This is a genomic window from Micromonospora globbae (genome assembly GCF_036184225.1).
Lineage (GTDB): Bacteria > Actinomycetota > Actinomycetes > Mycobacteriales > Micromonosporaceae > Micromonospora > Micromonospora globbae.
Genome location: NZ_CP108084.1, coordinates 1,833,499 through 1,891,169, shown reverse-complemented (window position 1 = coordinate 1,891,169; position 57,671 = coordinate 1,833,499). Strand labels below are relative to the sequence as shown.

The window sequence follows — 57,671 nt, the reverse complement described above, 5'->3', positions numbered from 1 at the left end:
CGCGATCCTGGTCAGCACCCTGCACCGGCACCGCCACAACGCCCAGGAGCGGGCGGCCCGGTTCATGTTCTGGTTCGTGGTCTCGGGGATCTTCTGGATCGTCGGGGCCCTCCCGCCCGGTCAACCGCACTGGCCGTTGTGGGTCGCCGCGGCGGCCATCGACTACGTCTCGGCGGGGGCGCGCTACCCGACGCCCTGGCTGGGCCGGGTGCCGATCGACCAGTACGAGCGGGCCACCGAGCACCTGGGCGAGCGGTACCAGCAGTTCGTCATCCTGGCCCTCGGCGACATCATCCTGGTGCCCACCCTGAAGATCGGCACGTCGGACTTCGCGGCTCCGAGGCTGGCCGCGTTCGTGACCGCGTTCGTCACGATGCTGCTGCTGTGGCAGATCTACGTCTACCGCAGCGGGCAGATCCTGCAGATCACCTCCCGGCGCGCGCTGGGCCAGGCGGCCCGGGTGGCGCCGTACACCCACGCGGTCATGCTGGCCGGCGTGGTGTGCATCGCCGGCGGCTTCGACCGGATCGTCGCCGAGCCGACCGGGGAGACCTCCGTACGGTCGCTCGCGCTGATGTTCGGCGGCCCCACGCTGTTCATCCTCGGGCGCGCGGCGTTCACCTACCGGGTCTCCGGGGTGGTGCCGTGGCGCCGACTCGTCTGGCTGCTGGTGTTCCCGGCCGTGGCGCCGTGGGCGGGTGGCTGGCCGTCGATGCTGGTGGCCGTCACGTGCGCCCTGGTGCTCGGTGGTGTCGTGGCCTTCGACGTGCTGGGCACGCGCCTGCGGCTGCCGTTCCTGCGGCCGGGGCGCGTCGGCTGACCCGACCCGACCCGGCGCGGTGCCGGCAGGTGCGGCTCGCCGCCGCCGGTGCGAAGACACCGGACGCGGACCGGCCGTCGCGCGTACACCTCCGGCCCGGGGCGCGATGGGACGGCCCGGCGGCCGGGCGACCGCTCAGGTCCGAGCCCGCCGGGCGGTCACCGTCGTTCGGAGCGGCCGCCCGGCGGGTCGTCGAGGAGCCTTTCGGGTCAGCTCTTCGGGCCGACCGTCCCCGGCCGCAGGACCCCCTGGTGCCAGCGGGGCGCGCGGCGCGGTCCGCCCGCGCGGCGGGACAGCGACCGGATCAGGCCCACGTGCACCCGCTGCTCGTCCCCCGGGCTGAGACCGAGCTGGTTGTGCAGCAGGTGCACCAGGTCGAACGCCGCCGTGCCGTGGTAGCCGGGAGCGCGTCGCCGCGCCTCCAGCACCCGCGACCAGCAGGTCAGCGGGTGCCGTTCGGTGGCCAGCGCGGCGGCGATCCGCGACCATCGCGCGGCCGGCACCACCACGTCCCCACGGCCGGCCGCACCACCATCGGGGCGCAGGGCCGGACAGTTGTGCACCGCCGCCACCATCGCGACGTCGGCCGCGGCGCTCAACCGGGCCTGCCGCCCCGGGGTCATCCCGATGAGGTCGACGGCCACGTCGACCAGGCGCGGGTCGCGGTCCGGCGGCCCGGCGAGCTCCGGCGCGTACACCGGGCCCCGCGCACCGACCGCGGCGCAGAGCCCGGCCAGCCGGGCGGCGAGCAGCCGCGGGTCGTCGCCCAGCAGGTGGAGGTTGACCACGCGCGGGGACTCGCGGGTGAACGACCACCCGGACAGCTCACCCGCGGACCGCAGCCCCCGCAGCAGCGGACCCACCCCGCGCGTGACGAACGCGTCCGCCACCGCGGCACGGGCCGGAAGAATGCATTGGAATGCGTGCCATCGCTCCGCCTCGCTCCCGATTCCCTCGACATCGGACGGATTGTCCAGATCGGAGCCATAATTCATCGTCATCGCCCGTTCCCCCCAGGTCGGCGTCGCACCCGCCGGAGTCGACGTTAAGCGACTTCGACCGATGTGACAGTAGGGAAAACCCGACACTGTGGTGAACTGACCGCGAGCGTTGGCGAGCGCTGCGTGGAGAACGAATTCCCCTATTCCGGAATTTTGACCACCGTCATTTCACCGCTCGGCCGAAAGGACCAACCGGTCGCGTGATCGCGACGGTCGACACGTCACCGTAGAGTTACATCTGCCGCTCGCCCGAACGCCGGCACTGGCACGGCCCGTCGGGCCGCCGAAAAGGCCGAACGGAACAATCCTGGGGATGGCAGTTGATGCTGGACCGAAGCTTGCCACGTCGCGTCGCCCGTCGAGCCCGCACGATGGTCGCTCCACCGGCCGCCGGGCTCACCACCGTTCCGCGCCGCGCCGGCGGCCGGCTCTCCGCTCCGGAACACTCGTGACGGCCACCGAGGAACCGGCCGGGGGGCCGGCGGGCGGCCCGCTCGAACCCCTGGTCGGGCGTAACTGCGCGGTCGACCTCTTCGACCGGGCCCTGGCCGGTGCCGGTGACGGGCAGCCGGCGCTGCTGGAGTTCGTCGGCGATCCCGGCTCCGGCAAGACACGGCTGCTGCGCGAGTTCGGCGCGCGGGCACGCCGCGCCGGGGTGCCGGTGCTCGCGGCCGCCGGACGGCACGGCGACCAGGTCGAGCGGGTCCTGTCCGAGCTGCTGGAGGCGGCAGGTGACGCCCCGCCCCGACCGGACGCCCGCCGACTGCTGCTCCTGGACGACCTGCACGCCGTACCGGCCGAGGTGGCGCCGCTGCTGGCCCGCCTCGCGCAGGCGCCACCGGCCGGGTTGCTGTGGGTCACCGCGTACCGGCCGCGGCAGATGCCCTGCCGCACCACGGCCGCGCTCGCCGCCGGGGTACACCTCAGCCGGCGCTCGGTCACCCTCACCCCACTCGATCCGTCCAGTGTGGCCGCGCTGCTCGGGCTGCCCGACGGACGGGCCGGCCAACGGGTGCACGCGCTCTCCGGCGGACTGCCCCGCTACGTGCTCGCCTACCGGCCGGGCGCGTTGGACGGGCCCGTCGCGGCACTGCGCGGGCTGCCCGCCGAACTGCCCGTCGACGTCACCGCGGCCGTCCAGCTCGACGTCGACGCGCTGCCCGGGGAGCAGCGCGAGATGCTGGAGGCCGTCTCGGTCTGCCCCGACGGGTTCGAGCCGACGCTGGCGGCGGCGCTGACCGGGCGGAGCACCGAGGCCACCAGCGACCTGCTGGACGCGCTGGTGGCCGCCGACCTGCTGCGCACCGACCCCGGGCACGCGCCGACCCTGCGCTTCCGGCACGAGGTCGACCGCACGGTGGTGTACCGGTCGCTCTCCCCCGGCCGCCGTCGCCGCCTGCACACGACCGCGGCGACCGTCCTGCGGGACCTCGGATATCCGGTCACCCGGTACGCCGAGCACCTGTCCGCGAGCGGCCAGTGCGCGGAGCCGGCGACCGTCGACACGCTGATCGAGGCCGCCGAGAGCTCCTCGGTGCCCCGGCTCGACGCGATCCGCTGGCTGACCAACGCCCGACGGCTGCTGCCCGCCGCCGACGCGGCCGACCCGCGCCACACGCGTCTGGACTTCGCGATGGCCGACGCCCTCGTCGGCGCGGGCCAGCTGCGCCAGGCCCGCGACCTGCTGCAGGAACTGGCCGGCCGGCCGCTCGCCGACGGCGACCAGCGGGTCCGGGCGCTGGTCGCGCGTGCCCGCGTGGAACGGTTGCTGGGCCGGCCGTCCGACGGGTACGCGCTGCTGGCGCCCCGGCTCGACGAGCCGGCCGGGCCCCGCGCCCGCTTCGCCCTGGCCGCCGAGGCCGCCGTCACCGGGGTCCTCTGCGGCACCGCCGACGCCGCCCGACACGCGCGGCACCTGGACCGGCTCGCCGCCGAGGCGGATGACCCGGTACTCGGCACGACGGCGGCCGTGGTGCAGTCCTTCGTGGCGGCGCACACCGACTGCGGGTTGCGGGTCGACGACACCCTCGACCGCGCCGGGTCCGAGGTGGACGCCCTGGCCGACGCCGACCTCGCCCGGCACCCGGACCTGCTGGCCCTGCTCGGCTGGGCGGAGTACCTGCACGAACGGGAGCGGTGCGCGTTGCACCACTTCGACCGCGCGCTGGAGGTGTGCTGCCGCGCCGGCCTGGTCGCGCTGATCCCGTGGCTGCTGATCGGCCGGTGCGCGGTGACCGGGCGGCTGGGCAACCTGGAGCGCGCCCTCGTCGAGGGCGAGGACGCCGAGGAGGTGGCCGTCGCCATGGGGGTCGACCCGCTGGTGGGGTTGGCCCGCGCGTACCGGGCCATCGCGGTCGCGTGGCGCAGCGGCCCGGCCGCCGCCCGCCAGCTCGCCGAGACCGCCCTGCTGGACGCCGCCGGCCGGCGCGCGAACTGGTACGACGGGCTGAGCCAGCGGGTGACCACGCGGCTGCGGTACCTCGCCGGTGACCGGGCCGGCGCCGCCTCGGCGCTGCGGCGGGCCTGCGGCGGGGACGACCTCGACCAGGTGGAGCTGAGCAGCCGGCCGTGCTGGGCCTCGGCGCTGGCGGAGATGAGCCACAAGGCCGGCCGCCGGGAGGAGGCCGCCCGCTGGTTGGAGGTGGCGGAACGGTACGCGGGCCAGGTGCGGCTGCGGGGGCAGGGCGCGCTGGTGCGCGTCGCGCGGGCCCGCCTGTCGCTGGACGCGCAGCCGCGGCAGGCGGCGGAACTCGCCGCGGTCGCCGCGGACACCTTCGCCACGCTGGGCTGGCGGTTGGAGGAGGCGTCGGCGCGGCTGGTCCGGGCGCGGGCCCTCTGTCTCGCGCGGGAGTGGGCGGCGGCCGAGGTCGAGCTCGCCGAGACGCGGCGCATCGCCGAGCTGGTCGACTCGCCGCCGCTGCGGCGGGCGGTGGCCGTCGAGCAGAGCCGCGCGGCCGGGGCGGCCGGCCGCCTGCCGGACGCGGCCGCCGGCGGGGAGCTGACGTTGACGCGCCGGGAGTGGGACATCGCCCGCCTCGTGGCGGCGGGTGCGAGCAACGCCGAGGCCGCGGAGCAGGTGTACGTGACGGTGAAGACCGTGGAGGCGCACCTGACGCGGATCTTCCGCAAGACCGGTGTGTCGTCGCGGGCCGGGCTCGCGGCGCTGCTCGCGTCGGGGGCGGTCACCCCGCGAGGCCCGAACTAGGATCAGGCATTCGCCCGTTGTGCCCGGTTAAGATAGCTGATACGCGTAACGAAAGGTAGATGGAGGATAGGCGGCCGTCGGACGGTGTCGGACATCTCGTCTTCTGCCATACTGAGGTCCCAGATCTTGTCTCGCCGCCGCCGGACACCCGACGAGGCGGGTCGGAAAGGCCGGAAACCGTGCCTGGCCGGAGATGCGCAGGAAGGGCATCATCGTGAGCCAATACATCATCACCATCGTGCCGGTCGAGGACGACGGTGAGCAGATCGCCGGCCCGGTGGCCCAGACCGTCGTCCGGCTGGACACCGGCAGCGGCCACCCCGTCGTCCGGGAGCTGACCGTCCGCGCACCGGAGAACGCCGGCCTCACCGGCGAACTTCCCTATGTCGACTTCGACGCCCTGCTCCGCGCGTTCGTGCCACCGCAGGACCGTGACCGGGTGCGGGGCACCGTGGCATCCGGCAGGCCGGTCGCCGACATCGGGCCGGTCCCCGCCGCCACCGAGACCGCGCCGCGCCCGCAGCCGCCCCGCCCCGCGCCGCGGGCGGGCGAGCCGGAGCGGCTCAGCCGGCTCAAGGCCGGGCGGGCCTACCGCCGCGCGCCCGACCCGGCGCACCTGGAGGCGGTCTACGAGCAGGTCGGCACCATCAGCCGGGTGGCCGAGCACTTCGACGTGCCGGTGCACACGGCGCAGGGGTGGATCAGCCGGATGCGGCGCAAGCACAGCGCCGAGGTCAGCGCGACCTGACCGTCGCCCGCCGGCGGAGCCACCGGGCAGGCCGGGCGGCGCGAGGCACGGACGCCGCGCGGCCTCAGCCCCGACCGGCAGCGCTGGCCAGCGCCCCGGCGACCGCCGGCGCCGCCCGGTCGAGCCAGCGCCCGATGCCGACCTCGGCCGTGTCGAACTCCCTCTCGAGCACGCACAGGCCGGGCGTGGGCACGCACGCCCCCACCTCCGACAGCAGCGCGCCCAGGTGGGTGTCGACGACGTGCCGGTGCCCGGAGCGGGCGGCGGTCATCAGCGGCACCGCCACCACGCCGGCGAGCGCGCCGCGCGGCAGCACGTCCACGAAGAGCTTCAGCAGGCCGCTGTAGGCCGCCTTGAAGGTCGGGCTAGCCACGAGCAGCAGGCCCGGACGGCGTACGGACTCCAGCACCTCGTCGAGCACCTCCGGCCGGCCGCCCTGCCCGACCAGCTCGGCGGCCAGCTCGGACAGGTCGACCACGGCCGGCGGGCCGACCGGCGTGGCGCAGCCCGTCAGCCGCCGGTGCAGCGCGGACGCGGCCGCCAGCGCCACGGTCCGCGTCCGGGAGTGCGGCTTCGGGTTGCCGATGACCACCGTCATGGGCAGGTACGCGGTGGACGGCTCCGGGGCGGGCGACGTCATCCGCGCACCGCCAGCGCGGGCGCCTGCTCGGCCCGGGCGTCGAGGAGACCGTCGCGGCGCAGCAGCGGCAGCACCCCCTCACCGAACCAGTACGCCTCCTCCAGGTGCGGCTGCCCCGACAGGATGAGGTGGTCGACGCCCGCGGCGTGGTACTCGGCGATCCGCTCGGCGACCTCCTCGTGGCTGCCCACCAGGGCGGCGCCCGCCCCCGGCCGGACGAGCGAGTACCCGGCCCACACGTTGGGGTACACCTCCATCCGGTCGTTGGCGCCGGCGTGCAGCGCCGCCGCCCGCCGCTGCCCCTCGGACTCGGTGCGGGCGAACCGCGTACGGGCGGCCTCGATGCGCGCCTTGTCGACGCCGGCCAGCAGCCGCTCGGCCTCGGCCCACGCCTCCCGCGCCGTGTCCCGGGTGATCACGTGAAGCCGGCTGCCGGTGCGCAGCGTACGGCCCGCCTCGCCCGCGAGGTCCCGCGCCCGGGCGAGCAGTTCCCCGAGCAGGGCCGGCGTCTCGCCCCAGGCGAGGTAGACGTCGGCGTGCCGGGCGGCGGCCCGCTGCGCCGCCGGCGACGACCCGCCGAGGAACACGGTCGGCACGGTGACCGGAGGCCGCGCCAGCATGGCGCCCCGCACCCGGTAGTGCTCGCCCGCGAAGTCGAACGGCCGGCCCGACCAGACGCCGCCCAGCACGGTGAGGAACTCCTCGGCCCGCGCGTAGCGGGCGTCGTGGTCCAGCCAGTCGCCGTACCGGTGCTGCTCGTCCGGATCGCTGCCCGCCACGATGTTGAGCAGCAGCCGGTCGCCGGAGACGCGCTGCAGGGTCGCGGCCATCTGGGCGACCAGGGTGGGCGACACCAGGCCCGGACGCAGGGCGATCATGAACTTGAGCCGTTCGGTCTGCGCCGCCAGCGCGGACGCCACCACCCAGGGGTCCTCGCAGAACAGCCCGGCCGGGGTGAGCACGCTGGCGAACCCGAGCCGGTCGGCGGCCCGGGCCACCTGCGCCAGGTAGCCGATCTCCGGTGGACGACGGGTGACCCGCGCCGGCCGGGGGCCGTTGCGGGTCGGCTCGGCGAGGTCGCGGCCGTCCCCGTGGGACGGCAGGAACCAGTGCAGCTCCAGGGGCATCAGGTCACTCACCTTCCGGCACGGCGTCGAAACGGGCGGGCATCGCCGTGATCGCGTTCATGAAGTTGGTCCGCATGCGCTGCACCGGCCCGGTCAGCCGCAGCCCCGCCAGGTGCGGGCGCAGCGCGGTGAGGAAGGCCGTCATCTCCAGCCGGGCCAGGTGCGCGCCGAGGCAGAAGTGCGGCCCGATACCGAAGGCCAGATGCGGGTTCGGGTCGCGGCCGAGGTCCAACCGGTCGGGATCGGCGAACACGGCCGGGTCCCGGTTGGCCGAGGCGTACCAGATGACCACCTTGTCCCCGGCGGCGATCCGGGTGCCGTCCAGCACGGTGTCCCGCGTGGCGGTCCGGCGGAACTGCATGATCGGAGTGACCCACCGCAGCAGCTCCTCCACGGCGGACGCCGTGAGGGTGGGATCGGCGATCAGCCGGTCGCGCTGGTCGGGGTGCTCCAGCAGCGCCTGCACCCCGTTGGAGATCAGGTGCCGGGTGGTCTCGTTGCCGGCGATGACGAGCAGCAGCCACAGCTGGCACAACTGGGCGTCGGTCAGGCCCCGCCCGTCCGAGCGCGCGTGCACGAGCAGGCTGACGAGGTCGTCGGTCGGTCGCGCCCGCCGCTCGGCGGCCAGCTGCCGGGCGTACGCGAAGGCCGCGGCGAAGGTGTCCCGGTAGCGCTGCACGCTGCCGCCGCCGTAGCGCGGGTCGTCGAAGCCGACGAGGTTGTTGCTCCAGTCGAACAGCAGCTTGCGGTCCGACGGCGGCATGCCGAGCAGGTCGGTGAGCACGAGCAGCGGCAGCTCGGCCGCGAGGTCGGCCACCACGTCGATCTCCCGTGCCGCCACCGCCCGGGCCACGACCTCCTCGGCGTGCCGGGTGACCATGTCGCGGAGACGGCCCACCGCCCGGGGGGTGAACACGCCGGCCACCAGGCGGCGTACCCAGGTGTGCTCGGGAGCGTCCATGTTGATCAGCAGTTGCCGGTTGCGTTCCAGGTCCTCCGTGGTCCGGGGGTCGGCCAGGAACGCGCCGCCGGCCGCCGAGGAGAACGTAACCGGGTCACGGGACACCTCGGACACCGCCGCGTACCGGGTCACCGCCCAGAAGCCCCGGCCGCGCGACCGCGTCCGGCCGTCCCCGTCGGTGCGGGTCAGCTCGACCTCGTCCACCCAGGCGACCGGAGCCTCACGGCGGAGCCGGGCGAATTCGTGGTGCGGCACGCCGGCCAGGTAGGTGGCCGGGTCCGCGAGCCGCGTCGGCGGCGCCGGATCGTGCTGGTAGCGGTCCCGCAGGGCGCGTCGGGGCAGCTTCCCGGTGGGCTCGCGCGGAATCCGGTCCACCACCTCGTACGAGCGGGGCACCTTGAAGCCCGCCAGGGCGGTCCGGCAGTGCGCGTCGAGCACCCGGTCGACGTCCGTCGCCGGCCAGTCGGGGTCGAGCTGCACGAGGGCGTGGACCCGCTCGCCGAACTCCGGGTCGGGGACGCCGATGACGACCCCGTCCTGGACGGCCGGGTGGGCGAGCAGGACCCCCTCGACCTCGGCGGGGTAGATGTTCACCCCGCCGGAGACGATCAGCTCGGCCGAGCGTCCGGTGAGGAACAGGTAGCCGTCGTCGTCCAGGTAGCCGAGGTCCCCGACGGTGAAGGTGTGCGGGGCGACGTGGGCGTTCTCGGTCTGCTCGGGAGCGTTGTGGTAGTGGAAACCGCGGCCGGGCGGGCGGCGCACCGCCACCCGGCCCTCCTGCCCGGCGGGCACGGGCTTGCCGTCCTCGTCGACCACCACCACCTCGGTGGGGGGCGCCGGACGGCCGACCGTGCCGGGGCGGGCCAGCCAGGTCTGCGAGTCGGCGAGGGTGACGATGCCGGCCTCGGTGGCCGCGTAGTACTCCACGAACACCGGCCCCCACCAGTCGATCATCGCCCGCTTCGTCTCCGGGGGGCACGGGCCGCCGCCGTGCCAGATCCGGGCGAGGCTGGCACCCGAGAACGCCGCGCGCGTGGCCTCGTCGACGCGGAGCAGGCGGATGAACTGGGTCGGCACCAGATGGCTGATGCTGATCCGCTCCTCGTCGATCACGCGCAGCACCTCCACCGGGTCGAACCGGCGGCGGATCACCAGGGTGCAGCCGCGCAGCAGCGGGAACTGGGCGAAGAACAGCTGCGCCGAGTGGTACCAGGGGCCGACCAGCAGGGCCCGGCCACGGGTGGGGATGCCCAGCCCGTCACCGAGGGCCGCGGTGGTGCCGGCCACCCGCTCCACCGGGGCGCCGACCACCAGCAGCGGGTTGACCACCCCCTTCGGCCGGCCGCTGGTGCCCGAGGTGTAGAGCAGCACGCCGCCGGAGACCGCCGGCACCGGCGGGCCCGCCGGCAGGTCGGCGGCCAGCGCGAACCCCTCGCCGCCGTCGACGGTGACGAGCAGGTCGGGGGCTTCGGGCACCAGGTCCACGGCCGCGCGGACGGTCGGGGCGTACGCGGCCTCGGTGAGCACCGCGCGGGCGCCGGAGTCGGCCACGATGTGGGCGATCTCCGGCGCGGTGAGGTGCCAGTTCACCGGCACCGCCACGAGTCCGGCGTGCACGCAGGCGAGCAGCGCCTCGAACGTCTCACGCCGGTTGCCGAGCACGAACGCCACCCGGTCGCCGACGTCGAGGCCGGCGCCGCGCAGCACCGCGATCCACCGGTCCACCGACCGGTCCAGCTCGGCCCACGTCGAGGTCGCGGTCTCGTCGACCAGCGCCACCTCGTCCGCCCGGTCGCGGACGAGGTGCTCCAGCAGCTCGGCCATCTCGCAACTCCTGTCTGGCAGTGGGTTCAGGAGGTCAGGTCGGTGCTGACCGCCAGGACGTGCTCGGCGACCGGCCGGAAGTTCAACCGGGCGATCTGCGGGGTGCCGATGTCGGCGCGGGCCGCGCGGGCCGCGGCGTCGGGGATCGGCACCAGCTCACCGGCGGCCTGGGCGAGCAGCTGCACCTGGCAGCAGCGGTCCATGGCGAGGAACCACCAGGCGGCCTCGGCGACGGACCCGCCCACGGTGAGCAGCCCGTGGTTGCGCAGGATCACGGCCTTGCCGGTGCCCAGGGTCGCGGCGATCCGGTCCCCCTCCGCGCCGTCGAGCACCACCCCGCCGTACTCGTCGTACACCGCGTGGTCCTCGAAGAACGCGCACGCGTCCTGCGTGATCGGGGCGAGCGGCCGGCCCAGCGCGGAGAACGCCCTCCCGTGGATGGAGTGGGTGTGCGCGGCGGCCACCACGTCGGGGCGCGCCTTGTGGATGGCCGAGTGGATGGCGTACCCGGCCGGGTTGATCCGGCCGGAACCACTGACCACCTCGCCGGCGTGGTCGACCCGGAGCAGGTCGTCGTCCCGCACGTGGCCGAAGTGCCGGCCGAACGGGTTGATCCAGAAGGTGTCCGGTTCGATCGGGTCGCGGGCGGTGACGTGGCCGCCGGCGCCCTCGTCGAAGCCGGCCAGCGCGAAGGCCCGCAGCGTGAGGACCAGCTGCCGGCGGCGGTACGCCCGCTCCTGGTCCGGGTCGCGTCGCTCAGCCACAGCCGCCTCCCGTGTCGGTGTCGTAGCCGACGCCGGCCGGCACCGGCTCGGGGACCGGGACCGGCGCGCCCGTCCCGGCGTACGCCGCGAGGAAGTCGTCGACCCGGTCGACGCCCCAGAAGCGGTGCGGCCCGAGCCGCAGGTACGGGATGCCGAAGATGTCCTCCTCGTACGCCCGCATCAGGCAGTCCACCCCGGCGGCCCGGACCGCCTCGTCGTCGACCGCGCCGAGTACCACCGCGGGGTCCACCCCGGCCCGTTCGGCGACGCCGGTGAGCACCTCCGGGGTGCAGACGTCCTCGCCCCGCTGCCACCGGGCCGCGATCACCTCCCGGTAGAACGCCTCCCCCGCACCGTGCTCGCGGGCGGCGAGGAAGCCCAGGTGGGGCAGCTCCCACCAGGGGTCCACGTCGATCGGCCAGCGCATCGGCACGTCCAGGCGCCGCGCCAGCCGCTTGGCGTCCTGGAGCAGGTAGAGGTGCTTGGGCTTGCTCATCTGCACGTAGTGGAAGGCTCCGCCGCGGGCCGTCAGCGCCGCCTCGGTGCGGGCGTCCGGATCCCAGTACGGGATGAACTCCAGCACCTCGTGCGGCCGGCCCAGGGCACGGGTGAGCCGCTCCACGGCCAGCCAGCTGTACGGGCTGCGGAAGGAGAAGTACAGCCGGGGCTTGCGGGCGGCCATCAGCGACCTCCGGCCGTGATGGCGGCGGCGGTGTCCGGGTCGAGGGTGGCCAGCCGGCCGGCCTCGGTGCCGCGGCTGACCGCGTACCCGTGCAGGATGGTGGCGGTCGCGACCCGGACCAGGCGCCCGTCGCGGACGACGTGGCAGTCCATCCGCGCGTCGTACGTGACGTCCTTCAGCAGGTCGGTGACGGTGAAGGTGACCCACATGGGCTCCTCCAGCCGGGCGTCGCCCCGCACCTCGATCCGGGCTCGGGAGACCACGGGGATCCAGCCGCGTTCGCGCAGCATCCGCCCCACCGACACGCCCCGGTCGGCGAGGTACCGGTCGACCACCTCCTCCAGCACACGCACGTAGCCGGAGTGCTGCATGCGCTCGGAGTACTGGCAGTAGAAGTAGGGCACCCGCCAGGGCCAGACGAAACCGGCGCCCGCGGCGCGCAGCGTCTCCGCCGGGTCGTCGCCGGCCGGTACGCCCACCTCGCCGACGCCCGGCTCCTCCACGAGACCGGCCAGCTCGGACGGCACCGGCGCCGAGCCGGGCGCCTCCGGCTCACGGACCAGGGCGACGCGTACGCGGGAGCGGCAGGCGGTGACCTCGGCGTTTCCCGGGTCGTCGCCGCGCCGGACGCCGAGCCGGACGGCGAAGCGGCCACCCGCGCCGGGAGTCACGGTGACGGTCACCTCGTCGTCCACGTCGAGCACGGCGGGCAGCAGCAGCGAGCAGTCCCGGACGGACAGTCCCACGCCGTGCTCGTGGTAGAGCCGGCCCGGGCCGTACCCGCGCTCCCGGAACCACTGCAGGACGCCCTGCTCGACCAGGTAGGCGAAGTGCTTGAACCCGATCCAGGTGCGGATGTTCGCCCCCTCGAACCCGGGTCGGGCCGACAGGGTCACGGATGCGTTCTGGACCGCCGTGGTCACGGCGTACCTCCTCGGATCACGGAATCCGGGCAGACCTTCTCGACGAAGCCCGCGACGTGCCGGGCCACCTCGGTCGCCTGGTCGAGATGACAGAAGTGGTGGAACTCGGGCTCGACGACGACGTGCGCGTCGGGCAGCTGGGCCCGCAGGGCCGTCGCCCGGGGGCCGTCGAGGCTCGGGTCCCGGCCGCCGGTGAGCACCATGGTCGGCACGGTGACGGCGTGCAGCGGCAGTCCGGCGGTGGCCGTGAAGTGGTCGAACAGCGTGGTGAAACCGACCGGGCCGATGCGGTCCACCATGATGTCCCGCATGGACGCGAGCGTCTCGGCGTCCAACCCGGCCAGGCGCTCGCCGAGCCGGTTGCGCAGCCCCTCGTCGATGATCTGCACGAAGTTCGCCTGTGCCCGCTCGTGCACCGCCCAGGTGACCGGCAGGTCGGGCGGGCAGTAGAAGGGTGCGATCAGCATGGCGCCGCGGGGTGTGACGTCCGGTTCGGTGGCGATCATCTCCAGCACCGCGTTCGCGCCGAGCGAGTGCCCCACCACGACGTCGGGCGGCTCGGCCATGGCACGGACGGTCGCCGCGAGCCAGGCTCCCGGGGTGCCCCGCCGCCGCCACCCGTGGTCGGTGCCGGCCTTCCACGGCAGTTCGGCGGCGACCGACCGCCAGCCGGTAGGCAGCAGCGCCGCCAGCGGACCCCAACTGCGCCAGGTGTCGGACATGCCGTGCACGAGCAGGACGGTCGGCGCGCCGGCCGCGCGGCCCGCGACCGGGTGCACGGGGGCCGGGGGTGGGGTGCCGGTCATCGTCCCGCCCCCGTCACCGTGAGTTCGCGGAACCCGTCGGCCGGGTCACCGCAGCGGACCCGGACGGCGGGCGTCCCGGCGAGGAGCCGCAGCGCCACCGCCGTGTGCACGACCCCGGCCGCGCCGTAGTGGTCGCCGGGCAGGACGGCGTCGTCGACCAGGCGCGGGGCGGCCGGCGGCACGCCGTCGACCGACCCGGGCACAGCGCCGTCGACCGGCCCGGGCACGGTGCCGTCGACCGACCCCGGCACGTCACCGTCGACCGACCCGGGCACGGTGTCGTCGGCGGACCCCGGGGCGGCCGGGGAGGCACCGTCGGCGCCGACCGCGCGGACCGGCCCGAGCAGACCCAGCGGCTCGCCCGGCCCGTCGACCGGGCCGAGCAGGAGGCAGGCGGCGCCGGCGCGCAGGGGCCGCCCGTCCGCGCGACCGCGCCGGGCCGCGTGCAGGGCCCGGGCCTGCGCGTCGTCCGGCTCGGTGCCCACCACCACGACCCGGTCGGCGCGGCCGGTCCGCAGCAGCAGGCCGGCCAGCCAGATCGCGTCCAGCCCGGCCGTGGCGCCGGAGCAGACGGTGAGGTTGGGCCCGCCGAACCGGAACCAGATGGCGACCGCACCGGCGATGACGTTGCTGGACGCGTTGGGCGCCTCCAACGGTCCGACCTCCCGCGGGCCGCCGTCGCGCAGCCGGCGGGCGATGTCGCCGACGGTGGCGACGTTGCCGAGGTTGGAGCTGACCACCACGGCGGTACGCGGGTCCGCCGGCCCGGTGCGGCGGGGCGCCTTCGCCGGCAGGCCGAGCGCCCGGTGCACGGCGCAGAGCGCCAGCCGGGTGGCGGGCTCCTTCGCCAGCAGGCCCTTGCGGCCCAGCAGGTCGGCGGCCCGCTCGGGCGGGCAGGCGGGCTCCTCGACGGTCGCCGCCCGCGCGCCGGGAAGGTCGGCCGGCAGCGCGTCGACGCCGGGCAGGTGCAGCGCCGCGGCGAGCACGGCCGCCACCGGCTCGCCCGCCGCCGCACGCGGCCCGAGGCCGGCCGTGGCGGCCGGGTGGGGCGTGGCGACGTGGCGGAGGGTGGTCATCGGACGGCCTCCAGCAGGGTGACCGCGTTGAGGCCGCCGAAGCCGAACGCGTCGACCTGCGCGACCCGCGGGTCGGCCCGGACGGCCTCGCCGCGTACCAGCCGCAGCCCGGCCGCCTCGGGCGCCGGCCGGGCCAGCCCGGCGATCGGCGGCACGTGGCCGGTACGCAGGGCCTCGACGGCGACGGCGACGCTGAGCAGCGCCGATCCGCCCGAGGTGTGCCCGACGGCGCCCTTGACGGCCGTGACCAGCGGGCCGGGCGCGCAGCCGGCGAAGACCTCGGCCAGCACGTGCGCCTCGGTCGCGTCGTTGAGCGCCGTGCCGGTGCCGTGGGCCAGCACGAGGTCGATCTGGTCGGGGCGGCGGCCGGCGCGCTCGTGCGCGTCCCGGACGGCCCGCAGGATGCCCTCGGGGTCCGGTGCCGTCTCGTGGCCGGCGTCGCAGGACAGCCCCGTGGCCAGCAACCGCGCCAGGCCCCCGTCGCCCCGCTCCCGCTCCACCACCAGGACGGCCGCGCCGTCGCCGAGCAGCACCCCGGCGCGGTCGGCGTCGAAGGGCCGCACCCGCTCGGTGGGCCGGCTCGCGACCCGGCCGATCATGGCGAGCATCGAGGCGGTGCTGCCGTCGGTGCCGCCGACCAGGACGGCGTCCGCGTCGCCCGTCTCCACGAGGTCCTGGGCGAGCGCGAGGGCGTGCCCGCCGGCGCTGCACGCGTTGGCCAGCGTGACGACCCGCTCCACCCCGGGGGCCGCCGCGGCGACCGCGCCGCCGAAGTGCAGCCGCTCGGCGGGGAAGTCCACGACGCCGGCCAGGGCGGCCCGCTCCACCTCCGCGGACTCCCGCAGACCGGTGCCGACGAGGCTCACGACCCGCTGCCGGCGCGGATCGACGCCGGCTGCCGCCAACGCCTCCCGCACGCAGTCGGCGAGCCACCGGCTCGGCCGGAACGACCCGCCGTCGGCGATCGGGTAGCCGGACCCGACGCCGACCTGCTCCGCCGTCGCCCGATCGAGGGGCGCGACACCGCAGTCGCCCCGCAGCAGGGCCGCCCAGGTGGCCGGACCGTCGCCGAAGCAGGTGCGGACCGCGCTAGCCGTGATGGTCGCCGGCACGCCGCCACCCCCTCACCACGGCCACGGCGACGCCGCCGTCGCGGGACCGTCCCGTGATCAGCGCGGGCCGCCCGTGCGGGGCCGGGTCCTCGGCGTACCGGCCGAGCAGGGCGCCCAGCGCGAGCGCGCCCGTCGCGGCCTGGCAGTCCCCGAGGGCCGGTCGCACCGGCAGCCGCTCGACGGCGGCGGGCACGACGCCCCGCAGCGTGTCCGGGTCCGGGTCGCCGCCGGCGACCGCCCAGACGTCGCCGGCCCGGACGTGCGCGGTGGCGAGCGCGCGGCGGGCACAGCCGGCCAGTCCCTCGGCCGGGTCGTCGGGGTGGAAGCCGGTGGCCACGGCGAGCACCTCCGCGCGCGGCGTCCCTGCCGCGGCGGCGTCCGGGCGGCGCAGCAGGTAGACGGCGGCCGCCTCGCCGGCGGGGCCGTCACCGGTCAGGTCCGCCGCCCACGCCGTGTTCGGTGTGTACTCCTCGACCCCGCCGACCAGCAGCGCGTCGGCGTACCCGCGGCGGATGGCGTTGAGCGCGTAGCGCAGCGCGTACAGGAACCCGAGCGGACCGCCGGCCAGGGTGGCGTTCACACCGCGCAGCCCGTACCGGATGGCCGCCTGGCCGCTCGCGCAGTTCATCACCGTGTTGGGGAACAGCACCGGGTTGACCAGGTACGGCTTCTCCTGCACGAGCGTGTCGCGGGAGAAGTCCATGGTGGACTTCAGGCTGCCGGTGGTGGTGCCCAGCACCACGCCGACGCGGCGGCGGTTGTCGTCGTCCACGGTCAGCTCGCCGTCGGCCAGGGCCCGCCCGCAGGCCACCATCGCCAGCGCGGTGGCCCGGTCCAGGAAGCTGGTGCCCTTGCGGCCGAGCAGCCGCCGTACGTCGAAGTCGGCGATCGCCGGCGCCTCGGCCGCCGGCAGCGGCTCCTCGAAGCGTCCCCGGACGTCGGTGCCCACCAGGCTGCCGGCGCGGACTGCGGCGAGCAGGTCGGTGACCGAGTCCCCGGCGGCGGAGAGCACCCCGCAGCCGGTCACCACGCCGGTCACCGGATCGCTCCGAAGATCGTGATGGCGTTGTTGCCACCGAAGGCGAACCCGTTGTTCTGCGCCACCCGTACGGTGGCCGGGCGGGCCGTGTTCGGCACCGGATCGATCCAGGACAGCTCGGGATCGGGGTTGGCCCAGTTGATGGTCGGTGGCAGGAACCCGTGCCGGATCGCGAGGGTGGTAGCGATCGCGCCGAAGCCGCTCGCCGCCCCCATCGTGTGGCCGAGCATCGACTTGATCGAGCTGACCGGGGGCACGTGGTCGCCGAAGACGGCCCGGATGGCCCGCGCCTCGCACAGGTCGTTGGCCGGGGTCCCCGTGCCGTGCGTGCTGATGTAGTCCACGTCCGCCGGCTTGACCCCGGCGTTCTCCTGGGCCAGCCGCATGCAGGCCGCCACGCTGTCCTCGTTCGGCGCGACCATGTGGTGGGCGTCGCAGTTGACGCCGTAGCCGAGCACCTCGGCGTAGATGCGGGCGCCCCGGGCGCGCGCGTGGTCCAGGGTCTCCAGCACCAACGCCGCCCCGCCCTCCCCGGTGAGGATGCCGGAGCGGTCCCGGTCGAACGGGCGGCACTGCCGTTCGGTCAGCGCGCCGAGGCGGAAGAAGCCCGCGTGCGCCCACCGGCACACCGAGTCCGCGCCGCCGGCCACCATCACGTCCGCCTCTCCGCTGCAGAGCAGGTCGTACGCGTACCCGATGGCGTAGTTGCTGGCCGAGCAGGCGGTGGCGAGCGTGACGGACTCGCCGGCGAGCCCCAGTTCCGCGCTCACCGCGTACGCCAGCCGCTCGGCCGGCGCCTGGCGCAGCGCCTCGGCGGACATGGCCGGGTAGCCGCCGTCGACGAGCTCGGCCACGAGCTGCTCCACCACCGTCGACTCGCCGCTCGTGGTGCCGATGACCGCGCCGGTCCGCCCCGGATCCGCGGCCGGCAGCGGCAGGCCCGCGTCCGTCACGGCCAGCCGGGCGGCCGCCGCGGCGAACAGCGCCGAACGGCCCCAGTCGGCGATCCGCAGCCGGCGCAGCACCGCCTCCGGCCGGAACGCGGGCACCTCGCCCGCGTACCGGTGCGGGAAGCCGGTCGCGTCGAAGCTGCGGATCGGCGCGGCGGCCGACCGCCCGGACCGCAGCCCGGCGGTGAACTCGTCCACGCCGATGCCGATGCCCGAGACCGGGCCGAGCCCCGTGACGACTACCCGGTTCATGTCAGTCCTGCCAGCCGGCGTACCGCGCCACCACCTCGTGCACGGCCTTGAGGCTGCGCATCTCGTTCAGCTCGGCCTGCGGGATCTCCACCTTGTACTTCTTCTCGATCCGGGCCAGGATCTCGATCGCCCGCAACGAGTCCGCCTCGTACTCCTCGACGAAGTCCGCGGTGTCGGCCACCTCCTCGGGCTCCACCTCGAGCACCTCGGCCACGATCTCCCGCAGCTCCGCCATGTGCTGGTCGTGTTCACTCATCGCGGTCCCCTCTTCCCTCTCATCACGAGGCTCGGGCGATGGCGTCGACCGGTCGGACGACCGCCATCATCGAGCCGAACTCCGCCACCTTGTCGTCCCCGATCCAGCTGGATCCCGAGGCGAACGCGGCCCCGTCGACGACCTGGTCCAGCCGGACCCGGTGCCGGATCACGTCGCCCGGGTACGCCGGGCGCAGCAGGACGCACTCGCGGGCCGCGGTGAACATCGGCAGCCCCGCCGTGCCCGGTCGCCGGGACAGCAGCCACAGCACCGCGGCGCCCTGACCGAAGGACTCGATCAGCAGCGAGGCCGGGTAGGCGTACCGGTCGGCGGGCTCGCCCTCGGCGATCCCCCGGTAGCACGGCTCGCAGCCGGTGACCGTCTTGACCGCCTCCAGGCTCACCCCGGGCTCGACGGCCTCGACCCGGTCGAGCAGCAGCATCGGGTACCGGTGCGGCAGCAGGGCCCGCAGCTCGGCGTGCTCCAGCCTCATCACACGCCCCCTTCCGGCGCCGGCCAGCGGAACACCGCCCGCACCGTCGCCGCCCGCACCCCGTCGCCGCGTACGCACTCGGCGGTGACCTCGAAGGACTGGTCGTCGGCGACCGGGCCGAGCGACGCCGTGACGGTGAGCGTGTCGCCGGCGAGCAGCGGGGCGAGGAACCGGGCGGAGCGCAACCGGTGCAGGTCCGGCAGCCGGCCGGCGCAGCAGCCCACGGCGGCGGTCACGGCCTGCCGGAGCGTCTCCAGGGTGAAGACACCCGGGTAGACGGTGAGCTGCGGGAAGTGCCCGCCCAGGTAGACGTCGGCCGGGTCGACCGTCACGCCGGCGCGCAGGGTGATCCCGCCGCGCGGGCCGGCGCCGACCTCGACCCATTCGACGGCCTGCAGCGGCGCCGCCGCGGCGGCGTACGTCTGCGCCGGGTCGGTCCCGGCGCGGAAGGTGGGCGGGGCGGTCACAGCACCATCCCCCCGTCCACCCGGATCACCTGGCCGGTGATGTAGCCGGCCCGGTCGGACAGGAGGAACGCCACCAGTTCGGCCACGTCGGCCGGCTCGCCGAACCGGCCGAGCGGGATCTGCCCCAGCGCCTGGTCGCGCTGCCGGGGTGAGAGCACGCCGGTCATGTCGGTCTCGACGAACCCGGGGGCCACCACGTTGACCCGTACGCCGTACCGGGCGACCTCCTTGGCCAGGGACCGGCTGAGCCCGATGATGCCGGCCTTGCTGGCCGCGTAGTTGGTCTGCCCGGCGTTGCCGGTGACCCCGGCGACGGAGGACAGGTTGACGATGGCGCCGCGGCGGCGTTTGAGGAAGCGGAACGCGACGGTCCGGCAGGTGTGCCAGGTGCCGGTGAGGTTGGTGGCGATGACGTCGTGCCACTCGTCCGGCCCCATGAGCACCATCGGCCGGTCGCGGGTGATGCCGGCGTTGTTGACCAGCGCGGTGAGCGGCCCGAGGTGTTCCTCGGCGGCGGAGACGAAGCCGTCCACCGCGGCGGCGTCGGTGACGTCGCAGGGCGCGAACCAGGTCCGCACCCCGTGCGCCTCGACCTCCGCCCGGGTCTTGTCGGCCGCCTCGCTCGGCGTGGTGTAGCACCCCGCGACGGCGTACCCCTCGGCCGCCAGCCGCAGCGCGACCGCCCGGCCGATCCCGCGGGATACCCCGGTCACCAGCGCGCAGCGCGGCGCGTCGCCTGCCGTGTCCATGCCACCTCCGGTCATCCGATCGCCCGATCCGCGCGCAGTCGGGCCCGGGTGGGCGCGTCGACGCCCAGTTCGTCGAGGATCCGTTCGGTGTCCGCGCCCGGTTCGGGGGCGCCGGTGCGCACCGCCGTCGGCGTCCGGGAGAACTTGACGGCGGGGCCGGTCAGCGGCGCGGTGGTGCCGTTGGCCAGCACCGTCTCCTGCACCATGGCCCGGGCGCGGACCTGCGGGTCGGCCGCGGCCTCGGCGAAGGTGCGCACCCGCTCGGCGGTGATCCCGTTGGCGTCGAGGGTGGCGACCACCTCGGCGCAGGTCCGGTCGGCGCACCAGCCGGCGAGGACGGCGTTGACCGCGGCGCGGTTGTCGCGGCGCTCCTCGTTCGTCGCGTACCCCGGCGCCCGCGCCAGCTCGGGCCGGCCGACCACCTCGGCGAGCCGCCGCCAGGAGCGGTCGAGGGCGACGGCCACGTAGACGTGCCCGTCGGCGCAGCGGAAGCAGCCGGCCGGCACCACGAAGTCCGCCTGGTCGCCCCAGCGGCGCAGGGGCACCCCCGTCGCGCCGAGGGTGAGGTAGCCGTTGCTGGAGAAGAGCAGGGAGTCCAGCATGCTCACGTCGACGTGCTGCCCCTCCCCGGTGCGGTCGCGGTGGCGCAGCGCGGCCAGCGCGCCGATCACCGCGTGCAGGCCGGCGAGGTCGTCGGCGAGGAAGGTGGGCGCCTTCAGCGGGGCCCCGTCGGGCTCGCCGTTGAGCGCCATCCAGCCGGCGGCCGCCTGGGTCGTCGGGTCGTACCCGGGGCGTCCGGCGTCCGGGCCGTACTGGCCGTAGCCGGAGATCGAGACCATCACGACGTTGGGCCGGACGGCACGGCAGGCCCGAAATCCGACGCCCCACGCGTCCAACGTGCCCGGCTTGTAGTTCTCCACCACCACGTCGGCCGTGGCGACGAGCCGGAGGAACACCTCGGCCGCGCCGGGGCGGCGCAGGTCCAGCCCGATGCTGCGCTTGTTGCGGTGCACGCTCTGCCGGAACCAGGACAGCCCGGTGCCGGGAATCTCCGGCGGCATGAGGCCCTCGCGGTTGCCCGGCATCTCCACGCGCAGCACGTCGGCGCCGAGGTCGGCCAGGACGCAGCTCGCCACCGGGCCGGACCAGACCTTCGTGACGTCGAGGACCCGCACGCCGTGCAGGGGCCCGGGCAGGTCGTGGCGCGCCTCGGCGTAGAAGGCCGCGGCGTCCGGCGCGTCGGCGGGCGCCGTGGCCGGCGCGGTACGCAGGTCGGTGTCCATGCCCGCCTACTCCCGCACCAGCAGGGAGGCCGTGCCGAGCGAGCCGCCGCAGCACATGGTGACCAGGGCCGTCTCCGCGTCGCGTCGTTCCAGCTCGTGCAGCGCCGTCACCAGCAGCCGGGTGCCGCTGCTGCCGAGCGGGTGCCCCAGGGAGATCGCGCCGCCGTTGACGTTCACGCGGTCCAGGTCGGCGTCGTGGTGCGCGGCCCAGGAGAGCACGACCGCGGCGAACGCCTCGTTGACCTCGACGAGGTCGACGTCGGCGAGGCTCATCCCGGCCCGCTTGAGCAGCTTGCGGGTGGCCACGGTGGGCCCGTCGAGCAGGTAGTAGGGGTCGGCGCCGGTGACGACCTGGTGGGCCAGCCGGGCCCGGGGCCGCAGTCCGTGGGCGGCGGCGCGTTCCCGGGACATCCACAGCACCGCCGCCGCGCCGTCGGAGATCTGCGAGGTGGTGCCGGCGGTGTGGATGCCGTCGGGGAGCACCGGCCGCAGGGCGGCCAGCCCGTCGAGGGTGGTCTCCCGGATGCCCTCGTCGGCGCTCACCACGGTGCCGTCGGGCAGCGGCACGGGGCTGATCTCGCGGTCGAACCGGCCCTCGTCGCGGGCCCGGGCCGCCCGCTGCTGCGAGCGCAGCCCGTAGGCGTCGACGTCGGCGCGGGTCAGCCCCTGCCGCGCCGCGATCCGCTCGGCGCCGCCGAACTGCGCCTTGGGCGGGTCGTCGTACGGGTAGTCGGGGGTCTTGTAGTGGCCGGGCCCCTGGTAGAGGTTGGTGCCGACGGGCACCCGGCTCATCGACTCGACCCCGCAGGCGATGCCCACGTCGATGGCGCCGGCGGCGATGAGCGCGGCGACGAGGTGGTTGGCCTGCTGGGCGGAGCCGCACGAGGTGTCCACCGTGGTCGCCGCGACCTCGTAGTCCAGTCCGCTGTTGAGCCAGGCGTTGCGGGTGACGTTCAGGCTCTGCTCGCCCACCTGGGTGACGCAGCCGCCGATGATCTGGTCCACCTCGCCGGGTTCGATGCCGGCCCGGCGGATCACCTCGACCTGGACGTGCCGCAGCAGCTCCACGGCCTTGAGGCCGGACAGCGCCCCGTTCCGCCGGCCGATCGGGGTGCGGACCGCCTCGACGATCACCGCCTCCGGCACGTTCTCCCCCTCCTGGTCCGCGCGTGGTTCGTGGTGCTCAGGCCGGCACGAGCCGCAGGCGCAGCTCCTCCAGGCCCCGGAAGGTGCTGCTGTGCCGCCACTCCAGGTCGATCTCGTCGATGTCCGGGTCGGCCAGCTCGACGACGGAGAACCGGTCGACCAGCCGGCGGAAGGCGATCTGCCCCTCCGCCCGGGCGAGCTGCGCGCCCAGGCAGTGGTGCGGCCCCCAGGCGAACGACAGCGGCGTCTCGGGCGGTTCGGGCCCGGCGAACCGGGCGATGTCGAGCACGTCCGGGTCGGCGTAGCGGGCCGGGTCACGGTTGGCGGCACCGATCAGCGTGATGACGTGCTCGCCGGCGGCGAGCGGGGTGCCGTCGAGGAAGGTCGTGTCCTCGAACGCGGCACGGCCCAGCACGTGCACCGGGGAGTCGTAGCGCAGCAGCTCCTCGATGGCGGAGCGGGTCAGCTCGGGCTGCTCACGCAGCCGCTGCATCTGGTCGGGGTTGCGGCACAGTGCGTACGTGCCGAGCCCGATCAGGTCGGTCATGGTCTGGAAGCCGGCGCCGAAGAGCAGCACGATGACCTGGATGAGCTCGTCGACCGAGAGCTTGTCGCCGTCCACCTCGACCTGGCCGAGCGCCGTGGCGAGGTCGTCGCGGGGCTCCTCCCGGCGCTTGCGGACCAGGTCGGCGAAGTACTCCTCCATCTCGCCGAGCGCCTGGTCGGAGGCCTTCAGCACCTCCTCGGGCGCGAAGATCTCCAGACCGCCGGACGCGGCGCGGGTCAGCCGGCGCAGCAGCGGCCAGTCCTCCGGCGGCACGCCGACGAGCTCGCCGATCACCATGACCGGCAGCGGGAAGCCGAACGCGCCGACGAGGTCGATCTCGCCGCCGCGGGGCCCGACCTGGCGGGTCACCTCGTCGAGCAGGCTGTCGACGAACGCGGTCAGCCGGGGCCGGAGGGTCTCGACGCGCCGGGGGGTGAAGACGCGGCTCACCAGGCCGCGCAGCCGGGTGTGCTCGGGGCCGTCGAGGAAGAGCAGGGTGCGGGCGCCCTCGCGGCCGCGGAAGTCACCCATGCGGGGGCGCTGGGCCGACTTGTCCAGGGAGGGGCTGCGCAGGGCGGCGCGGCACTCGTCGTACGTGGTGAGCACCCATCCCACGCCCTGGCCGGGTTGCTCCATCCGGTACTTCGGTGCGGCGGCCCGCAGCGCGTGGTAGTGCGGGTAGGGGCTGCTGACGGTGGCGGGGGCCTTCATCAGCAGCTCCATGGCGATGATCCGGGGGTCAGCGCTCACCACGGTCTCGGTCATGGCTCGAAAGCCTAGTAGTGTTTCGCGTATCTCGGAAGTACTTGTTTCTCGTATCTTCGGTTGCTCATACTGGCGGGCATGACCTCGGCCCGTACCGGCATGCCGCCGAGATTCGACGCCCGCGACCCCGCCGTGGTCGCCGACCCCTACCCCACCTACCGCGCGCTGCGCGAGGCCGGCCCACTGTGCCGGATGGGGCCCGGCAGCTGGGGCGTCACCCGCTACGCCGACGTCTCCCGCCTGGTCCGCGATCCCCGCCTGGGCAGCGAGTTCCCGCCGGACTACCACCGCATGTCGGCCGGCGACGGCCCCGCGGGCGCGTTCTTCGGCCGGATCATCCTCTACCGCGACCCGCCCGAGCACGGCCGGCTGCGCCGGCTCATGGCCAAGGCGTTCAGCCCGGCCCTGGTACGCCGGCTCCGCCCGACGATCGAGTCGATGGTCACCGAGCTGCTCGCCCCGGCGGCGCGTACCGGACGGTTCGACGCGGTCTCGGATCTCGCCTTTCCGCTGCCGGTGATGGTGGTGTGCGCGCTCATGGGCATCCCACCGGCCGACCACGACCGCATCCGCCCGTACGCGCTGGACCTCAGCAAGGCGTTCGCGGCGATCGTGCCCGACGAGGACCGGCCGGCCGCCGACCGGGCCGTCGAGTGGCTGCGCGGCTACCTCGGCGAGATCCTCGACCGGCGCCGCGCCGAGCCCGGCGACGACCTGCTCTCGCGGATGCTCGCGGCCACCGACGACGACGGCGCCGTGCTCGGCCCCGACGAGATCGTGGACAACGCCGTCTTCGCCTTCTTCGCCGGCTTCGAGACCACGACGAACCTGATCGCCACCGGCATCGCGGCACTGCTCGACCACCCCGACCAGCTGGCCCTGCTGCGCACCGACCCGACGCTCGTGCCGCGTGCCGTCGAGGAGTTCCTCCGCTACGACGCCCCCATCCAGGGCGTCGCCCGGCTGGTCCGCGAGGACCTCGACATCGGCGACCGGACGATCCGCGCCGGCCGGGTGCTCATCCTGCTGCTGGGCAGCGCCAACCACGACCCGGAGCAGTTCGCCGAGCCGGACCGGCTCGACGTCACCCGGGACCCGAACCCGCACCTGTCCTTCGGCGGCGGCATCCACCACTGCCTCGGCGCGTACCTGGCGCGGGTGGAGGCGCAGGTGACCGTCGAGACGCTGCTGCGCCGCTTCCCCACCCTCGCTCCCGGCGGGCCCGCGCGCCGGCAGACCGGCGGGACGCTGCGGTCGTACGCCAGCGTCCCGGTGGCCGTGGAGGTGACCGGATGACCGCCGGACGTGTGCTGCCGGCCCGGATGGACCCCCTCTCCCCCGAGGTGGTCGACGACCCGTACCCGACCTACGCGCGGGTGCGGGCGGCCGGGCCGCTGTGCCGGTTCGGCCCGGCGAGCTGGGGGGTGACCCGGCACCGGGACGTGGCCGCGCTGCTGCGCGACCGCCGGCTCAGCAACACCTTCCCCGAGGACGACCCGCAGTTCCGGATGGCGCGGGACCTCTCCCAGGAGGTGTTCCGGCGGATCATCCCGACCCGCGACCCCGACGACCACAGCCGGCTGCACCAGCAGATGGTGCGGGCGTTCAGCCCCGGCGTGGCCCGGCGTACGGCCGCCCGGATCGGCGCGCTCGTGGACGAGCTGCTCACGCCCGCGCTGGACACCGGGCGCCTCGACGCCGTCGCCGACCTGGCCTTCCCCGTCGCCGCGACGGTGGTGTGCGAGCTCATCGGCCTGCCGGCGGCGCGGACCCGGGCCGAGGTGTGGCCCCGCTCGGCGGCGCTGGGCCGGGCCTTCACCCCGTTCCTGCCCGAGACCGACCGGGCCGCGGTGGACGCGCTGGTCTGGCTGCGCGGCTACGTCCGCGACCTGCTGGACGGCCACCGCCCCGACCCGGACGGCGACCTGCTCGACCGGATGCTCGCGGTGGCCGACCCGGCCGAGGGCGTCGAGGAGGTCGTCGACAACATCGTCTTCCTCTGCTTCACCGGCTACGAGACCACCATGAACATGGTCTGCACGGGCAGCGTCGCCCTGGCGCGGAACCCCGACGAGTGGCGCCGGCTGCGCGCGGACCCGTCGCTGTCGGGCACCGCGGCCGAGGAGTTCGTCCGGTACGACGCCCCGATCCAGTACACGGCACGGCTGGCGCTGGAGCCGATCCCCGTCGGCGACCGGGTGATCCGGCCCGGCCGGTCGGTCTTCCTCCTGCTCGGCTGCGCCAACCGCGACGAGGACGTCTTTGCCGACCCGGACCGCATCGACATCGGCCGCCGCCCGAACCCGCACGTGGGCTTCGGCGGCGGCGTACGCGGGTGCCTCGGCGCCGCGCTGGCCCGGGTCGAGGGTGCGGTGATCTTCGAACGGCTCGCCCGCCGGTTCGCCACCGTCGACCTCGCCGCCGCGCCTGTCCGCGAGCCCAGCGCCCTCTTCCGGTCGTACGCGTCGATCCCCCTGGCCGTGACCCCGGCCTGACCCGGCCCCACGGCGGAACGAGGAGTCGCAGATGACACTGATCGGCCGGCCGGTCCGGCGCACCGAGGACCGGGCACTGCTCACCACCGGAGGCCGGTACGTCGACGACGTCCCCCTGCCCGGGTGCCTGGAGCTGGTGTTCGTCCGCTCCCCGCTCGCCCACGGCCGGCTGCGCCGCGTGGACACCGACGCCGCCCGGCGGGCGCCGGGCGTGGTCGCCGTGCTCACCGCGGCGGACGTGGACCTGCCGCCGCTGCCGCCCGAGGCGGGCGTGCTCAACCAGAAGATGACCACGCCGGTGCTCGCCGACGGCGTGGTGCGGTTCGTCGGCGAACCGGTCGCCGCGGTGCTGGCGACCAGCCGGGCCGAGGCGGTGGACGCCGCCGCCCTCGTCGACCTGGACATCGAACCGCTGCCGCCCCTGGTCGACGTCCACCGGGCGCTCACCGACGAGCTGGTGCTGCACCCCGAGGCCGGCACCAACCTGGTGCTCAAGCTCGCCTTCCGCCGCCCCGCCGGGCGGGCCGACGTGCACGAGGGCGCCGAGGTGGTGGTCCGGCAGCGGATGGTCAACCCCCGGGTCGCGCCGTGCCCGCTGGAGGCCCGCGCCGGGCAGGCCGAGTGGGGGCCGGACGGGTTGTGCTACCGGGCCGGCAGCCAGGCGGTGCACCTGTGGCGTGGTCAGCTCGCCGCCGCCCTCGGTGAGCCGGAGGAGCGCGTGCGGGTGGTCAACGGCGACGTGGGCGGGGCGTTCGGGTCCAAGGCGTTCGCCAGCCGGGAGGACGTCTGCGTGGCCTGGGCGGCACGCCGGCTGGGGCGCCCGGTGCGGTGGGCCGAGACGCGCAGCGAGAACATGGTCGCCGCCGGGCACGGCCGGGCCCAGCACCAGAGCGCCGAGCTGGGCGGCACCCGGGACGGGCGGATCGTGTCGTACGCGCTGGACGTGGTGCAGGACGCGGGCGCGTACCCCCGCATCGGCGCGATCCTGCCGTTCTGGACCAGGACCATGCTCACCGGCCCGTACGCCATCGGCCGCGCCCGGTTCAGCTCGTCGAGCGTGACCACGACGACCACTCCCGTGGTGTCGTACCGGGGGGCCGGCCAACCGGAGGCGGTGGCCGCGCTGGAGCGGATGGTCGACCTGTTCGCCGCGGAGATCGGCATGGACCCGGCCGAGGTCCGTCGGCGCAACCTGCTGCCGCCGGAGAGCTTCCCCGTCACCACGGTCACCCGCGCCCGCTACGACACGGGCGACTACCCGGCGGCGCTGGAGCGGGCGCTCGCCGAGGCCGACTATCCGGCGCTGCGCGCCGAGCAGGCGGCCCGGCGCGAACGCGGCGACGTGCACCAGCTGGGCATCGGACTGTCCACCTTCGTGGAGATCACCGGCGCGGACACCCGCAGCGAGTACGCGTCCGTCCGGATCGGCGCCGACGGCCGGGCCACCGTCCACTCCGGTACCTGCCCGCACGGGCAGGGACACGTCACCGCCTGGGCGATGATCGCGGCCGACGTGCTCGGGCTGCCGCTGGACCACGTGGACGTGCGGCACTCCGACACCGGCACGGTCCCGGCGGGCGGCGGCACGGGCGGGTCCCGGTCGTTGCAGACCGGCGGGATGGCCGTCCGCGAGGCGGCCCTGGCCCTGGTCGACCGGGGCCGGGAGGCCGCGGCCGCCCGGTTCGGCGTGCCCATCGAGGAGGTGGCGTTCGCCGAGGGACGCTTCCGCGCCGCGGGCGGCCGCGACGCCGGCTGGGCCGAGCTGGCGGTCGACGCCGGCGGCCGGCACACCACCGGGAGCCCCGGCGACACCGCCGACGGCGTGGCGGACCAGGGGCTGTTCGCGGAGGCCACCTTCCAGCCGTCCGCCGCGACCTGCCCGTACGGCGCGCACGTCGCCGTGGTCGAGGTCGACACCGAGACCGGCCAGGTGACGCTGCTGCGGGTGGTGGCGGTCGACGACGCGGGAGTGCTGCTCAACCCGATGCTGGCCGAGGGGCAGGTGCACGGCGGCCTGGCGCAGGGCGCCGGCCAGGCGCTCGTCGAGGAGGTCCGGTTCGCCGCCGACGGCACGCCGCTGCACGGCGACCTGCACCGGTACGCGATGGTGGGCGCCGCCGAGCTGCCGTCCTTCGAGACGGTGGCGCTGGAGACGCCCACACCGGTGAACCCGCTCGGCGCCAAGGGGCTCGGCGAGTCCGGAGCCGTGGGGTTGCCGCCCGCCGTGCAGAACGCGGTCGTCGACGCCGTCCGGCACCTGGGCGTGCGGCACGTCGACATGCCGCTGACCGCCGAGCGGGTCTGGTCGGCCATCCGCGCCGCCACGACGTCGCAGGCCCGGGATTCCGGCCGGTAAACCGTTTGAGCCCTCCCACCGCGGTCCCGTAGCTTGCCTGCGACCCAGATCCGCAGCGTGCCTGCGGCCCGTCGCAGTGAGGACAGAGGACGACACCGCGTGACCCCGCCTGCTCTCTAGACCTGACACCTTTCCGCGCTCACCGGTAGCCGACGCTCCCGTCGGCTCCGCCGGGCTGCCCTCGTGCGCCCGGTCCGCGTTCGAGGTCGCGCAATCGGCCTCGTGTCGGGTCTTCGAGAGATCAGGTCTGGAGAGTCATGTCTTCACCACCCCATACCGTGCTGCCCTGGGTCGTCCGCCGGACCAGGCTGCCTCTGCTGTCGTTGCGGTGCGTGGACTGCCGGTCGGAGTCGGCCACCACCGGCGAGGGCAGGTTCCGCGTCAACGCCAACGGCAAGCTGCTGGACGTGTGGCTGCTGGTCCGCTGCGTGTCCTGCGACCGGACGAGCAAGCTCACCGTGCACGAGCGGACGCCGGTCCGGTCCTTCGATCCGGCCGAACTCCACGGCTACGGCGTCAACGACCCGGACCTGGTGACGTCCACGCTGTTGGACCCGCTGCTCGCCCGGCGCCACCACTTCACGCTGGACTGGACCGGGGCCTGGCGGCTGGACGCCCCGTCGGCCGGTCTCGACGCGGCGTGGCCGGTCCAGGTGGCGGTCGTCTTCGCGGATCCGGTGCCGCTGCGCCCGGATCGGCTCATCGCGCAGGGACTCGGACTCAGCAGGAACGAGGCGCTGCGCCGGGTCAAGTGCGACATCCCCCTGCGCCGACCGACGAGCACCGGATTCACCTTCACGGTGCTGGCCGGGGACTAGCGGGGCAGGTGGCCGGGCGGGACGTCCGCCCGGCCACCTGCCGACACGTTCGGGGCCGGCGTCCCCTAGTCGTCGACGACGGAGAGGGCCTGCTTGGGGCAGCGGCGCGCGGCCTCCCGGACCCGGGCGGCCAGGGAACCCTCCAGCGGCTGCTCGGTGACGTGCAGCCGGTCGTCGTCACCGACGTCGAACACCTCGGGCGCCTGACCCACGCACACCGCGTTGCTCTCGCACCGGGAGAAGTCCACGACCAGTCGCATCGCTCACGCCTCCGACTTCGTCACGATCTCGAGGATGGGGAACATCATGGTGGGCACGCTGCGGGCCAACCGCAGGCCCGCGACGTCCAGGAGCCGCTCGATGTGCTCCCGGGAACGGGCGCCGCCGCCCACCATGGCCAGCAGGAGCAGGTCGTAGAGGCGACCGACGTCGAACCGGTCGCCGGGCTCGACCACCGGCTCCAGGACCAGCAGCCGGCTGTCCGGACGCATGGCCGCCCGCACGGCCGTCAGCAGGCGTACGGCGTCGTCGTCGTTCCAGCCGTACAGGATGCGCTTGAGCATGTAGGCGTCCGCGCCGGGCGGGACCGTCTCGAAGAAGCTGCCGCCGGTCACCGTGCACCGCTCGGCCACCCCGAGTTTCTGCAGCACCGGCTCGGCCTCGGCCACGACGTGCGGCAGGTCGAACAGGGTGCCCCGCAACCCCGGGAACCGGGCCATGATCCCGCCGAGGAACGCGCCGTTGCCGCCGCCGACGTCGACCATCGTGCTCAGCTCGCCCCACGGGTACGCCGGCAGCGCCGCCCGCAGCTCCAGCCGGGTGGCCGCCTGCTGGGAGGCGTCGAAGCGGGCGCTGTCGTGCGGGTGGGCGGCCATGTAGGACCAGTAGCCCTCCGGGTGGACCTGGTCGAAGGCGGCCTGGCCGGTGCGGATGCTGTGGTCGAAGTGGGCCCACGCCTCGATGTCGGGTTCGAGCAGCGGGTACGCGTCACGCAGCGACAATGGGTGGTCGGTGCGCAGCGGCTCGGCCAGCGGCGTGAGCCCGAACACCTCGGGTTCGACCTCGGTGAAGATGCCCTTGCCGGCCAGCGCCCGCAGCGCGCGCAGCAGGGACGGTGCGTGCGCGCCGGTGGCCTCGGCCAGCTCGGTCACCGGCCGCGGACCGTCCACGAGCTGGTCGGCGACCCCCAGCTCGGCGACGGCGCGCACGGTGAACGGCACGATGTAGTCGGCCAGTTCGGTCAGTCGGAACACGGACTCGATGTCGATCCGGGGTCGGGTCGGGGCCATCGATACCTCCTATCGGGACGTCAGCTCCGGCCCGGCGGGACCGGCCGCGATCACGGTGAGCGTGGGGGTGGGGACCACCCGGTCCAGGCGCAGACCCGCGTCGGCCAGCAGGTCGACCAGCTCGTCGCGGGTCCGGTGCCGGCCGCCGGTGAGCACCAGGGTGTGCACGTCGACGAGCTTGGCGACGTCGAAGACGTCGCCGGCCGGGATGATCGCCTCCAGCAGCAGGAGCCGGCTGTGCGGGCGCATCGCCTCGGCGATCCGGCGCAGGATGGCCGTGGCCTCGGCGTCGTCCCACCCCGGCAGGATCGTCTTGAGCACGTACAGGTCGGCGCCGGCCGGCACCGGGTCGAAGAAGCTGCCGGGCACGATCCGGCAGCGGTCGGCCACGCCGGCCCGGTCGAGCAGTTCCGGCGCGGCGGCCACCACGTGGGGCAGGTCGAGCAGGGTGCCGCGCAGCGCCGGGAAGCGGGGCAGCAGGCCGGCCAGGAAGGCGCCGTCGCCGCCGCCCACGTCGACCACCTCCCGGGCCTGTCCCCAGGGCCAGGCCGGCAGCACGGTACGCAGGTGCAGCCGGGTCAGGCTCGACATCCACCGGTCCACGGCCACGCTGTCGGCCGGGTGCGCGGCGAGGTACGACCAGTAGTCGGTGCCGTGCGTGCGGGGGAAGGCGGCCTCGCCGGTGCGCAGGCTGCGCCCGAGCCCGGCCCAGGCGCGCACGTCGGCGGCCAGCAGCGGGTACGCGTCGCGCAGCGACAGCGGGTGGTCGGTACGCAGCGGTTCGGCCAGCGGGGTGAGCCCGAACACCTCGGGTTCGACTTCGGTGAAGATGCCCTTGCCGGCCAGCGCCCGCAGTGCCCGCAGCAGGGACGGTGCGTGCGCGCCGGTGGCCTCGGCCAGCTCGGTCACCGGCCGCGGCCCGTCCACGAGCTGGTCGGCGACCCCCAGCTCGGCGACCACCCGCACGGTGAACGGCACGGTGTAGTCGGCCAGTTCGGTGAGCCGGATGAGGGCACCGAGGTCGGTGCGGGGCCGCGCCGCCAGCATCAACCGCCTCCACTATCGCGTGTCTTGTATCTCGCGTATCTGCACACTAGCTTGTGTTGCGGGTCGCTGTCACCGTCGCCGCGGGAGGCGTTCATGCTGGACGGATGTGTGAGCTGGCCGCCGGAGCTGGCCGAGCGGTACCGGGCCGAGGGCTACTGGCGCGGCGAGGTGCTCTCCGACCTGGGTCGGGAGTGGGCGCGCACGGACCCGGGGCGCACCGCCCTGGTGACCGCCGACCAGCGGGTCACCTACGGCGACCTCGACCGCCGCGCCGACCGGCTGGCCGCCGGGTTCCAGGCCCGCGGCATCGGCCGGCACGACCGCGTGGTGGTCCAACTGCCCAACGGTGTCGAGTTCGTCGTGGTGTGCCTGGCGCTGTTCCGCCTGGGCGCCCTGCCGGTGCTGGCGCTGCCGGCCCACCGCCGCGCCGAGATCGGCCACCTGTGCGCACACACCGAGGCCGTCGCGTACGTGACCGTCGACCAGGTGCAGGGGTTCGACCTGCGCAAGCTCGCCGCCGACGTCCGCGCCGAGACGCCGTCGCTGCGGGAGGTGTTCGTCGTCGGCGACCCCGGCGAGTTCACCGCCCTGTCGACCGTGGACGCCGAACCGGTCGCGCTGCCCGCGCCGGACCCGTCCGACGTGGCGTTCTTCCTGCTCTCCGGCGGGTCGACGGGCCTGCCGAAGCTGATCCCGCGCACCCACGACGACTACGCGTACCAGTTGCGGGCGACCGCCGCCGCCATGGGCTTCGACGCGGGCGGGACGTACCTCGCCGCGCTGCCGGTCGCCCACAACGCGGCGCTCGGCTGCCCGGGCGTGCTCGGCGCGCTGCGCGTCGGCGCCACCGCCGTGCTGGCCGGCAGCCCCAGCCCCGACGAGGCGTTCCGGCTGATCGCCCGGGAGAAGGTCACGCTGACCACCCTCATGCCGGCGTTCCTGCCGCTGTGGGCCGACCTCGCGCCGGTGCTCGGCGCCGACCTGTCCGGCCTGGTCGTCGAGGTGGGCGGCGCGAACCTCAGCCCGGAGGTGGCCGCCCGGGCGACCCGCGAGCTGGGGATCCGGCTCGCGCACTTCTTCGGCATGGCCGAGGGCCCGCTGTGCTGCACGCGCCCGGACGACCCGCCGGAACTCGCCGCGCACACCCAGGGCCGTCCGCTGTCGCCCGCCGACGAGTTCCGGGTGGTCGACGACGACGGCCGGGAGGTCCCCGCCGGCGAGGTGGGCGAGCTGACCGTGCAGGGCCCCACCACCCTGCGCGGCTACTACCGGGTGCCCGAGTACAACGCCCGTACCTTCACCCCGGACGGCTTCCTGCGCACCGGCGACCTGGTCCGCTGGACCCCGACCGGCGAGCTGGTCGTGGTGGGCCGGATCAAGGAGGTCGTCAACCGGGGTGGCGAGAAGGTGCCCGCCGGCGAGGTGGAGGAGCACCTGCTCGCCCACCCCGCGGTCCGCGAGGTCGCGGTGCTCGCCGTGCCCGACCGGGTGCTCGGGGAGAAGACCTGCGCCGTCGTGGTGCCGCGCGGGGACGCCCCGACGCTCGGGCAGCTGCGCGACTTCCTCACCACCCGCGGGCTGGCCGGCTACAAGCTGCCCGACCGGTTGGAGCTGCGCACGTCGCTGCCGTACACCGGGGTGGGCAAGGTGGACAAGCGGGCGCTCGGCGCCGAACTGGCGGGCTGACGCGTAGCGGAAGGGGCCGCCGGCACCCGCCGGCGGCCCCTTCCTCGTGTGCCGGCGTCCTAGCCGGTCAGGTGGTAGAGCCGGTGGAAACGGTCGTCCACCGGCACGATCTGCACGTCCGCGAAGCCGGCCTCCGTGGCGAACGCGCGGACCATGGCCGGGCGCAGGGCCGTTCCGGTGCCGGCCGAGTCCGGCCCGGCCAGGCAGGCCGGCAGGCAGTGCAGCACGCTGGTGGCGTACTGGAACCGCTCGATCTCGTCGCCGGGAGCGACGAACCGGTGCGCGACCTTGGCGTCGAGCACCAGCACCGCGCCCCCGTCGGCGCGCAGCCGGCGGCAGGCGCGCAGCACCGGCACCGGCTGGCTCATCTCGTGCAACGCGTCGAACACGCAGACCAGGTCGTACCGGCCGGCCAGCTCCGGGTCGGCGGCGTCGCGCCGGTGGAAGCGGACCCGGTCGGCCACGCCGGCCGCCTCGGCGTTCGCGGTCGCCGCCGCGAGCGTCGCCGCGTCCAGGTCGTAGCCGTCGACCCGCGCGAGCGGGTACGCCCGGGCCAGCGCGATCGCCGCCCAGCCGGCGCCGCAGCCGACGTCGGCGATCCGGCTCGGCCCGCCCGCGAGCCGGCCGTGGATCTCCGGCAGCGCGGTGGCCAGCCAGCCGGGCAGGGCGTGGGTGAACAGCGCCCGGTTGGCGCCGGAGTGCCCCTCGCGCCAGTCGTCGCCGTACGCCTCGTCCGGCACGCCGGCGCCGGTCCGGTACGCCTCGAGCAGCGCCGGCAACGCCCCGGCCACCCCGCCCAGCGGCAGCATCGTGAGCGACACCAGCGAGAGCGGGCTGTCCGAGGCCAGCAGCACCTCGGCGTGCCCCGGCGGCAGCCGGTAGACCCGGCGGTCGGGCGGGGCCGCCACGTCGTCCACCTCGATGAAGCCCGCCACGGCCTGCTGTTCGAGCCACTCGCGCGCGTACCGGGCGTCGATCCCGGCGCGCGCGCAGAGGTCGGCCACGGTGGCCGGGCCCCGGTGCAGCGCCTCGTACAGTCCCAGCCGGACGCCCAGGTAGCCGGAGAGCAGTTCCTGGGTGTGGAGCATAGCGAGGAACAGCCGCAGGGACAGGGCCCTGGCCCGCTGCTGCTCGCCGTCCCCGCCGGCGGGCCCGTGCCGCGCCGCCGCGCCCGGGGCCAGCCCGGTACGCGCGGTCAACTGGCCAGCTCGCCGCGGTCCCGCAGGATGCCCGTCACGTGGTCGACGACCGCGTCGATGGTGACGATCTTGCGGGCGGTGGTCTCGTCGATCGGCGGCAGCTCGAACTCGTCCTCCAGGGTGAACGCGAGTTCCAGCAGGGCGAGGGAGTGGAACCCCAGGTCCTCGACCAGCCGCGAGTCACCCGCTCCCTCGATCTGCTCCGGGTTCGGCGCCAGTTCGGTGACGATCGCCGTGACCGACTCGCGCACCTCCTCCTCGGTACGCGTCCCGGCCGCCGCCGATGTGGTCGCCTCGGTCATTCCCGCCTCCTGTCCGGACGTCGCTTCAGGACGCCGTCGTGGTCTGCTCGGTCTGGTTCCGCTGCCCGGCCGTGGTGACCACGGTGCCGGGCAACCGGTCGTCGACGAACGCCTGCCAGAGCTGGCGTCGCTTGGGTTTGCCGCTGGAGGTGCGGGGGATCGTGCCGCGCGGCGCGTCCACGATGACCACCTGCGCGCCCTCCGCCCGCCGGCGCAGCTCCCGCTCGGCCTGGGCCAGCCATTCCGGTCGGGCCTGCTCGAACACGGCCACGACGGTCGCCGTGCCGGCCCGGTGGCCCAGCAGCGCGGCCATCCGCTGGGCCGGCACGCCCGGCCGGCCCAGGGCCCATTCGAGGTCCTCGGCGAACACCGCCCGACCCCGGACCTTCATGCTGTCGCCCAGCCGGCCGAGCACGTGCAGCTGGCCCTCGTGCAGGAAGCCGGCGTCGGCGGTGCGCAGCACGCCGCCGCCGAGCGCGGTCTGGGAGGCCGAGTCGGCCTCGTTGACGTACCCCTGGGCGACGGACGGGCCGCGCACCTCGATCTCGCCGACCACGCCGTCGGGCACCGGCTCGCCGGACTCGTCGACGATGCGCACCCGCACGCCGGCCAGCGGCCGGCCGCAGCCCACCACCGGGTACGCGTCGGCGCCCGCGGCGGGCTCGCCGTCGTCGGCCACGGCCCGGGCGCCCGGGCGCAGCCGGTCCGGCCGCAGGTCGACGCTGCGGTACAGCTCGTCCAGCGGCAGGCCGGTGACGGCCAGGGTCGCCTCGGCGAGCCCGTACGCGGGCAGCAGCGCCCGCGGGTCGAAGCCGTGCGGGGCGAGCAGCGCGCTGAACCGGCGCAGCGCCTCGACGTCGATGCGTTCGGCGCCGACGATCACCGCGCGCCAGGCGGAGAAGTCCAGCCCCGCCAGGGCCTCCGGGCGCACCCGGCGGGCGATGTACTCCAGGCCGAAGTTCGGCATCGACGTCAGCCGCGCCCCGCGCTCGCCGAAGCAGCGCAGGTAGCGGCCGGGGTTGCGGACGAACTCCTCGGGCGGCATCAGCCACAGGTCGCTGGTGTTGACCACGGGGGTGACGAGGCAGCCGATGAGCCCCATGTCGTGGTGCACGGGCAGCCAGGACGCGGTCGGGTCGTCCGGGGTCATGGCCAGCCACTGCCGGATCGCCGCGACGTTGGCGGCGAGCGCCGTGTGCGGCACCCGCACCCCCCGGGCGCGGCCGCTGGAACCCGATGTGAACTGGAGCAGGGCGAGGGGGCCGGGCGTGACGTCCGCGGCCCGGGCACCGCCGCCGGCCTCGACCAGCTCGTCGGCGCGGAGCACCGGGCGGACACCGGCCGCCGTGGCCAGCGGCTCGATGGCCGCGGTCAGCGCGGCGGCGCAGACGACCACCCGGGGAGCGGCGGCGCGCAGCAGGCCGCGCACGTGGTCGCCGTAGACCTCGCGGTCCTGGAACGCCAGCGGCGGGGCGATCGGCGAGGGCGCCGCGCCGGCGGCCATCGCGGCGAACAGCGTGGCCACGAAGTCGGGGCCGGCCGGCTCGACGATCGAGACGACGTCGCCCGGCACGACACCCACCGCCCGCAGACCGGCCAGGATCGTGCGGGTGCGGTCGGCCAGTTCGGCGTACGACAGGAAGGTCCAGTCGTCGCCGGCGGCGGCGAAGTGGACGCCCCGGTCCCGCCGGGGCCGCTCCAGCCAGTCCAGCAGCGGCGAACCCGACCCCGCGCGTGCGCTCATCGGCCCGTCACCTCCTCCCCAGTACGTCTATCCGAGATTGATAGCAGATACAAGGCTAAACAAGATACGAGTGAGACGATAGAGTGCAGTCGTGACCAGTACGCTGCCCCGGGTCGACGGACTGCTCCCCACGCTCGCCGAACGGGCACCGGAGATAGACCGGGCCGGCCGCGTCCCCGACGACCTCATCGCCGACCTCACCGGGGCGGGATGCCTGCGGATGCTGGTGCCGGCGGCGTACGGCGGCGCCGACCTGCCGCTGGCCGAGGCGCTGCGGGTCATCGAGCAGCTGTCCACGGCGGACGCCTCCACCGGCTGGCTGGTCGGCCAGGTCGGCCTGGCGCACCTGCTGTTCGCCTGCTTCCCCGAGGCCGCCCGGAACGAGATCTACGCCGACGGCCCGGACGTGCTCGGCGCCGGCGCGGTCGCGCCGAAGGGCCGGGCGGCCCCGGACGGCGCCGGCGGCTGGCGGGTCAACGGCCAGTGGCCGTTCGTCACGGGAAGCCCCCAGGCGAGCTGGATCTACCTGAACTGCATCGTGCTGGACGGGCGCACCCCCCGCACCCTGCCCAACGGCGCGCCGCTGACCCGCATGGTGCTCTTCCCCGCGGCCGAGCTGCAGCAGCTCGACACGTGGCAGGTGCTCGGCCTGCGCGGCACCGCGAGCCAGGACGTGCGCGCGGTGAACCTGACCTGCCCGGAGCACCGGGGGTTCAGCCTGGTCGGCGACGGCGACGACGTGCGCCGCACCGTGTTCCGGATCGCCCAGGCAGGGCTGCTCATCGCCGCCGTCGACATCGGCATCGCACAGGGCGCCGTGCAGGACGCCGCGGACCAGGCGGCGGCCGGCCGCCGCCGGACGTTCAGCACCCGCGCGCTCGCCGACTCCCCCGTCTTCCACGACCGCCTCGGGGAGGCCCACGTGGCGCTGCGGGCGGCCCGGGCGCTGCTGTACCGGGAGGCCGAGAACGCCTGGGAGACCGCGCGGCGGGGCGAGGTGCTCAGCCCGCTGGACCGGGCCTGCCTGCGGGCCACGGCCACGCAGGTCACGGCCACCGCGCACCAGGCGGTGCAGACGGCGTACGCGCTGGCGGGCGCGTCGACCGTCTTCGACTCGTCGTCGTTGCAGCGGCGGCTGCGCGACATCAACACCGCGACCCAGCACTTCGTCAACGGCCGGGACAGCTACGCCACGGTGGGTGCTCTGCTGGCCGGCGCGCAGGTCGACACCACGATGTTCTGACCGGCGCGTCGCGTGAGGGTTCCGCCCCGCGCTCGCGCGCGTACCCGCGGAAAAGTCTCCACCGAGGGTTCAACGATACGGTCGAGGGCATGACGGCCGCCGACCGCACGATCGACCTCAGCACCGCGGAGCTGCGCGCGGTCACCGCCTACGCCCTCGCCTGCGCGGAGCCCGCTCTGTCGATCTTCGAGCGGGACTGCCCCGGCGACCCGCGCCCGCGCGCCGCGCTCGACGAGGCGCGCCGGTTCGCCGCCGGGGGCCGCCGGACGAAGGAGCTGCGGGTCACCGCGCTGGCGGCGCACCGGGCGGCGCGGGCGGCCCAGGAGCTGCGACGGGACGCCGCGGCCGACGCCGCGCGGGCCGCCGGTCACGCGGCGGCCGCCGCGTACCTGCACCCGCTGGCCCAGGCCACCCAGGTCCGGCACATCCTGGGCTCGGCCGCGCACGCCGCGCGGGCGGCCGAACTCGACGCGGGCGACGACCGCGTGGGAGCCGAGCACGTCGAGCGGGCGCGCCGGCTGGCCGGGCCCGTCGTGGTCGGCGTCCTGGCACGCTACCCGGGCGCCCCACCCGGTGGTGGCCGCGCGGGCGAGCTGCTGCGCGAACTGGACGCCGCGGTGCGCCGGCTCGCGACCGGCCGATGACCGTGTCGCGGGCGCCGGGTCAGGCGCGGGCGGCGGCCGGTTCGCCCGTCGCGGTCGCCGCGGCGACGGCCTCCGGGTCCAGCGCCGGCACCCGGGGCGGCACGGGCGCTCCCGCCCCGAAGTAGCGCTCGCGCAGCGTCCGCTCCGCCGGGTCGTACGCGGTGCGGAACAGCCCGCGCCGCTGCAACTCCGGCACCAGCAGGTCACAGATGTCGTCGATGCCCTGCGTGGTCGGGCAGGGGATCAGGTTGAACCCGTCGACGTCGGCCACCTCGCACCACTCCTCCATCCGGTCGGCGACCTGCTCGACCGTGCCGAACAGGGTCACCGGCGCGTTGGTGCGCGGCCGGCGGGCGGTGGCCACCAGGTAGCGCACGTCGCCGACGGTCCAGGTCCGCTCGGGGCCGAGCCGGCGCAGGAACCCCACGAAGCTGTGGCTGCCCTGCCCGGCGATCTCCGCGACCGGCGTCTCGTCCGGGTAGGCGGCGAGGTCGACGTCCATCCAGCCGCACCACTTGGCGAGCTGCCCCTCGCCGCTCCAGAGCGCCACGTACTCCTCGGCGCGGCGGCGGGCCTCCTCGCGGGTCGGGGCGACCATCACCATGCTGCCCTGCAACGCCTTCACCGAACGCGGGTCCCGGCCGTGCGCGGCCACCAGGGACCGCAGCCGGGCGACCTGCGGGGCGCCGCTGGCCGGATCCGCCATCGTGAGGAAGACGACCTCCGCGTGCCGGGCCGCGAAGGTCATCCCCCGCCCGGAGGCGCCGGCCTGGTAGAGCACCGGCGTGCGCTGGGGGGACGGCTCACACTGGTGCGGCCCCCGGACGGAGAACCAGCGCCCCTCGTGGCCGATCTCGTGCACCCGGTCCGGGTCGGTGAAGACGTTGGCCGCCGCGTCGCGGACGACCGCGTCGTCGTCCCAGCTCTCCTCCCACAGGCGGCGTGCCACCTCGACGTACTCGTCGGCGCGGTCGTACCGCTCGTCGTGGTCGAGGTACTCCCCCAGGCCGTTGGCGGACGCCGACCGCAGATACGAGGTGACGATGTTCCAGGCCACCCGGCCGCCGGTGAGGTGGTCCAGCGAGCTGAACACGCGGGCGCACTCGTAGGGGGCGTGGTACGTCGTCGAGTAGGTGACGGCCAGGCCCAGCCGGGTCGTGGTGGCGGCGATGGCGGGCAGCACCAGCAGCGGGTCGACCGACGGGATCTGCACGGCGTGCCGGACGGCCGCGCGCCAGGAGCCCTGGTAGACGTCGTAGGTGCCGTGCACGTCGGCGAAGAAGAGGGCGTCCAGGCAGGCCGCCTCCAGCCGGCGGCCCAGCTCGACCCAGTAGCCGAGGTCCCGGTAGCCGGTGGCGCTGCGGTCGCGGGGATGCCGCCAGAACCCCTTGAACTGCGGTGACGGTGAGCACTGGGTGAACAGATTCAGATGCACGTATCAAGCATCTCGCATGGTATCTGGTATCGCAACGGTGGAACCGATACGGTGACCTCATGTCCGCGACGCCTCGGATCGACCTCGCGTCGGTCACCCGACTCACCGAACTCGCCGACTACATCGTCCCGTTCACCATCCGGGTCATGTGTGACCTCGCGGTCGCCGACCACCTGGTCGACGGCCCACTGCCGGTCGACGTCCTGGCGCGGCGGGTCGGCGCCCACCCGGGCGCGCTGACCCGCGGGCTGCGCGCACTGGCCGGGCGGGGCATCTTCACCGAGGTCGAGCCCGAGGTGTTCGGGCTGACCCCGCTGGCCGAGCCGCTGCGCAGCGACCACCCGTTCTCCGTACGCGAGTGCTTCCCGCTCATGCCACCGGACATCTACTCCTGGGCGCGGCTGACGCACAGCCTGCGCACCGGTGAGACGGCGTTCGGGCACGTGCACGGGGGCGCGCACTACTACGACCACTTCGCGAAGCACCCCTACGAGTGCGTACGGTTCGAGAAGTCGGCGGAGAGCGTCAACCCGTTCGTGCTGCGTACCGTGCTGCCGGTCCTCGACCTCGCCGCGGCCCGGACGCTGGTCGACGTCGGCGCCGGGCACGGCACGTTCGTCGCGGGCCTGCTGGCCCGCCACCCCCGGCTGCGCGCCACCCTCGTCGACCTGCCGCACGTCGTCGCCGAGGCGCCGGCCGTGCTGGAACGGGCCGGGGTGGCCGACCGGTGCGAGACGCGGGGCGGATCCTTCTTCGACCCGCTGCCCGCCGGCGCCGACGTGTACCTGCTCAAGACGATCATCCACGACTGGCCGGACGACAAGGCCGCCCGGATCCTGCGCAACGTCCGCGCCGCCGCCCGGCCCGACAGCCGCGTCGTCATCATCGAGTCGGTGAGCCGCTTCGGCAACCACGACGACACCGGCAAGGTGATGGACGTCAAGGCGCTCGCCCTGTTCGGCGGGCGGACCCGCACCGAGGACGAGTTCCGCGGCCTGCTCGGCGAGGCCGGTTTCCAGCTGCTGCGGGTCACGCCGACCTCCTCGATGTCCGTGCTCGAGGCCGTTCCCGCGCCCGTCACCGACGGACACGTCGGGGCCGCCACCGGCGGGGGCCGCCCGGCCGCCGGCGTCCCGGCCGCCCCGACGCCCGCCGGCCGGACGGCCTGAGGAGGCCCGGGATGCCGCGCCTGGACGGCCGCAACCACATCAACCTCACCGTCGTCGACCTGGACCGCAGCACCGATTTCTACCGCGCCGTCTTCGAGATGGTGGTGGTCAACGACGTCACCCCGCCCGGGTCCGGGTTCCGGTTCCGCACCCTGCTGCACCCCGCCTCGTTCGCCTCGGTCGTCCTCGGCAGCGTCGAGGACGCGGCGGCACCGCCCGACGGTGGCGCCGAGCGGTTCGACGAGCGGCGGCCGGGACTGCACCACCTGGCCTACCACGTGCCCGAGCGCGGCGACCTGGACGAGTGGGTCGCCCACCTGGACGCGATCGGCGTCCCGCACTCCGGCATCACCACCTCGAAGCACGAGGCGGGATCGCAGATCTGGCTGCGCGACCCGGACAACATCTGGCTGGAGTTCTACTGGGTCAACCGCGACTTCTTCGTCGACCGGCTCCGGCAGGTGTGGCGCCGCGAGCGGCGGGCCGTGCGGACCTGAGCCGCAACGTGCGCGCCTGAACGGCACGCCGGCGATGCGGGCGGCGGGCGTCCCGGTCCGGGACGCCCGCCGCCCGCACGTCACGCCGGAAGGTCGTCCTCGCTGCGCGCCACCACCGCGTCGCCGAGCACCAGCAGGTCGATCTCCTTGGCCCGGGTGAAGGTGTCCACGGCGTCGGCGGCCGAGTTGACGATCGGGTCGCCGGCCAGGTTGAACGAGGTGTTCACGACCGCCGGCACCCCGGTGAGCTGCCGGAACTGCTCGATGAGCGCCCAGTAGCCCGGGTTCGTGTCGCGGTGCACGGTCTGCGGGCGGGCCGAGCCGTCCACGTGGGTCACCGCCGGGATCCGCAGCCGCGCGTCCGGGCGCACCGACGCGGCGGCCAGCATGAAGCGCGACGGGTCACCCACCGGGCCCTCGATGAGCTCGTGCACGTGCTCGGCGAGGATGCTGGGCGCCACGGGACGCCACATCTCCCGCCCCTTGATGACGTTGAGCCGCTCCAGGCTGCGCCGGTCGCGCGGGTCGGCGAGCAGGCTGCGGGCGCCGAGCGCGCGCTGCCCGATCTCACCCCGGCCGCGGGCCCAGCCGACGATCCGGCCACGGGCGAGCTCACCCGCCACGAACCGGGCCAACTCCTCGTCGCCGAGACGGCGGTACGCCATGCCGGCGCCCGCCGCGGCCGCCTCCCCGGCCTCGGTGGTGATCGGCGGACCCCAGTACGCGTGGTCGATCCGGGTGGGCGCGAACGCCCCGCACTCGCGGGCCGAGACCAGCGCGGCGCCGAGCGACACGCCGGCGTCGGTGGGCACCGGCGGGACGTACACCCGGTCGAACAGTCCACTGCGGACGAGGACGCCGACCATCGTGCAGTTCATCGCCACCCCGCCGGCCAGCGCCAGCACCGGCGTGTCCACCCGGCGGCGCACCTCGGCGGCCAGGGACAGCACGGCCTGCTCCAGCCCCTGCTGGATGGTGGCGGCGAAGTCCGCGTACGCGATCGGCTCCTCGCCGGTGCGCGGCGCGTACGGGAACAGCGTGCCGAACTGCGGCCGGAGCGACTCGGCCACGGCCGGGTAGTAGGCCATGAGGGGGCCGAGGGTGGCGGCCCGCCGGGTGGGCACCTCCGCGGTGGGCGCGCCGCGGACCAGCTCGTACCCGCCCGGCACGGCCCGCACCGGCGCGCCCGGGCCGGGCCGCCCGTACGCGGCCAGCCCCATCAGCTTCCCGGTGCCCCAGTAGCCCAGCCCCGCCCACTCGGCCGCGGCGTTGTAGTAGAAGCCCAGCGACTGGTCGACCGGCCACTCCCGCAGGATGTCGATCTCCCCGTCCGCGTACCGCCCGATGGAGGTCGACTGGCTCTCGCCGGCGCCGTCGACGACCAGGACGGCCGCCTCGTCGCAGTCGCAGCTGAACGCGGCGCTGGCCGCGTGCGCGACGTGGTGCGGCACCCAGCGGACCGCGGGCATGGTGAGGTCCTCGCGGTCGGGGAAGAGCATCGCCCGCAGCCCCTCCGTGGTGAACCGCCGGTTGCGCCCGAGCGGGATGCTCCGGAAGTCCCACCCGATGGCGACCGTGTCCACCTCCTCCGGGCCGATGCCGGCCATGGCCAGGCAGGCGGCGACGGCCTCCGCGGGAGGTTGACCCACCGCGTGCTTGCGCCGGCTCACCCGTTCCTGCTCGACGAGCGCGCAGAGCGCCCCGTCGCGCAGCAGCGCGGCGCTGGAGTCGTGGAAGCCGATGTTCACCCCGAGTACGTAGCGCGCCGACATGGTCGGCCTCCCTTCCGGTGTCTGCCGGTCATCCGGCCTGCCGGGCCGCGTCGAGGGCGAGCACGGCTCGGACGATGTTGTGGTAGCCGGTGCAGCGGCACAGGTTGCCGACGAGCGCCCGCCGGACGTCGTGTTCGGTGAGCGGGCCCGGGTTCTCGTCCAGCAGGCTCACCACCGCGAGCACCATCCCGGGCGTGCAGAAGCCGCACTGCAACGCGTGGTGCTCGCGGAACGCCTCCTGCACCGGGTGCAGCCGGTCGCCGTCGGCGAGCCCCTCCGCGGTGCGGACGTCGGCGCCGTCGGCCTGCGCGGCGAGCAGGGTGCACGACTTCACCGACCGGCCGTCGAGCAGGACGGTGCACGCCCCGCACGAGGAGGTGTCGCAGCCCACCGTGGTGGCGGTCAGCCCCAGTTCCTCGCGCAGCAGGTGCACGAGCAGCGTCCGGGCGGGCACCTGCCGGCTGTCGGCGCGGCCGTTGACGGTGGTGGTGACGGTGACGGCCTCGGTGCCGGGGCGGGCGTCGACGGTCATGGGCGTACCTCCGGGGAGCAGTCGGCCAGGGCCCGGGCCACCAGCACACGGCTGAGGTGCCGCCGGTACGCGGCGGAGGCGCGGACGTCGTCGACCGGGTCGCAGTCCTCGTCGGCGCGGGCCGCCGCGGCGGCGGCACCGGCGCCGTCGGCGAGCGCGGCCTCCACGCCGCGGGCCCGGCGGATGGTCGGTCCCATGCCGGCCAGCGCCACCCGGCCGTCGGCGACCGCGACGGCCACCAGCGACCACTCCAGCGCCGGCCGGGCGAATGTCCGGTAGCTCCACCGGGCGGGCCCGGGCAGCGGTACGCGCACCTCGGTGACGAGTTCGTCGGGGCGGCAGAGCGTCGCGCCGGGCCCGACGGCCAGCTCGGCGGCGGGCACCTCCCGCGTCCCGGCGGTGCTCGCCAGCACCACGGCGGCGTCCAGCGCGACCAGTGCCAGCGGCAGGTCGGCGGCCGGGTCCGCCTGCGCGAGCGCGCCGCCGACGGTGCCGGCGTGCCGGACCTGCGGGTCGCCCACGGCGGCGGCCGCCGTCGCGAGCATCGGGGCGTACCGGTCGACGAGCGGGTCGGTGAGCAGCCGCTGGTAGCGGGTGAGCGCGCCGACCGCGAGGTGGTCGCCCCGGTGCGCCACGTACGACAGCTCGCCGATCCGGCCGAGGTCCAGCAGCGTGTCGACCCGGTCGCGGCGCAGCTTCAGCGCGGGCAGCAGGGACTGCCCACCGGCCAGCGGCCGGAGCAGGTCCCCGTACGCGCGCCGCAGCTCCAGCGCCTCGGCCAGGTCCGCGGCCCGGTGGTAGCGCACGCTCGCCGGGATCACGGGCCGGCCGCCGACCAGGTGGGCACCGGGCTGCGGTGCGTGGCGCGCAGGATGGTCTCGATCAGCTGGTGACGCCGCGGCAGCAGGTAGAAGTGGCCGCCGGGGAACGTGTGCAGCGTGAATTCGCCCCGGGTGCGGCGGGCCCAGGCGCCGGCCTCGTCCTCGGTGACCTCCGGGTCGTCCGCGCCCACGCACGCCAGCACCGGCACGCGCAGCGGCACCGGTGGCCGGGGGCGCCACGTCTCGGCGATCCGGTAGTCGGCGCGCAGGACCGGCAGGGCGATCGCGCGGACGCCCTCGTGCTGCAGCGCCTCCGGGTCGGTGCCGCCGAGGCGGCCGGTCTCGGCCCAGAGCGTGTCGTCGTCGGCGAGGTGCACGCTGGTCGCGCGCAGCCGGTCGGGCGCCGGGCGGCCGGAGACCACGAGCGCCCGCAGCGTGGAGCCGGGTCCGTCCAGCCGGCGGGCCGCCTCGTACGCGACGGACGCGCCGAGGCTGTGCCCGAACAGGACGACGGGAGCGTCGGCCGGCAGCGCGCGGATCGCGGCGGCGGCGCCCTCGGCGAGGGTGGGCAGGTCGGCGGCGAACGGTTCACCCGTGCGGTCCATCCGGCCCGGGTACTGCACGCCGTACACCTCGACGTCGTCGGGCACCTGGCTGGCCCAGGGCCGGTAGAAGGCCGCGTTGCCGCCGGCGTGCGGGAAGCAGACCAGCCGCAGCGCCGGCCAGCGCAGCGGCCGGGGGCAGCGCAGCCAGGTACGCACGGCGGCGGTCACGGGCGTACCCCGATCGGTGCGGCGTCGGCGCGTGCCGCCGGTGCGGCGTCGACCCGGGGCGTCGGCAGCACCGGCTCGGCGGCGTCTGGCGGCGGGACCGCGCGCTCGGCGGCGTCGGCCAGCTCCGCCACGTCGGACGGCACGAGCATCCGCGGCGGTACGGAGTGGACGAGGTCCGGTGGGCCCAGCCGGGCCGTGATGTCCTGCCAGAGCTGGCACAGCGTCAGGTGGTACTGGCCGTGCCGGGCCGGCTTCTCCCCGGCCAGCGCCGCCCGGTAGAGGTTGCCGAGCGCGTGCCCGACCCCGGCCGGCCACACCTCCCGGAACACCGTGCGGTAGCTGGGCGCCGTCGGGTCGTCCAGCGGCTGGGCGCTCGGCACGTCCAGGTGGTCGGGCTCGGCGGCGTCCCCGCCGGCGAAGTGCGGGCGGCCCACACCCCGGTCCTGCACCTGCTGCGGGAAGTCGGGCCGGGGGCTCCAGACCGTGGGGCCGTGGGTGCTCACCAGGGTCAGGTTGCCGGCCTCGGTGCCGATGGTGACCCGGTGCAGCAGGTGCGCGTAGTTGTCGGGGTCGGCCGGGTCCATCTGGTTCTGCACCCGCAGGGTCAGCGGCACGCCCGCGAGCACGCCGTCGAGGCTGCGGAACGGCACGTCCACCCTGGACAGCCGGCGTACCTGCTCGGGCAGCTCGACCGGCGGGGCCAGTCCCCACGGGCGGACGCCGCCGAGGGCCTGGCCGAGGATGTCCAGCAGCGCGTACGCGACCTGGAAGCCGCAGGCCGCGTCGACGTACCGGGCCGGCTGCCGGGCCAGCAGCGCCCGCGCCGCGGCGAGGAACCGGCGCACCGGCGCCGTGTGCACGTAGAACGAGTTGAGGTGGTACACCACGCCCGCCCGGTTCGCGGTGCGCAGGCACTCCACGAGCTCGTCGTGGTGCAGGGGATGCTCCTGGAGCACGTGCATCCCGCGTTCCATCAGCGCCCGGGCCACCTCGCCGCCCGGCCCGCCCAGCAGGCCGCCGCGGATCACCACGCAGGCCAGCCGGACGTCGTCGGGCACCTGCGTCACGTCGGTCCACAACGGCACCCCGTAGTGCCGGGCGCACGCCACCGACCGTTCGCTGCCGGCGGCGAGGATCCCCGCCAGCTCGAACGGGAAGTCGGGCTGGCGGAACGCCTGCAGGTACACCTGGCCGAACTTGGTACCGGCGACCAGCACCCTCGGTCTCACGCCACCCCCTCCTCGATCAGTTCGTGTGCGCCCAGCGGGCCGTCGCCGACGTGCAGCGACGTCACCGCCGGGCTGGCGCGCAGCATCTCCACGGCCCAGCCCGGGTCCACCGCCTCGGCGAGGTGGTGCACCCCGGCCGGCACGTCCCCGGCCGCGACCGCCAGCGCGCCGAGGGCCGCCGCCGCGCCGGTGAGCGCGTTCGCGCCGGTGCCCCGGCAGGCCAGGACCCGGCTGCCCGCCACGCCCGCCACCTCCACGACCAGGAGCTGGTAGCGGGGGCGGCCGAACGCGTCCAGCTCCGCGGCGCGGCACAGCCGCGCGGCCGCCGCCGCGAGGTCCGCGCCCGTGCGGGCCTGCTGCGCGCCCGCGCCGAGCGCCGCCGGCAGCCGGTCACCGGCGAACGCCGAGTACCAGTCGACGTCGGCGAGGCCGAGCCGCCGGGCCAGCCGCTCGGTCTCCGTGCTCAGGTACGGCTGCAGCAGGACCGGCTCGTCGAAGAACGGCACCGGCACGCCCGTGCGGGCGGACAGGGCGCGGCTGCGGCGGGCGCCGTCCCGCCACGCGGCCAGCGGTTCGCCGTACCCGGCGTCGCCGGAGGCGAGGAAGTCCAGGGCGGCGCCCGGCGTGAACGTGTCCCGGCCGCCGACGTAGCCGGTCATCCGGCGGGCTCCCGGCACCTGCCCGGCCAGGTACGCGGGCAGCAGCCCGGACAGGCCCGGCATCATGCCGGCGGAGAGCACCGCGACCCGGTCGGCGGCGCCCGGCAGCGCGGCGACGGCCGCGTGCAGCACGTCGTCGCCGGCCGCGTCGACGTAGCCGGCGCCGGCCCGCATCGCGGCGCGGGCCACCTTGTCGCCGATCGTGGCGGCGGGCCCGGCGCAGTTGACCACGGTGTGGCAGCCGGCGCAGAAGGCGTCGAGGCTCGCCGCGTCGGTGACATCGACGGCGTGGACCTGCACCCGGGGATCGTCGGCCGGCAGCCGCGCCAGGTTCCGGCCGCCGGCCCGTACGGTGTCGACGCTCCAGGCGAGCAGGTGCGCCAGCGCGTGCCGGCCCACACCGCCGCCGGCGCCCACGAGGGCGATCGTCCCGGACACGTCAGCCCTCCCCGGCGATCGGTCCCGCCCAGCCGGCGGGGTCGTCCGGCACCCGGTGCACGGCCAGGTCACCGAGGCACACGTCGCGCCACCAGTCCACCGCCGCGCCGTCCGGCTCGCCGGGGCAGAGCAACGTGACGTCACCGGCGTACGGGGAGCTGCCGTAGCCGTCACCGGGAACCGGGTCGACGACGGCCAGGCCGGCGAGATCCACCCCGGACTCGGTGAGCTGGCGTGCCAGTTCGAGCGCCAGCACCCCGGCCTCGCCCCGGCCCACGAGCGTCAACGGCCCGGCGGACAGGTGCCCGGCCAGCGCGGCGGCGCTGTCGGCGGCGAGGCGCTGCACCAGCGGCGCCGGGTCCAGGCCGGCGTACCGGTGCAGCCCGCCGTCCACGACGCCCCAGACGGGGCCGGACGCGGCCAGGCGCTCGGGCAGTCCGGCGTACCCGTCGAGCCGGCCGCTGCCGTCGTGCACCAGGACGTACCGGGGCGGGCCGTCCCCGGCCAGCGCCACGGCCTCGGCGGTCTCGGCCTCGGACGGCTCCTCGTCGTCGCGGCCGGTGGCGACGGCGCCCAGGTACTCGGCGAGCGCGGCCACCGTGGGGTGTTCCAGGATCCGGCGCAGCAGCTCGTCGAAGAAGACACCGGCGGCGGCCGGCACCCGCTCGGCGAGCTGGCCGGCGAGCTTCGCGGCGAGCAGCGAGTCGCCGCCCAGCCCGAAGAAGTCCGCGTCCCGGCCCACCCGTTCGACCCGCAGCACGTCCGCCCAGACGGCCGCGATCTCCTCCTCCAGGCCGGAGTGCGGTGCGGCCGCCGCCTCCTCCGGCCCGGCCGTCGTGGTCGTCACGAGGCGGCGCACCGCCGCGCGGTCGAGCTTGCCGTTGGCCGTGCGGGGCAGCTCGTCCACCACGTGCAGCACGCCGGGGACCATGTAGTCGGGCAGCCGGTCGGCCAGGTGCGCCCGCAGCTCGTCCGGTACGACACGCCGCCGGTCCGCCTTGACCTGCGCCGCGATGATCCGCATCCCGAGACCGGCCATCGGGTCGCCGGCCGCCGGCAGGTCGAGCACGGGCGACGCGCCGGCGTCGGTGAGGAGGGTCCGCCACTCGTCGCCGTGCAGGAACGTGCGGTCGGTGCCCCGCCGCAGGTCGGCGAAGTCACCGAGGTCGTCGTCGAGCCGGACGAGCAGTTCCAGTGACGTCATGATCTGGTAGTGCTCCCGGGTCATCTCCAGCAGCACGAGGTGCCCGCCGGGCGCGAGCAGTCCGCGCAGCCGCCGCAGGGTGGCCGGCACGTCGCGGGTGGCGTGCAGGACGTCCCCGGCGACCACGATGTCGGCGCTGTTCGGCGCGATCCCCTGGCCGGCCAGGTCGGCGTCGAGGTCCAGCACCGCGAAGCGCATCCCGGGCCGGTCCCCGAAGCGCTGCCGTCCGGCGCCGAGGAAGAACGCCGACAGGTCGGTGTAGAGGTAGTCGACGTCGAGGCCGTCCAGCGCGTCGAGGACCGCCTTCGTGGTGCCGCCGGACCCGGCGCCGACCTCGACGATCCGCACCGGACCGGGGAGCCGCTCGGCGAGGGCGCGGACGGCCGCCCCCGCCACCGCGTTGGCCCACCGGTTGAACAGCGCGTCGGCGTACAGGTTGTCCGACACCGCCAGCTCGCCGCCGGGGAAGAGCAGCGCGAGCGGGTCCTCGTCGCCGCGCAGCAGCGCCGGCAGCGCGGCGGCGCTGCTCTGGAAGTACCGCACCAGCTCGGCGGACTCACCGACCGACGCGGCCCGTTCGGCCGCGGCGTCCCAGGCCCGGGCGGACAGGGGCGGCGCGTCCGCCAGCCGGTAGCCGTCGTCGTCGCGCAGCACACCGGCCTCGGTGAGCGCCCGCATCCAGCGGCGCAGCAGCCGCCGGTGCCGCGGCGCCACCCGCGTGGCCCGGTACACCTCGTCGAGGGTGTGCGGGCGGTCGTCGAGGAAGAGGCCGCCGGCGCGCAGGGTGTCCAGCATGGCGGCCAGGCCCAGCCGGTCGAGGTCGTGCAGGTACGCCGCGTACGCGTCCAGGTCGACGCCCGCGACCACGCTGGCGCCGGCCGCGACGGGCGCCGCCGGGTCGACCGGCCGCCCCGGGCCGGGCTCGACGGCGGCCGGCTGGACGGCGGCGGCCAGCCGCCGTTCCAGTGGACGGTCGCCGTCGACCACGGCGATGGCGCCGCCCACCGCCGGATGCGCCAGCAGCGCCGACTCGATTTCGGCCAGCTCGATGCGGTGGCCGCGGATCTTGACCTGGAAGTCCTCCCGGCCGAGGAACTCGATGACGCCGTCGGGCCGGTACCGGCCGAGGTCGCCGGTGCGGTACAGCCGCTCCCCCGTCTCCGGGTGGGTGATGAACCGCTCGGCGGTGCGCGTCTCGTCGCCGAGGTACCCGCGCGCCAGCCCCGCGCCGCCGATGTACAGCTCACCGGTGACCCAGTCCGGTCGGGGGCGCAGCCCGGCGTCGAGCACGTGCCAGCTCTGGTTGGCCAGCGGCACGCCGTACGGGATGCTGCGCCAGGACGGGTCGACCGCGCCGACCGGGTGGATGATCGACCAGATGGCGGCCTCGGTCGCGCCGCCCAGGCTGACCACGGCCAGGCCGGGGACCAGGTCGCGGATCTGGTCGGGCAGGGTGACGGGGATCCAGTCGCCGCTGAGCAGGGCCAGCCGCAGCGACGGGATCCGCACCATGGGCGCGGCGGCGAGGTAGTCGGCGAGCATCTGCAGCTGCGCCGGTACCGAGTTCCAGAGGGTGACCTCGTGGTCGGCGACCAGCTCGGCCCAGTGCGTGGGGTCGCCGCGCCGCTCGGGCGCGGGCAGCACCAGCGCGGCGCCGCGGGCGGGCGGTCCGAACAGGTCGTAGACGCTCAGGTCGAAGCCGAGGCTGGCCAGGCCGAGGACGCGGTCGTCGGGGCCCACGTCGAACCGGGCGTTGATGTCGGCCACCGTGTTCAGCGCCGCCCGGTGGGTGATCATCACCCCCTTCGGGGTGCCGGTCGACCCGGAGGTGTGGATCACGTAGGCCAGGTCGTCGGGGCCGACCGCCCGCTGCGGCAGTGCCGTCGGCGCCGGCCCGTCGCAGTCGTCCACGGCGATCGGCCGCACCCCGGTCGGCCAGTCACCGTCGGCGCGGGCGGCCTCGGTGAGGACGTGCCGGATCCCCGCGCCGCTGAGGATCAGGTCGCGGCGGGCCGGGGGCTGGTTGGTGTCGACCGGCACGTACGCGGCGCCGGCCAGCAACGCCCCGAACACCCCGACCACCTGCCGCCACCCCTTGTCGGCGACCACGGCCACCAGGTCGCCGGGACGGCAGCCGGCGTCGGCGAGCCGGGCGGCGACCGCCGCGGCGCGGCCGGTGAGCTGCCGGTACGTGAGCGTGGCGTCCGGTGCCACCAGGGCGACCCGGTCCGGCGTCCGCAGCGCCTGCGCGAACACCCCCTCGTGCAGCAGACCGTCGGGCAGCGCGGCGGCGGTGGCGTTGACCTTGGCGCGCCGCCGGGCGCTCGCCTCGGGCAGCGCGACGGGGCTCAGTTCCTCCCACGCGTCGTCGGTGAGCGCGAGCCGGCGCAGCAGCGCGGCGTACGCGGCGAACATCTGCTCGACCACGCCGTCGGGGAAGACCCCCTCCCGGACGTCCCAGTTGGTGGCGAGCCCGCCGGAGCGCTCGATGTTCTGGCAGTCGATCCAGACCTGCGGGGTCTGGCTGATCCCGTACCCCAGCTCGCCGAAGCCCTCCACCCCGGTGTCGCCACCGAGCCCGATGGCGCTGGTGAAGACGACCGGCATGAGCGCGGCGTCGCCGCCCCGGCGGCGGGCCAGTTCCCGGACCACGTCCACACCGGAGAACCGGCGGTGGTCGAGGTCGGTCCAGAGCTGCGCCTGGATGCGCTTCGCGCGCTCCTGCACCGGCGCGTCCGGGTCCTGCTCGACGGCGAGGAGGCTCACCGAGGTGAAGTCGCCGACGATGCGGTCCACCTGCGGGTGGGTCGGGGTCCGGTTGAGCAGGGTGACGTCGATGGTGAACCGAGGATGGGCGCTCCACGCCGCGATCACCTCCGCGTACGCGGCGAGCACGGCGCCGGAGGGGCTGACCCCGTGCCGACCGGCCCGCTGCTTCAGCCCCGCCCACTCGGCCGCGTCCAGACGCAGGTCGAGGCGGCGGAACCGGGGCGGTGCGGCGGTCGCGTCGCCGCGCAGCGGCAGCTCCGGCGCGGGCGGCAGGTCGTCGAGGCGGGCCAGCCACCAGTCCCGGTCCGCCTCGTAGCGGGGGCCGGAGCGCAGCGGCTCGGTGGCCAGCAGGTGGTCGCGGAACGTCAGTTCCAGCACGTCGGTGGGCGGATCGCCGGCGTACCGGCGGCCCAGCTCGTCGAGCAGGATGTTGATGCTCACGAAGTCGCAGATCAGGAAGTCGATGGAGAAGTGCAGCACGCACCGGTCCGGGCCGCGGGTGACCCGCAGCGCGAACAGGGGCCACTGCTGCGGGTCGTAGCGGTGGTGGTCCAGCTCGGCGCGGGTGGCGGCGACCGCGTCGGCGAAGCCGGCCGCGTCGACGTCGCGCACCGCGATCCGGTACGGCGGCACCTCGGGGCGGACCTGCTGGGAGCCGTCCCGGTTGACGACGGCCCGCAGCATGTCGTGCCGGGCCACCACCTCGTGCCAGGCGGACTCCAGCCGGTCGACGTCCAGTTCGGGGAAGGTCAGCTCGCCGTAGCCGTGGCAGCCGACCCCGCCGTACGCGTAGCTGTCGCCCCGCCCGAGCAGGTAGGCGCTCTGCACGTCGGTGAGCGGGAACGGCTCGTACCGCTGGTCGGGGTGCGGGACGGCGGTGGGGACGGCGGCGTCGCGCACGACGGCCAGCACCTGCTCCCGGTGCTGGCGCAGGGCGGCGCGCCGCTGCTCGGTCAGCACCCCGGTCGGGGCCCGGAAGCGCAGCTGGCCGTCCTCCTCCCAGAGTTGGACACCGAGCTGCGCCAGTTCGGCGACCAGGTCCTGCCCGTTCATATCGTCCCTTCCTCGTACGCGCCGGCGGCGTGCCGCACGGCGGCGGCCAGGTCCGCGATCGTGGGTCGGTCCAGCAGGCCGCGCATCGGCAGGTCCACGCCGTACCGCTCGCGCAGCGCGGCGAGCAGCCGGGTGGCGAGCAGGCTGTCCCCGCCGAGGGCGAAGAAGTTCCGGGTCCGCCCGGGTACGGGGCAGTCCAGCAGCTCGCCCCAGAGCGCACCCAGCTCGGCCTCCAGCCCCGGCTGGGGCGGCTCGTCGGCCGGCGCGTCGTCGCCGGCGGCGAGCCGGGCGGCCACGGCGTTCCGGTCGACCTTGCCGTTGGGGCTGAGCGGGAGCTGGTCGAGCACGGCGACGTGTTCGGGGACCATGTAGGACGGCAGCCGGCCGGCGACGAACGCGCCCACCGCCTCCGGGTCGCATCCGACGCCGGGCTCGGCGACGATCGCGGCGGCCAGCCGGCGGGTCGCGCCGCCGACGGCGACGGCCACGGCCTCCTTGACGCCGGGGCAGTCGGTGAGGGCGGCCTCGACCTCGCCGAGTTCGATGCGGTGGCCGCGGATCTTGACCTGGAAGTCGGCCCGGCCGAGGAACTCCAGCGTCCCGTCCGGCCAGTACCGGCCGAGATCCCCGGTGCGGTACCAGCGCGACCCGTCGTGTTCCACGAACCGCTGCGCCGTGCGCTCGGCGTCACCCCGATAGCCGGCGGCGACCCCGGCCCCGCCGATCCAGAGTTCACCGACCACCCAGTCCGGGCAGTCCCGACCCCGACCGTCCACCACCCGATAACGCTGGTTGGGCAGCGGGAACCCGTACGGGATCGACCGCCAGTGCGCCGGCACCTCCCCCACCTCGAAGGCGTTCGACCAGACGGCCGCCTCGGTGGCGCCGCCGAGGGCGATGAGCCGGGCGTCGGGGCGCCGCGCGACCAGCCGGTCCCGCAGGTCCAGGCCCACCCAGTCCCCGGAGACCAGGGCGAGTCGCAGGTCGCCCAGCGGGTCCTCACCGGCCGCGGTGAGCAGCATGTCGAGCAGCGCCGGCACGGTGTTCCAGACGGTGACGCCGTGCCCATTGACCAGGCGCAGCCACGCGCGCGCGTCGCGGCGCTGGTCCTCGCCGACGAGCACGAGGGCGCCACCGGCGCCGAGCAGCCCGAAGATGTCGAACACCGACAGGTCGAAGTCCAGCGCCGACACGGCCAGCACCCGGTCGTCCGGCCCCACGTCGAAGCGTTCGCAGACCGCCGCCAGCGTGTTCACCGCCGCCGCGTGGGAGACCTCCACGCCCTTCGGCTCGCCCGTGGAGCCGGAGGTGAAGATGACGTACGCGAGTGCCGCGGGGTCGACCGGCACGGGCGCGTCGAGAGGAGCCCCACCGTCGCCCTCCGGGGAGACGCCACCCGCGCCGACGATGGTCCGGACACCGGCCCGGGTCAGGATGCGGTCCCGGCGGACGGCGGGTTGGTCGACGCCCACCGGCACGTACACCCCACCGGCGGCCAGCACCCCCAGCACCGCGACGACCTGGTCCACCCCCTTGGGCAGACACACGCCCACCGCGTCACCGGCACACACCCCGGCCCGCGTCAACGCCCCCGCCAACGCCAGCACCCGACCGGCGAGGTCGCCGTAGGACACCGACACCCCGTCACCCAGCAACGCCACCCGACCCGGCTCCGCGGCCGCCCACCGGAAGAACCCCTCGTGCAGCAACCCCACCGGCAACACCCGCGCCGTGTCGTTCACCCGCGCCCGCACCACCCGCTGGGCGGTGGGCAGCGCGACCGGCACGGCGCCGGACCAGTCGGCGGTGGCGAGCCAGGTCAGCAGGTCGACGTACGCGTCGAACATGGCCTCCACGACGCCGGGCGGGAACAGTTCGGCGACCACGTCCCAGTTGACGCTGAGCCCGCCGCCGCGCTCCATCACCTGGTTGTCGAGCCACACCTGCGGGGTCTGGGAGGCGCCCCAGATCTGCTCGCCGAACGGGAGGGACATGTTGACCAGCTCGTCGCTGATCCCCAGGGCGCTGGTGAAGACCACCGGCATGGTGGCCGCGGGGGCGCCGGTGCGGCGGGCGAGTTCCCGCAGCACCCAGATGGCGGAGACGGCGTTGTGCTCCATGCCGTCCCACATCCGCTCCTGGAAGCGGCGCACCAGGGCCAGGAAGCTGTCGTCGGCGCCGGGCCGGTGCGGGACGAGCAGCAGGGAGGTGAAGTCGCCGAGCACGCGGTCGATGTCGGGATGGACCTCGCGCCGGTCGAAGAGGGTCAGGTTGAGGGTGAGGTCGGGTCGGCCGCTCCAGGCGGAGAGCACCTCGGCGTACGCGGTGGCCAGCACGGCGGCCGGACTCACCCCGTGGGCCCGGGCCGTGTCGACCAGGGCGCTCCACTGCGCGGGCGTGAGCCGGGCCTCGTGCCGGACGAAGCGGGCGGCACGGACGCGCTCCGGGTCGACGGCGAGCGGCAGTTGCGGCGCGGGCGGGAGGTCGGCGAGCTGCGCCGACCAGTACCGCCGGTCGGCGTCCACGGTGGCCTCGTCCGGGTGCGCGGTGAGCACGTAGTCGCGGAACGACACGTCGACGGGGCGCAGCGGCGTGTCCAGGTCGACGTAGAGGGCGGACAGCTCGGCGAAGACGGTCACGATGCTCAGCGCGTCCAGCACGATGTAGTCGAAGCTGAACGCCAGCCGTACCCGGCGGTCGCCGTAGCGGACCGCCTCGATGGCCACGAGGGGCCAGCGCGTCGGGTCGGCGATCCGGTGCGACAGCCGCTCCCGCAGCGCGGTGAGGGCGGCCTCGCCCTCGGTGACCGGGATCGTCACCTCGGGCACCTCGGGTTGGATGCGCTGCCGCCCGTCGGCGTCGAAGACCGCGCGGAGCATCTCGTGCCGGCGGACCAGGCGGTTCCACGCCTCGGTGAGCCGGTCGAGGTCCACGTCCTGCCCGTCGAACTCCCAGTACCAGTGCGAGCCGACCTCGCCGAGGGCGAAGTCGCTGGTCCGGCCGATCCAGTACGCCCGCTGCACGTCGGTGGGCGGGAACGGCTCGTACCGGTGCTCCGGGTCGGCGACGAACCCGGTGGCCGACCGGACGGTGGGGTCGAGGCGGACGCCGGCGGCGAACCCGGCGAGCGTGGGCTCGGCGAACAGTCGGCGCAGCTGGCCGCCGGCCAGCCCGGCGGCGCGCATCCGGCCGAGCAGCCGGGTGGCGAGCAGGCTGTCCCCGCCGAGGGTGAAGAAGTTGTCGCCGCGCCCGACCTGCGCGACGCCGAGCAGTTCCGCCCAGAGCGCGGCGAGGGCCGTCTCGACGGGGCCGACGGGCGGCTGCACCGTCTCGGGCCGGTCGGCGCGGTCGGCGAGCCGTTCGGTGAGCGTCCGCCGGTCGACCTTGCCGTTGGGGCTGAGCGGGAGCTGGTCGAGCACGGCGATGTGTTCGGGGACCATGTAGGACGGCAGCCGGCCGGCGACGAACGCGGTCACCGCCTCGGGGTCGCAGGTCGTGTCCGGTTCCGGGACGACGGCGGCGGCGAGCCGGCGGGTCGTTCCGCCGACGGCGACGGCCACGGCCTCCTTGACGCCGGGGCAGTCGGTGAGGGCGGCCTCGACCTCGCCGAGTTCGATGCGGTGCCCGCGGATCTTGACCTGGAAGTCGGCCCGGCCGAGGAACTCCAGCGTCCCGTCCGGCCAGTACCGTCCCAGGTCCCCGGTGCGGTACCAGCGCAGCCCGTCGTGTTCCACGAACCGCTGCGCCGTGCGCTCGGCGTCACCCCGGTAACCGGCGGCGACCCCGGCCCCGCCGATCCACAGCTCGCCGACCACCCAGTCCGGGCAGTCCCGGCCCCGACCGTCCACCACCCGGCAGCGCTGGTTGGGCAGCGGGAACCCGTACGGGATCGACCGCCAGTGCGCCGGCACCTCCCCCACCTCGAAGGCGGTGGAGTGGATGGCCGTCTCGGTCGTCCCGCCGAGGGCGATCAGCCGGGCGTCGGGCCGCAGCGCGACCAGCCGGTCCCGCAGGTCCAGCCCCACCCAGTCGCCCCCGAGCAGGGCCAGCCGCAGGTGGTCGAGCCGCTGCTCGGCCTCACCGGCGGTGAGCAGCATGTCCAGCAGCGCGGGCACGGACTGCCAGACGGTGACGCGGTGCTGCCGGACGAGACGCACCCAGGCGGCGGCGTCGCGGCGCTGGTCCTCGCCGACGAGCACGAGGGCGCCACCGGCGCCGAGCAGCCCGAAGACGTCGAACACCGACAGGTCGAAGTCCAGCGCCGACACGGCCAGCACCCGGTCGTCCGGCCCGATGGTGAAGCGCTCGCGGATGGCGGTGATGGTGTTGAGGGCGGCCGCGTGCGGCACCTCCACGCCCTTGGGTTCGCCCGTGGAGCCGGAGGTGAAGATGACGTACGCGACGTCGCCCGGGTCGCGTACGACGGCGTGTTCGAGGGCGGGTCCGCCGTCGCCGCCGGGGGCGAGCCCGCCGGCCCCGACGACGACCTTCGCGCCGGCGCGGTCCCAGATCCGTTCGCGGCGGGCGGCGGGCTGGTCGACGCCCACCGGCACGTACACCCCACCGGCGGCGAGCACCCCCAGTACCGCGACGACCTGGTCCACCCCCTTGGGCAGACACACCCCCACCGCGTCACCGGCACACACCCCGGCCCGCGTCAACGCCCCCGCCAACGCCAGCACCCGACCGGCGAGGTCGCCGTAGGACACCGACACCCCGTCACCCAGCAACGCCACCCGACCCGGCTCCGCGGCCGCCCACCCGAAGAACCCCTCGTGCAGCAACCCCACCGGCAACACCCGCGCGGTGTCGTTCACCCGCGCCCGCACCACCCGCTGGGCGGTGGGCAGCAGGTCCGGCG

At 75.4% G+C, this 57,671-nt stretch carries 46 protein-coding genes (2 of these 46 only partly in view); 12 read left to right on the top strand and 34 right to left on the bottom strand.

Features of this window, described 5'->3' with window-relative positions:
• Window positions 1-820, top strand: the 3' portion of a protein-coding gene (locus OG994_RS08380; RefSeq protein WP_328852738.1) for a low temperature requirement protein A. Its footprint begins 365 nt before the window's first position; 820 of the gene's 1,185 nt are visible here — the last part of the coding sequence; its start codon lies beyond the left edge, outside the window; it ends in the stop codon at window positions 818-820.
• A gap of 209 nt (window positions 821-1,029) precedes the next feature.
• Here OG994_RS08380 and OG994_RS08375 read toward each other — a convergent pair whose 3' ends face one another.
• The gene (locus OG994_RS08375) at window positions 1,030-1,710 is read right to left on the bottom strand and encodes a hypothetical protein (RefSeq protein WP_147427284.1); all 681 of its coding nucleotides are present in this window, start codon (window positions 1,708-1,710) and stop codon (window positions 1,030-1,032) included.
• Window positions 1,711-2,269: 559 nt separating this feature from the next.
• On the opposite strand from OG994_RS08375, the gene OG994_RS08370 reads away from it, so the two are divergent.
• Both OG994_RS08370 and OG994_RS08365 read left to right on the top strand, forming a co-directional pair.
• Window positions 2,270-5,026, top strand: a complete 2,757-nt coding sequence (locus OG994_RS08370) for a helix-turn-helix transcriptional regulator (protein WP_328852737.1) — start codon at window positions 2,270-2,272, stop codon at window positions 5,024-5,026.
• A gap of 214 nt (window positions 5,027-5,240) precedes the next feature.
• Window positions 5,241-5,774 carry a hypothetical protein gene (locus OG994_RS08365; protein ID WP_147427283.1) on the top strand — a complete coding sequence of 178 codons (534 nt, stop codon included), beginning with the start codon at window positions 5,241-5,243 and terminating at the stop codon, window positions 5,772-5,774.
• Between the two features lie 64 nt (window positions 5,775-5,838).
• Here OG994_RS08365 and OG994_RS08360 read toward each other — a convergent pair whose 3' ends face one another.
• The 18 genes from OG994_RS08360 to OG994_RS08275 are packed head-to-tail and all read right to left on the bottom strand — an operon-like array spanning window position 5,839 to window position 23,636.
• The gene (locus OG994_RS08360; RefSeq protein WP_120330787.1) at window positions 5,839-6,414 is read right to left on the bottom strand and encodes an NADPH-dependent FMN reductase; all 576 of its coding nucleotides are present in this window, start codon (window positions 6,412-6,414) and stop codon (window positions 5,839-5,841) included.
• Complete coding sequence (locus OG994_RS08355) at window positions 6,411-7,541, bottom strand: LLM class flavin-dependent oxidoreductase (RefSeq protein WP_120330786.1); 1,131 nt, start codon at window positions 7,539-7,541, stop codon at window positions 6,411-6,413. The genes OG994_RS08360 and OG994_RS08355 overlap by 4 nt, the downstream gene beginning before the upstream one ends.
• Before the next feature lie 4 nt (window positions 7,542-7,545).
• Entirely contained in the window at window positions 7,546-10,326 is a 2,781-nt protein-coding gene (locus tag OG994_RS08350; protein WP_328852736.1) for a cytochrome P450, read from the bottom strand.
• Window positions 10,327-10,352: 26 nt separating this feature from the next.
• Complete coding sequence (locus tag OG994_RS08345) at window positions 10,353-11,090, bottom strand: class II aldolase/adducin family protein (RefSeq protein WP_120330784.1); 738 nt, start codon at window positions 11,088-11,090, stop codon at window positions 10,353-10,355.
• The gene (locus OG994_RS08340) at window positions 11,083-11,772 is read right to left on the bottom strand and encodes a 2-hydroxychromene-2-carboxylate isomerase (RefSeq protein WP_328852735.1); all 690 of its coding nucleotides are present in this window, start codon (window positions 11,770-11,772) and stop codon (window positions 11,083-11,085) included. Before OG994_RS08340 ends, OG994_RS08345 begins: the two co-directional genes overlap by 8 nt.
• Window positions 11,772-12,695 (bottom strand): acyl-CoA thioesterase, encoded by a 924-nt coding sequence (locus tag OG994_RS08335; RefSeq protein WP_328852734.1) that lies wholly within the window; start codon window positions 12,693-12,695, stop codon window positions 11,772-11,774. The genes OG994_RS08340 and OG994_RS08335 overlap by 1 nt, the downstream gene beginning before the upstream one ends.
• Window positions 12,692-13,501 carry an alpha/beta fold hydrolase gene (locus OG994_RS08330; RefSeq protein ID WP_328852733.1) on the bottom strand — a complete coding sequence of 270 codons (810 nt, stop codon included), beginning with the start codon at window positions 13,499-13,501 and terminating at the stop codon, window positions 12,692-12,694. Before OG994_RS08330 ends, OG994_RS08335 begins: the two co-directional genes overlap by 4 nt.
• Window positions 13,498-14,577: a beta-ketoacyl synthase N-terminal-like domain-containing protein gene (locus OG994_RS08325; RefSeq protein ID WP_328852732.1), complete on the bottom strand. Its 1,080-nt coding sequence runs from the start codon at window positions 14,575-14,577 to the stop codon at window positions 13,498-13,500. The genes OG994_RS08330 and OG994_RS08325 overlap by 4 nt, the downstream gene beginning before the upstream one ends.
• On the bottom strand, window positions 14,574-15,689 hold the full coding sequence (locus OG994_RS08320) for a beta-ketoacyl synthase N-terminal-like domain-containing protein (RefSeq protein ID WP_328852731.1): 1,116 nt from the start codon (window positions 15,687-15,689) through the stop codon (window positions 14,574-14,576). The genes OG994_RS08325 and OG994_RS08320 overlap by 4 nt, the downstream gene beginning before the upstream one ends.
• Window positions 15,667-16,728 carry a beta-ketoacyl synthase N-terminal-like domain-containing protein gene (locus OG994_RS08315; RefSeq protein ID WP_328852730.1) on the bottom strand — a complete coding sequence of 354 codons (1,062 nt, stop codon included), beginning with the start codon at window positions 16,726-16,728 and terminating at the stop codon, window positions 15,667-15,669. Before OG994_RS08315 ends, OG994_RS08320 begins: the two co-directional genes overlap by 23 nt.
• Window positions 16,725-17,930, bottom strand: coding sequence for a beta-ketoacyl-[acyl-carrier-protein] synthase family protein (locus OG994_RS08310; RefSeq protein WP_120330778.1), 1,206 nt, complete (start codon window positions 17,928-17,930; stop codon window positions 16,725-16,727). The genes OG994_RS08315 and OG994_RS08310 overlap by 4 nt, the downstream gene beginning before the upstream one ends.
• 1 nt (window position 17,931) lies before the next feature.
• Window positions 17,932-18,186: an acyl carrier protein gene (locus OG994_RS08305; protein WP_120330777.1), complete on the bottom strand. Its 255-nt coding sequence runs from the start codon at window positions 18,184-18,186 to the stop codon at window positions 17,932-17,934.
• Window positions 18,187-18,208: 22 nt separating this feature from the next.
• Window positions 18,209-18,679, bottom strand: a complete 471-nt coding sequence (locus OG994_RS08300) for a 3-hydroxyacyl-ACP dehydratase FabZ family protein (RefSeq protein ID WP_120330776.1) — start codon at window positions 18,677-18,679, stop codon at window positions 18,209-18,211.
• On the bottom strand, window positions 18,679-19,146 hold the full coding sequence (locus tag OG994_RS08295) for a hotdog family protein (RefSeq protein ID WP_120330775.1): 468 nt from the start codon (window positions 19,144-19,146) through the stop codon (window positions 18,679-18,681). Before OG994_RS08295 ends, OG994_RS08300 begins: the two co-directional genes overlap by 1 nt.
• Window positions 19,143-19,895 carry a 3-oxoacyl-[acyl-carrier-protein] reductase gene (gene fabG, locus OG994_RS08290; protein ID WP_120330774.1) on the bottom strand — a complete coding sequence of 251 codons (753 nt, stop codon included), beginning with the start codon at window positions 19,893-19,895 and terminating at the stop codon, window positions 19,143-19,145. Before fabG ends, OG994_RS08295 begins: the two co-directional genes overlap by 4 nt.
• An 11-nt stretch (window positions 19,896-19,906) precedes the next feature.
• Window positions 19,907-21,178: a CaiB/BaiF CoA transferase family protein gene (locus OG994_RS08285; RefSeq protein WP_328852729.1), complete on the bottom strand. Its 1,272-nt coding sequence runs from the start codon at window positions 21,176-21,178 to the stop codon at window positions 19,907-19,909.
• A gap of 6 nt (window positions 21,179-21,184) precedes the next feature.
• Window positions 21,185-22,324: a steroid 3-ketoacyl-CoA thiolase gene (locus OG994_RS08280; RefSeq protein WP_328852728.1), complete on the bottom strand. Its 1,140-nt coding sequence runs from the start codon at window positions 22,322-22,324 to the stop codon at window positions 21,185-21,187.
• A 37-nt stretch (window positions 22,325-22,361) separates the two neighbouring features.
• Window positions 22,362-23,636 carry a cytochrome P450 gene (locus OG994_RS08275; RefSeq protein WP_120330772.1) on the bottom strand — a complete coding sequence of 425 codons (1,275 nt, stop codon included), beginning with the start codon at window positions 23,634-23,636 and terminating at the stop codon, window positions 22,362-22,364.
• Window positions 23,637-23,714: 78 nt separating this feature from the next.
• On the opposite strand from OG994_RS08275, the gene OG994_RS08270 reads away from it, so the two are divergent.
• The 4 genes from OG994_RS08270 (at window position 23,715) to OG994_RS08255 (ending at window position 29,305) form a co-directional block, all read left to right on the top strand.
• Complete coding sequence (locus OG994_RS08270) at window positions 23,715-24,932, top strand: cytochrome P450 (RefSeq protein WP_328852727.1); 1,218 nt, start codon at window positions 23,715-23,717, stop codon at window positions 24,930-24,932.
• Window positions 24,929-26,131: a cytochrome P450 gene (locus OG994_RS08265; protein WP_120330770.1), complete on the top strand. Its 1,203-nt coding sequence runs from the start codon at window positions 24,929-24,931 to the stop codon at window positions 26,129-26,131. The genes OG994_RS08270 and OG994_RS08265 overlap by 4 nt, the downstream gene beginning before the upstream one ends.
• Before the next feature lie 31 nt (window positions 26,132-26,162).
• The gene (locus tag OG994_RS08260; protein ID WP_328852726.1) at window positions 26,163-28,487 is read left to right on the top strand and encodes a xanthine dehydrogenase family protein molybdopterin-binding subunit; all 2,325 of its coding nucleotides are present in this window, start codon (window positions 26,163-26,165) and stop codon (window positions 28,485-28,487) included.
• A 257-nt stretch (window positions 28,488-28,744) separates the two neighbouring features.
• Entirely contained in the window at window positions 28,745-29,305 is a 561-nt protein-coding gene (locus OG994_RS08255) for a DUF1062 domain-containing protein (RefSeq protein ID WP_328852725.1), read from the top strand.
• A 65-nt stretch (window positions 29,306-29,370) separates the two neighbouring features.
• Here the strand turns inward: OG994_RS08255 and OG994_RS08250 are convergent, their stop codons facing one another.
• The 3 genes from OG994_RS08250 to OG994_RS08240 are packed head-to-tail and all read right to left on the bottom strand — an operon-like array spanning window position 29,371 to window position 31,641.
• Complete coding sequence (locus OG994_RS08250; protein WP_120330767.1) at window positions 29,371-29,565, bottom strand: ferredoxin; 195 nt, start codon at window positions 29,563-29,565, stop codon at window positions 29,371-29,373.
• 3 nt (window positions 29,566-29,568) lie between these two features.
• A complete protein-coding gene (locus OG994_RS08245) occupies window positions 29,569-30,594 on the bottom strand; it encodes a methyltransferase (protein WP_120330766.1) in 1,026 nt (341 codons plus the stop codon).
• Window positions 30,595-30,603: 9 nt separating this feature from the next.
• Window positions 30,604-31,641, bottom strand: a complete 1,038-nt coding sequence (locus tag OG994_RS08240) for a methyltransferase (RefSeq protein ID WP_328852724.1) — start codon at window positions 31,639-31,641, stop codon at window positions 30,604-30,606.
• Between the two features lie 93 nt (window positions 31,642-31,734).
• On the opposite strand from OG994_RS08240, the gene OG994_RS08235 reads away from it, so the two are divergent.
• A complete protein-coding gene (locus tag OG994_RS08235) occupies window positions 31,735-33,327 on the top strand; it encodes a (2,3-dihydroxybenzoyl)adenylate synthase (protein ID WP_328852723.1) in 1,593 nt (530 codons plus the stop codon).
• Window positions 33,328-33,386: 59 nt separating this feature from the next.
• On the opposite strand, the gene OG994_RS08230 is transcribed toward OG994_RS08235, so the two are convergent.
• Genes OG994_RS08230 through OG994_RS08220 form a run of 3 tightly spaced genes read right to left on the bottom strand, consistent with a single transcriptional unit; the run spans window position 33,387 to window position 36,572 of the window.
• Window positions 33,387-34,526 carry a class I SAM-dependent methyltransferase gene (locus tag OG994_RS08230; RefSeq protein WP_328852722.1) on the bottom strand — a complete coding sequence of 380 codons (1,140 nt, stop codon included), beginning with the start codon at window positions 34,524-34,526 and terminating at the stop codon, window positions 33,387-33,389.
• Window positions 34,523-34,828, bottom strand: coding sequence for an acyl carrier protein (locus tag OG994_RS08225; RefSeq protein ID WP_120330764.1), 306 nt, complete (start codon window positions 34,826-34,828; stop codon window positions 34,523-34,525). The genes OG994_RS08230 and OG994_RS08225 overlap by 4 nt, the downstream gene beginning before the upstream one ends.
• 25 nt (window positions 34,829-34,853) lie before the next feature.
• On the bottom strand, window positions 34,854-36,572 hold the full coding sequence (locus OG994_RS08220) for an AMP-binding protein (RefSeq protein WP_328852721.1): 1,719 nt from the start codon (window positions 36,570-36,572) through the stop codon (window positions 34,854-34,856).
• 91 nt (window positions 36,573-36,663) lie between these two features.
• Here OG994_RS08220 and OG994_RS08215 point away from each other — a divergent pair, with 91 nt between their 5' ends.
• Together OG994_RS08215 and OG994_RS08210 are read left to right on the top strand one after the other, a co-directional pair.
• Window positions 36,664-37,815 (top strand): acyl-CoA dehydrogenase family protein, encoded by a 1,152-nt coding sequence (locus tag OG994_RS08215; protein WP_328852720.1) that lies wholly within the window; start codon window positions 36,664-36,666, stop codon window positions 37,813-37,815.
• A gap of 89 nt (window positions 37,816-37,904) precedes the next feature.
• On the top strand, window positions 37,905-38,459 hold the full coding sequence (locus tag OG994_RS08210) for a putative immunity protein (protein ID WP_328852719.1): 555 nt from the start codon (window positions 37,905-37,907) through the stop codon (window positions 38,457-38,459).
• A gap of 19 nt (window positions 38,460-38,478) precedes the next feature.
• Here the strand turns inward: OG994_RS08210 and OG994_RS08205 are convergent, their stop codons facing one another.
• Entirely contained in the window at window positions 38,479-39,894 is a 1,416-nt protein-coding gene (locus OG994_RS08205; protein ID WP_328852718.1) for an LLM class flavin-dependent oxidoreductase, read from the bottom strand.
• Between the two features lie 59 nt (window positions 39,895-39,953).
• Here OG994_RS08205 and OG994_RS08200 point away from each other — a divergent pair, with 59 nt between their 5' ends.
• Both OG994_RS08200 and OG994_RS08195 read left to right on the top strand, forming a co-directional pair.
• Window positions 39,954-41,063, top strand: a complete 1,110-nt coding sequence (locus tag OG994_RS08200; protein WP_328852717.1) for a methyltransferase — start codon at window positions 39,954-39,956, stop codon at window positions 41,061-41,063.
• Window positions 41,064-41,074: 11 nt separating this feature from the next.
• Window positions 41,075-41,560: a VOC family protein gene (locus tag OG994_RS08195; RefSeq protein ID WP_120330758.1), complete on the top strand. Its 486-nt coding sequence runs from the start codon at window positions 41,075-41,077 to the stop codon at window positions 41,558-41,560.
• An 80-nt stretch (window positions 41,561-41,640) separates the two neighbouring features.
• Here OG994_RS08195 and OG994_RS08190 read toward each other — a convergent pair whose 3' ends face one another.
• The 8 genes in view from OG994_RS08190 to OG994_RS08155 are tightly spaced (at most 28 nt apart) and all read right to left on the bottom strand, a layout consistent with a single transcriptional unit that may run on beyond the window.
• The gene (locus tag OG994_RS08190; RefSeq protein ID WP_328852716.1) at window positions 41,641-43,332 is read right to left on the bottom strand and encodes a carbamoyltransferase family protein; all 1,692 of its coding nucleotides are present in this window, start codon (window positions 43,330-43,332) and stop codon (window positions 41,641-41,643) included.
• A 28-nt stretch (window positions 43,333-43,360) separates the two neighbouring features.
• A complete protein-coding gene (locus tag OG994_RS08185) occupies window positions 43,361-43,864 on the bottom strand; it encodes a (2Fe-2S)-binding protein (RefSeq protein WP_120330756.1) in 504 nt (167 codons plus the stop codon).
• Entirely contained in the window at window positions 43,861-44,670 is an 810-nt protein-coding gene (locus OG994_RS08180) for an FAD binding domain-containing protein (RefSeq protein ID WP_328852715.1), read from the bottom strand. Before OG994_RS08180 ends, OG994_RS08185 begins: the two co-directional genes overlap by 4 nt.
• An 11-nt stretch (window positions 44,671-44,681) precedes the next feature.
• Window positions 44,682-45,458, bottom strand: coding sequence for a thioesterase II family protein (locus OG994_RS08175; RefSeq protein WP_120330754.1), 777 nt, complete (start codon window positions 45,456-45,458; stop codon window positions 44,682-44,684).
• Window positions 45,455-46,687 carry a Gfo/Idh/MocA family oxidoreductase gene (locus OG994_RS08170; protein WP_328852714.1) on the bottom strand — a complete coding sequence of 411 codons (1,233 nt, stop codon included), beginning with the start codon at window positions 46,685-46,687 and terminating at the stop codon, window positions 45,455-45,457. Before OG994_RS08170 ends, OG994_RS08175 begins: the two co-directional genes overlap by 4 nt.
• Window positions 46,684-47,784, bottom strand: a complete 1,101-nt coding sequence (locus tag OG994_RS08165) for a saccharopine dehydrogenase NADP-binding domain-containing protein (RefSeq protein WP_328852713.1) — start codon at window positions 47,782-47,784, stop codon at window positions 46,684-46,686. Before OG994_RS08165 ends, OG994_RS08170 begins: the two co-directional genes overlap by 4 nt.
• A gap of 1 nt (window position 47,785) precedes the next feature.
• The gene (locus OG994_RS08160) at window positions 47,786-52,810 is read right to left on the bottom strand and encodes a non-ribosomal peptide synthetase (RefSeq protein ID WP_328852712.1); all 5,025 of its coding nucleotides are present in this window, start codon (window positions 52,808-52,810) and stop codon (window positions 47,786-47,788) included.
• A protein-coding gene (locus tag OG994_RS08155; RefSeq protein ID WP_328852710.1) for a non-ribosomal peptide synthetase crosses the window boundary here: on the bottom strand, window positions 52,807-57,671 show its 3' portion. 1,570 nt of this gene lie beyond the right edge of the window; 4,865 of the gene's 6,435 nt are visible here — the last part of the coding sequence; its start codon lies beyond the right edge, outside the window — the gene reads right to left on this strand; the stop codon is at window positions 52,807-52,809. Before OG994_RS08155 ends, OG994_RS08160 begins: the two co-directional genes overlap by 4 nt.

Excerpts from the sequence above, each read along its gene's own strand:
- OG994_RS08360 (WP_120330787.1), bottom strand. The coding sequence starts at position 6,414 with ATGACGTCGCCCGCCCCGGAGCCGTCCACCGCGTACCTGCCCATGACG.
- OG994_RS08355 (WP_120330786.1), bottom strand. The coding sequence starts at position 7,541 with ATGCCCCTGGAGCTGCACTGGTTCCTGCCGTCCCACGGGGACGGCCGC.
- OG994_RS08350 (WP_328852736.1), bottom strand. The coding sequence starts at position 10,326 with ATGGCCGAGCTGCTGGAGCACCTCGTCCGCGACCGGGCGGACGAGGTG.
- OG994_RS08340 (WP_328852735.1), bottom strand. The coding sequence starts at position 11,772 with ATGGCCGCCCGCAAGCCCCGGCTGTACTTCTCCTTCCGCAGCCCGTAC.
- OG994_RS08330 (WP_328852733.1), bottom strand. The coding sequence starts at position 13,501 with ATGACCGGCACCCCACCCCCGGCCCCCGTGCACCCGGTCGCGGGCCGC.
- OG994_RS08325 (WP_328852732.1), bottom strand. The coding sequence starts at position 14,577 with ATGACCACCCTCCGCCACGTCGCCACGCCCCACCCGGCCGCCACGGCC.
- OG994_RS08310 (WP_120330778.1), bottom strand. The coding sequence starts at position 17,930 with ATGAACCGGGTAGTCGTCACGGGGCTCGGCCCGGTCTCGGGCATCGGC.
- OG994_RS08305 (WP_120330777.1), bottom strand. The coding sequence starts at position 18,186 with ATGAGTGAACACGACCAGCACATGGCGGAGCTGCGGGAGATCGTGGCC.
- OG994_RS08300 (WP_120330776.1), bottom strand. The coding sequence starts at position 18,679 with ATGAGGCTGGAGCACGCCGAGCTGCGGGCCCTGCTGCCGCACCGGTAC.
- fabG (WP_120330774.1), bottom strand. The coding sequence starts at position 19,895 with ATGGACACGGCAGGCGACGCGCCGCGCTGCGCGCTGGTGACCGGGGTA.
- OG994_RS08285 (WP_328852729.1), bottom strand. The coding sequence starts at position 21,178 with ATGGACACCGACCTGCGTACCGCGCCGGCCACGGCGCCCGCCGACGCG.
- OG994_RS08275 (WP_120330772.1), bottom strand. The coding sequence starts at position 23,636 with ATGACCGAGACCGTGGTGAGCGCTGACCCCCGGATCATCGCCATGGAG.
- OG994_RS08270 (WP_328852727.1), top strand. The coding sequence starts at position 23,715 with ATGACCTCGGCCCGTACCGGCATGCCGCCGAGATTCGACGCCCGCGAC.
- OG994_RS08265 (WP_120330770.1), top strand. The coding sequence starts at position 24,929 with ATGACCGCCGGACGTGTGCTGCCGGCCCGGATGGACCCCCTCTCCCCC.
- OG994_RS08260 (WP_328852726.1), top strand. The coding sequence starts at position 26,163 with ATGACACTGATCGGCCGGCCGGTCCGGCGCACCGAGGACCGGGCACTG.
- OG994_RS08255 (WP_328852725.1), top strand. The coding sequence starts at position 28,745 with ATGTCTTCACCACCCCATACCGTGCTGCCCTGGGTCGTCCGCCGGACC.
- OG994_RS08250 (WP_120330767.1), bottom strand. The coding sequence starts at position 29,565 with ATGCGACTGGTCGTGGACTTCTCCCGGTGCGAGAGCAACGCGGTGTGC.
- OG994_RS08245 (WP_120330766.1), bottom strand. The coding sequence starts at position 30,594 with ATGGCCCCGACCCGACCCCGGATCGACATCGAGTCCGTGTTCCGACTG.
- OG994_RS08240 (WP_328852724.1), bottom strand. The coding sequence starts at position 31,641 with ATGCTGGCGGCGCGGCCCCGCACCGACCTCGGTGCCCTCATCCGGCTC.
- OG994_RS08235 (WP_328852723.1), top strand. The coding sequence starts at position 31,735 with ATGCTGGACGGATGTGTGAGCTGGCCGCCGGAGCTGGCCGAGCGGTAC.
- OG994_RS08225 (WP_120330764.1), bottom strand. The coding sequence starts at position 34,828 with ATGACCGAGGCGACCACATCGGCGGCGGCCGGGACGCGTACCGAGGAG.
- OG994_RS08220 (WP_328852721.1), bottom strand. The coding sequence starts at position 36,572 with ATGAGCGCACGCGCGGGGTCGGGTTCGCCGCTGCTGGACTGGCTGGAG.
- OG994_RS08210 (WP_328852719.1), top strand. The coding sequence starts at position 37,905 with ATGACGGCCGCCGACCGCACGATCGACCTCAGCACCGCGGAGCTGCGC.
- OG994_RS08200 (WP_328852717.1), top strand. The coding sequence starts at position 39,954 with ATGTCCGCGACGCCTCGGATCGACCTCGCGTCGGTCACCCGACTCACC.
- OG994_RS08195 (WP_120330758.1), top strand. The coding sequence starts at position 41,075 with ATGCCGCGCCTGGACGGCCGCAACCACATCAACCTCACCGTCGTCGAC.
- OG994_RS08190 (WP_328852716.1), bottom strand. The coding sequence starts at position 43,332 with ATGTCGGCGCGCTACGTACTCGGGGTGAACATCGGCTTCCACGACTCC.
- OG994_RS08185 (WP_120330756.1), bottom strand. The coding sequence starts at position 43,864 with ATGACCGTCGACGCCCGCCCCGGCACCGAGGCCGTCACCGTCACCACC.
- OG994_RS08160 (WP_328852712.1), bottom strand. The coding sequence starts at position 52,810 with ATGAACGGGCAGGACCTGGTCGCCGAACTGGCGCAGCTCGGTGTCCAA.